Raw genomic sequence first — 56,406 nt, forward strand, 5'->3', positions numbered from 1 at the left:
CCGTCATCGAAGGAGCCCCCCACGGCCTCCTATGGACCCACGCCCAAGAAGTCAACAACGCCCTCCTCACCTTCCTCACCAAGTAACAACCCACCCACAACCCCACCACCACACCCTCGGACTCCGTACCCCCCACAACACGGAGTCCGAAGGCGCCGGCGTTCCGCGTCGCCTGCCAGGACATCCGCGTGTGGATGAAGAGCCTTGGGTAGTTCTTCGCCGGCACGCGGGCTCGTCGTCAGTCCCGACGCAGAGCGAGGCGTGACGAATCATCAGATGTCCATGCGATACCGCCGGATGTCCGGGTCGGTAGGAGTTCCCACCGCCGCGCGCTGGTGGCCGGGGTCACCACGGCGACGCGGGGCCCGTAGATGCGGGGTCGGCCCGAGCCGCCGGGTGCGGACGGGTCGCCCAGTCCGGCTTCGCCGGCGGGTATGCGCCCGGCGGTCGGCAGCAGGAACGGGCGGACCGACCAGTCGGCATCCGTTCCTTCCTCCGCCCCGTTCCGTCACGCCCGCCCGACGCCGAGAGTTCGTGGTCCTCCATGCATGCATTTGCAGGACTGGCAATTTTGTTTGCCGACGGAAGTCACGTGGTGCGACCGTGATCGAGGAGGTGGTCACCATGACCCGCAACGGTGAGAACAATGTGACCGGAGCCCTCGATGCGGCGGACGCATCGTCCGGGCACAGCGCCTACGACGTGGTCATCGTCGGTGGTGGGGCTGCAGGCCTGAGCGCGGCACTGGTTCTCGGCCGCGCACGGCGCAGCGTCCTCGTGGTGGACGCCGGTGAGCCCCGCAACGCGCCGGCCGCGTACATGCAGGGGTACCTGACACGGGACGGGATGCCTCCCGCTCAGTTTCTCGCCGAGGGGCGGCGGGAGGTGGAGGCGTACGGCGTTCGGCTTGTCCATGACGAGGTGATGGCAGTACTGCCTGACGGGGACGGGGAGTTCGACGTCGCGCTGGCGAACGGCGGTACGGTGCACGCGCGCCGGGTCGTGGTGGCCACCGGCCTGGTCGACGAGCTCCCGGACATCCCCGGCATTGCCGAGCGCTGGGGCCGTGATGTCCTGCACTGTCCCTACTGCCACGGCTGGGAGGTGAGGGATCAGCCCCTCGCAGTGCTGGCTTCGCCGGTTCTCGGGGCTCACCAGGCTCTTCTGCTCACCCAGTGGTCGAAGGACGTGACGCTCTTCCTGCACACGGTCCAGGAACTGCCGGAGGCCGAGTGGCAGCAGCTGGCGGCGGCGGGCGTCACCGTGGTGGAGGGCGAGATAGCTGCTCTTGAAGTCGAGGACGACCGGCTGACCGGGATCCGGCTCGCGAGCGGCGCCGTTCTCCTGCGGCCCGTTCTGTTCGCGGGAGGCCTCCCCGTGGCGCGGGACTCCCTGCTCCGTGCGCTCGGTGCGCAGACGACGGAGACCCCGGTGGGCCCTTACCCCCAGGTGGACGCGACAGGCCGTACGAGCGTGCCCGGCGTCTGGGCCGTCGGGAACGCCGCCGGACCCACGGAGCAGGTGATCAATGCCGCGAGCGCGGGGTACCGGGCCGGCGTCACCATCAACGCGGAGCTGCTCTTCGGCGACCTCGAACAGGCCGCAGCACGCACCCGGGACGAGGGCGGCACGGCAGAGGCCTAGGGGGAACTCCCCGCCCAGGCTCCGTGAGGCGACCGCGCGAAGAGCCGGGCGGAATCGCGCGTCGGCCGCCGTGAACCGTCCGCCTCGTAGGGACGTGGAAGCGAATGCAGGGCCGCGTAGCAGGTTGGACGCCATGGGTAGCTACGCGGCCCTGTTTGACCCGTGACGCAGACGGCTGTCACCACACTTTTCGGCCAGCTTTCGTATAGCTACGGCGAGGGGACAAGTAGCCCCGCGTAACCGTCGTCGGTGGCGTCTTCGACGCAGGAGATCCTGTTCGTGCTGACGCTGGGCGGGCTGGCGTACCTGCGGCGCCGTGGGTGGCTGCGGCGGTGATGCTGCTGGCTGTGGCGGTGCTGTCGTATCGGCAGGGGGTGCAGGCCTACCCCGTCCGGCGGTGGGTCCTACGTTGGTCCAGCAGGGCGGGCAGCGTGACGTCCGCTCCTTGCCGGGGATCCGTCAGTTCGGTGGCCAGCAGGTCGACCGCGGCGCGCAGGGCCGGATGGCGGCCGGGCCGGGCGGGAACGTGGACGACCTCGGGAAGCGCACGCAGGAACGGGTGCGCCTGACCGCGGTCCAGCCGGTACGCGCCGCACAGCAGGAGCGTGTCATCGGGAGCCGGCTCGTCGTTGAGGTTGCCGTTCAGCTCGTTGTCCACGCCGCCGGAGAGGCCGTATACCCCCTCTGGTTGCGGCTGCGCTGGCAGGTCCGCCGCCGCCCGGTCCGGGCTGTCGCTCATGCCGTGCATCGTTCTGGGACACAACCTCGTCTTCGACGACAACGCCCTGGTGCTCGAAGGCGACTGGCACCCCAAGTCCCTGGTCGTCCACCAGTTCGCATCCAAGGCCGCACTCCAGGAGTTCTGGGACTCCCCGGAGTACCAGCCGTTGAAGGAGCTCCGCCGCAGGTACTCCACGGTGAAGGTGGTCGTCGGCGAAAACACCTGACGCCGCGGTCGCGTTCCCTCGCCCCCAAGTGCCCTGGCCACGGCTGAAGACCTGCCGGCCCAGGTGGAGGCCGTGAACGCGCCGCAGCCAGGCGGACGGTGACCACCGTCTGCCAACTGAGCACCGCGAAGCATCAATGGAGCAGAAGGTGAACAGGGACTCGGCCTGCCGAACCGCCCGCCGAGCCGAAGCCGGGCCCCTGCTCAGCGCACGCATCTGGGGGTGCGTCGGCGGGACCGGCAGGAGAGTCCCGACCCACGCACCGTCCGCAGGGCCTCGGAAAGGGTCAGGGCGTCGGCAGCTGGAACAGCTGATACTCCGCGACCGTTTCGAATCCCATCCGCCGGTAGACCGGTTCCCCCATCGCGCTCGCCTGGAGCGTGCCGACCCGCAGTCCGCGTTCCTGTCCGGCGCGCAGGGCTGCCGCGGTCAGTGCCGCACCGATGCCCTGGCGCCGGTGGGCCTCGGCGGTCGTGACCACGTAGATACCCGCCACTCCGTGTGCCTCCAGCATGAGGGCGGTCCCCACCGCCTCCCCGTCGAGCCGTCCGGTCAGCCGGACGACGCGGGCGGTGTCCGTCCGTCCGGCCTCGAGCCGTACCGCGTCGTCCCGAAGGTGCGGGGCAACGCCGAAGGACGGGCTGTAGGCGTGCACCCACTCGGTGAGTGCGGCGGCAGTGTCCACCGTCTCGATCTTGAGTCCGGCGGGCCTGTCCAGTTCGGTGAGTCTGTCCGGCCGGACGGCCATTACCGGCATCTCGCCGACCTTCACCGCCCCGCGGTCGGCGAGCACGTCCGCAACGCCCGGCGCGCTGTCGGGCCCCACCCACCACATCCACGGAACCCCGTCCAGCCGATCGGTGGCGTGCTCGACGGCGAGGCCGGCCTGTTCCCTGCGCCGTAGGCGCAGCACCCCGTTGAGCTGGGGATGCGGCAACCCGCTTCGGTAGTAGGCGAGGCCCTCGTCCTGGCTGCCCTCTTGCCCCCAACCCAACCAGTAGTCACGGCAATTGGCCAGCTGGGACTCTATGTCTCCCACGTCATTCACTCCGTTGTCCGTACCTCGGTGACAGCCCGCTCCTCGCGGCAGTCGATACGGCACAGTGCGCGAGGGGGATCCAGCAACAGGGAGAGGTCGGAGGGGACCAGCGATACCCTCGGCGGCAGGCGGCCGCCTCGGGCCCTGTTCCGTACGGTGGGCCGCTCCTCACGTCCTGCGGGCGGGCCCTGATGACCGGGATCTTCGCACGGACGGTGCTCCTCTTCCTTCTCCTCCAACGGTGGCGGACACCCCACGGTTCAGATGGGCACCGCGGTCCGCACCCGACCCGCGCACCGAGCAGGGCAGCCACAGCGCGGCGGCCCGGGGCGGGTGCTGCGGCTCAACGCACCGAAGCCTGACGACGGCGCCCGGCCTCGCCTGCGGAAGCCGCTCAGGTCTCCTGACCGGCCTCGCGGCCACCGGGCTCCGCTCCATGCGGCCGCTCCGGGGCGTGCAGCCCCCGGGTGAGCGCGTCGGCAGGTGAGGAGGGCTCGTGCCGCGGCTGCTTGTTGATACGGCGCCGCAGTTCGGCCGAGCGTCGGTAGACCTCCCTGCGGAGGCGGTTGAGTTCGCCGAGCGGCGCGTGCTCCGGCCTCGTGCGCCAGGGATTGATCGCGGTGGCGTCAGCGGCCTCGATATTCCGCTCGTCCGAAATATCCTGGGCCGGAATGCGCAGCAGCGCGACCGCGCGAAAGGGGGAGAGTTCCTCTGGCCATGCCACGGAGCTGTTGTCCACCGGCGTCGTCGAAAGGCTCGTGCACAGCTGGGCCTCCAGTGTGAACGTGTGGGCGCGCTCGGCCGTCTCGGCCACGAGCGTCCGGCGGAACGGCTCGTCCTCGGCATCCGTGTCGACGCCGCGGTGGACCACGGAGGACACCGTGTCCGTCGTGGGAGCCATGCGAAGCCTGGCGATGTAGCGCCCGAAGCGGACGGCGCCGATGTTGTAGTAGCGGTACAGGAAAAGGTGCTGCCGCTCGATGCGCAGCAGGGACACGAAGGCGAGCAGTTCGTCCCACCGCCAGTCATCCGGTTCTGCCGTTCCCCCGCTGGTGAGCAGTTGCTCCAGGACCTTGTTGCGCGATGCGGTGGTGGCCAGCGAGTCCGGCAGCTCCTCCAACAGCCGTTGGGTGGTCACGTAGTCGTGCGCCGTGTTGGAGAAGAACACCGGGGAGTTGACCATCGGGATGTCGAGCGTTCCGCTGTCCTCTCCGTTCAGCAGCGACCGTCCTGGAACGCCGAAGAGCTTGACGCCCATGCCCAGGATGGGGCCGAGATACCGGTCCGCCCGGATGTGCGCGACACCGTTCGAGTACCGGACCACGGCGTCGTAGGTACGGGGATGGGAGAAGAGCCCCTGGGCGTACTGCTTCGGCAGGCCGTCGAGCACCTCGAGTTCGCCCGCCACCAGGCCGAACGATTCTGCGTGCGCGCCCCGCAGGGCACGGCCACCCTCGTCGTACACCCGGCCGCGCATGAAGGCCTCCATGTCGTCGACCAGCCGCTTCTCGTTCCTTTGGTAGTCGGGGGGCAGGCTCTGCTGATAGGCGGAGAAGGGTACGAGAGACATGGCTATCTTCCTGTTCTCCGGCTCTACCGATGCGTTGCGTGTCCGTCGCGGCGCATCGGCGACGGGCATACGGCGCGTAGGTGCGGCCGGGGTAGTGCGTCGACAGGACGGACCTCGCGTACGGCTGGGACGCTGGTGTGGATCGCTGGTCCGTCGGCTGGCGGCGCGCGGGTAGGAACGTCCGCCCGGAGCACTGGATCGAAGCGCCGGGCAGCCCGGGCTGCAAGGCTGGAGGCGGGCTGAGATGCGCCGTTCCCGGCCTCCCCCCCGGGGGAGCCGCAGTGCGGCCCACTGACCAGGCCCGCTCCGCTGCTCCATTGACTGTTACGGCCACTGGTTGCAGCGGGTTCACACTGCTCGGGACACGCCCCCGGCAGCGGGGCGGACGTAGCCGCCGGCACCCACCGGACAGCACTCGCGCCTGACAGGTCCACGGCGCTGAGGGGTACGCCGTAACCTGGGCGGCGTGCACGCTAAGGAAGAGAGGTCATGGAATTTATGAGCAGGGGCGAAGGCGTCATCGACGACAGCCTGGCTGCCGGCCGGGATCGCGCCTTCGTCGGGCGCCAGGCAGAACTCTCGCTGTTCAAGGCTGCGTTGACGGGCGAGACTCGAGCGTGCCCCATCCACTACCTGCACGGGCCGGGCGGAATCGGCAAGTCGATGCTGTTGCGCCGGCTCGCCAGGGAGGCCCGCCAGGCGGGCCGTACGGTCGTCGAGGTGGACGGCCGGACCGCCATCCCCACGCCAGAGGGCTTCGCCGAGGCGGCCGGGCCGGATGTGACCGCTCCGGGAGTGGTGCTGCTCGTGGACACCTTCGAGAAGTGCCAGGGGCTCGAGGGCTGGCTGTGGGAACGCTTCCTGCCGCAGCTGCCCGTCGGCGCAGTCGTGGTCGTGGCCGGCCGGAGCGCTCCCGACCTGCGTTGGGCCGCCGATCCCGGGTGGGACGGCCTGCTGCAGGTCACTTCCCTGCGAAACCTGGCGCCACCGGATGCCGCCGCGTTCCTCACCGCGCGGGGCGTGCCGCCCCGTGTCCACACGACGCTGCTGTCGTTCACCGGCGGCAACCCTCTCGCGCTCGCGCTGGCGGCCGCCCTCGCGGTGAAGGACGAGGCGTCGACACCCAGTTGGCGGCCCGATCAGGACGCCCTCGCCTTCCTCCTCCCCCAGCTCATCGGGGACACGCCGAGTCCCCTGCACCGCCGGGCGCTCGAGATCTGCGCCCATGCCTACGTCACCTCCGAGTCCCTGCTGCGGGTTCTCATGGGCGACGATGCGCCGGAGCTGTTCTCCTGGCTGCGCGTCCAGCCGTACATAGAGACGTCGGCCGCCGGGCTCTTCCCTCACGACGCCGTCCGGGAGTCACTGGAGGCGGACCTGCGGTGGCGGGACCCGGACGGGTTCGCCGCGATGCACGGGCAGATGCGCCGGTACTTCCTCTCTCGAGTCCGCTCCGCGCCCGAGTCCCAGATACTCCGGGCCACCGGCGCACTGACCTACCTCTACCGCAGTGACGGCCACATGTCGGAGTTCAACGACTGGCGCGAGGCGGGCCTGTTCGAGGACCAGCCGTACCGTCCGGCCCAGCGCGAGCGTGTCCTGGAGCTGACACGCAAGGCCGAGGGCGAGGAGTCCGCGGCGGTCGCGGCCTTCTGGCTGGACCGCCGGCCAGAGGCGTTCCGCGTGTACCGGTCGACCCAGACCGGTGAGGTCGTCGCGTTCTCCGCCTGGCTGCGCATCGAGGAGCCGGAGGGTCTGGACGTCGATCCGGTGGTCGCCGCGGCCTGGCGGCACGCGCGGGCGAACGGGCCGCTCAGACCGGGCGAGCACCTGGCGCTGGCCCGCTTCTCGGTGTACCCCGAGGAGTACCAGCGCCCGTCGGCCCCGATGACTTTCATACAGTGGCGCGCCACCGGAGAATATGTCCGGGCCAACCAGCTCGCCTGGACGTACGCCGTGCTGCGGGACAACGGATCCTGGAACGACTATCTGCGCGACCTCAACCTGCTGCCCGCCGACGAACGGCCCACGGTCGGCGACCACAGCTACGCGCTGTTCTGCCACGACTGGCGCGCTCAGCCGGCCGACGCCTGGCTGCAGGAGAAAAGCGCCGCCATGCTGTCGGGCGCGTCCATGACCCCTGCGCCGGCGCCGGCGCAGGGGGGGCTGGTCGTGCTGTCACGGCCGGAGTTCGACGCGGCGGTCCGGGAAGCACTGCGCACGCTGCGGAAACCGGCGCTGCTCGCCGGCAATCCACTCAACCGCAGCCGTCTGGTCGTCGGCAGCGGGCACAGCCTGTCCGAAATTCTGGCGGCCGGCGCAGAGGGCCTGCTCGACGAGCGCAGCGGAGAGAAACGCCATCGTGCGGTGACCACCACCTACTTCACAGGGGCGCCCACCCAGGAGGCGGCGGCGGAACGTCTGGGACTGCCCTTCAGCACCTACCGGCGGCATCTCACGTCCGCCATCGAGCGGATGAGTGACCTGCTGTGGCACCACGAACTCCGGGGCACCGAGCTGCCGGTCAAGGATCGGGGCGGGGAGCCGGCCTGACAGCGCGACCGCTTCCGGGGGGCGTACGGCGCGGTCCGCGGCGGCGGCCCAGCACCGGTGTGTCGCGCCTGCGGCATCAGCTGTCGCGCGGCGGTCACCGCCTCGTCGCTCAGCGGCGTGGGACGCAGGGTCTCGGGGTCCAGCCGCACCTGCACGCGATGGCCGTCGGCGTGCAGCACCGTCCCGTCCTCGGACAGGACGCGGAAGCCGTAGGTGTAGCTCGACCGGCCCAGCCGTTCGATCCAGAGGTGCACGCCCACCGGACCCACGTCCGCGATCGGCGCGTGGTACTCGATCCTGAACTCCCTCACCACCTGGAGCGTGTCGGGAAAGCGCGAGCGGGCCGGGTCGAAGTGCCAGCCCCTCTCGGTCGAGTAGGCCGTGACCGCGCGCTCGACGATCAGCGGGTAGCGCGCGTTGCCCACGATCCCCTGCATGTCGAGGTCGTCGACGTGGATGTGCACCGACTGCGCCTGGGTTGTACGGGGTCATGGTCGGCGGCGGCGCTGCTCAGTTCCCAGACCGGTTCACTGATCAGTACGTGCGCGGCGCCGACCGACCTGCTGCCACGGTCGGCCCCGCCGCCGCCTGACCCGCGCTGCGCCTTGCACCGGCCCGCGCCGGGACGCCCCTCGGTGCGGGGGCGCCGTTCAGCCGGGTGTCACTTCTTGACGAGCTTGCCGTCGGGGGCCACCGCGAACCAGGTGCCGCCCACGCCCTGGCCGTTGACGTCGCCCGGCTTCTTGTCGCCGGTGAACCAGTACAGCGGCCAGCAGTCGATGGTCTGCTGCTTGGTTCCGTCGGGCCGCTTGAAGGGGATGACCAGCTTGGGGTCGATGCCTCGCACGTCGTTCTTGTCGATCAGGGCGGCGGGCTTCCACTTCTGAAGGCAATCGCCGGTGCACGCGGTCGTCATCGGCCAGTCTGTGTCCTTGGTGAAGCGGTACAGGGTACGGCCCTTGCCGTCGACCAGGATCTCGCCCAGTTCCGGGTGCTTGACGGTGGACATGCCCGGCAGGTCACCGCTGCCCGCGCTCTCGTCCGCTCCGCTGCCGTTCCCCGCGCCCCCGCCGCTGATGGCGTCCAGTACGCCCTCGAGCCCGGGCACGCCCTCCTCGGGGAGCGTGGCGAACCAGGTGCCGCCCACGCCCTGGCCGTTGACCTGTCCCGGCTTCGTGTCCTTGGCATAACGGTAGACAGGAATGCCTGCCACGGTCAGCTGGTCGATGCCGTCGGGTCGCTTCAACGAGCCCAGCAGGCCCGCCTCCAGCCCGGCCGGCACCGTCACTCCGGCGGCGGGGACGGGCGGCCACAGCTTGGCGCAGTCGCCCACACAGGCGGACGCGGAAGGCCGTGCGCTGTCGTTCGTGAAGCGGTACAGGGTGAATCCTGTGGCGTCCGTCACGATCGGCCCCAGATTGGGGTCATTAGCCAGCGTGAGTTGCCCTGCCGGGGCGTCGAGGCCGGGGACGTTCCCTGCCAGGTCTTCCGGGTTCACGGCGACGGTCTCTTTCGCCCTGCCGACGGCTTGCCCGCCTTCGGAGCCGCCACACGCCGACGTGAACACGATCGCGACGGCCGTCAACGCGACCGCTCCGGTACGCCAGCTCACCATGGCAACCAGCCTTCCCTCGCTGTTCCGCAGCGCCCGGCGGCGCTGCCCGGATCTCCCTACGAGGGGCAACGGAAGGAGGTTCACCGCATGTCGGGGTCGGTCACTTCCCGTACGGCGCCGTGGGGCCGGATCAGTCCGGTCTCGTAGGCCGGGATGGTCGCCTGCACCCGGCCGCGAAGCGCCGGCCCGCCCAGCAGCGCGCTGACGTGGGACCTGACCGTGCCGGTCGCGACGCCGAGTCGGATGCCGGGTGACGGCAGGGGCGAGGATGCCGCCACCGGTCGCGACCAGGGCGGACGGCCGCCGGGCAACTCCCGCATCGAAGGGGGCCGCGCGAGCGGCACGGTGTGCCGCGTCAGCTCGGCCTGAGCGTGGCGGCGACTCACAGCCGTACCGTCGCCGCCCCGCCTCGCGGGCCTGCCGTGGCCATGGCGGGGCGGCAGTCGGCCCGGCGATACAGACCACAGGAAATGGGCGTGCCTTGTTCGACTGGGATCAGGGCGTTCGCCTCACTCGGCATTCCGGACCGAGAAGTACTTTCTCATCCGCAACGAGTCAGTCCTTGAACGCCTCAATCTCACAGTCCCTTACGATCTTCTCGTTCTGCGGGGAACTCTTTTCGTCCTCTGAGACGCTACGGTCGTAGGTCCAGCCGTCAGAAGTGGCATTGACCTTCAGCCCCCTGTCATTGATGCACTTGACCCAGGCCAGTTCGACGTCCGCGTAGTCGGGGTTCTTGTTCGGATCCCGCTCCGGTGGGGTGACGGGCTCTTTCTTCTCGCACGCCTTGAGCGCTGTCGGCGGCTGCTTTTCCAGGTCGGCGTCAAGGGTGAACGTACCGCCCGACTTGGGTCCCGTGACCTCCTCCACTTTGCCGCCATTGGTCTTGAGGCACGAGTAGTAGGCATTGTAGAGCTGCGTCCATTCAGCCTCTGTGCTGTCGAGGCGAAGACGCGGCCGACCCTCCTCAGGATCAGCGGTCTTCGCGGTTCCGGGGCCCTTCTTCGCTCCCTCTTCCAGAGAGGCAACCTCTTTCTCTTTGCCCCCTTCAGAGCCACTTGAGCCACCGCAGGCGGTAAGGACGGTGGCAACAGTCAGGGCAGCAGCGCACATTGCAGCGGACCGCCGGAGTACGGCAGGCGTAGAAGAGCGTCCAGTCGTCGAATCGATCACGCCGACGAAGCTATCGGACAGATGTAAAGAATTGGTGAGCGGCGTATAAGGACCCACACCAACTCATCACCAGCCGGCAGCCAGTGACCCCGGCGTCGGCGTCCGGCCGGTGTGGCAGTCCAGGCAGCCCCGGAGATGCTCGGCCAACGGCGGATCCCAGGGCGGCCGAGGCGCTCCAGGCTCTGTCCGGCCAACCCACGCTGGCTCACACTCTCTTCCCCGTCGACTGCGGCCCTGCGGACCCCCCTCCGACAGGTGGTTGAACCGACTACGCATTCGCGACGTTGCAACGCTGAGTAATCGACAGCCAGGGCGTGGAGCCACCATCCACGACTGAAGGAGACCCGTGTCCCGTACGAAGTCGCGCCACCGAGCCGCGGCCCGGCCCCGTCGCAGGAGGACGGCGGCCCGGCTCCGTCACAGGAGGACAGCCGTACTGCTCGCCTCTGTGGTGGGGGTCGCCGCACTGATCTACGGCTGCCTGCCGGAACCGCACACGGGCGCTGTGGCTGCCGGAGCGCGGGAGACGCCCGCATGGTCGGAGGAGCAGCCCGAGCCGAACGAGCCGAGCGCGTCGGCCGGCCCGTCGATCCCGGCCACCGGGTCCGGGGAGTTCGTCACCGCGCGTGACACCCTCGGGCCCGTCGGAAACGGCACCCCCCGCCGGTTCCGGGTCCAGATCGAGGACTCCCTGGACTTGTCACTGTCAAAGACCGCCCGCGAGGTGAACGCGATCCTCGAGGATCCACGCGGATGGACAGCCGAGGGGGAGGCCTTCCAGCTGGTCGCGTCGGGACACGTGGACTTCACTGTCAAGATAGCCACCCCCTCGACCGTCGACGCCATCTGCGGCGCCGCCGGTCTGGACACCCAGGGCAAGGTCAACTGCACCGTGGGCTCGACGGTGGTCGTCAACCTCAGGCGGTGGCAGCTCGGATCACCGCAGTTCGACGGCCCCATCGAGGAATACCGTGCCCTGATCATCAACCATGAGGTCGGGCACCGCCTGGGACACGGGCACGAGAGCTGCCCGGGCCCGGGGAGGCTCGCTCCCGCGATGATGCAGCAGATCAAGGGCCTCAAGGGCTGTAAGTCCAACGCATGGCCCTACGACCGCCAAGGCAAGTACATCAAGGGGCCACCGGTCGACTGAGCCGCGGGCTCGCGGCAGTCGGCACTCCGTGGGTCTGCGTGCTGTTCGCGGCGGCCCGGGCACGGATCGCTCCATGGCCGGTACGGAACTCAGTGGCCGAGGACGACGATGCGACGTCACTGATCTCGCCGTCGGCCGGGTGACCGGACCCATCCGGCGCGCGGGGGTACTGCGGCGCTATGGGCTCTTCGAGACGCCGCGTGCGTTGCGGCGAAGCCCGGCCTCGCCACGCCGGCACGCTCCCGTCCTCAATTGCCCCCCAGCCCGGAAGAACCTGTGATGTTGTCCGTCAGCTTGCGCAACAGTCCCTGGGCGGTTGCGAACTCTTCGTCCGTCAGGCCCATGGCGGCACCGATGCTGTTGGGTACGGTGCTGAGGTCCTCGCGCATCGCGTAACCCTGAGGAGTGAGGACGACTTCGACAATCCGTTCGTCGTCGGCTCGTCGTTGCCGCTTGATCAGGCCGTTCGCTTCAAGCCGTTTGATGAGCGGGGTGACCGTCCCGTAGTCGAGCTGCAAGGCCGACACGAGGTCTTTCACGGCAGCGGATCGGTTGCGCCACAGTGCCAGCATGACCAGATACTGGGGGTAGGTGAGCCCTGCCCCCTCCAGCAGCGGACGGTATGCCCCGGTTACGGCCCGTGAGGCCGCATAGACGGTGAAGCAGAACTGATCGTTCAGGAGGGTGGCGGAACCTGGCTTGGCCGGTACCGCCGACGGTTCGTCTCTCATACAGCGACTCCCTGATCGGCTCGCCACTGGGCAGCGGGCACACCGCGGTAATGCTATAACGCACGATTAAATCGTACGCGAGTCTTATCCGCGGGAGTGAGGCCGGAGCACGACGGGGGCGGAGTACGACGGGGCAGGAGCCCGACGGGAGCTGCTGCCCCCGCCTGCGGACTCCTTACCCTGCCGTCCAACGAGCCGCGTCAGTGATCGTGCCGGACGAGGGGCCAGTCCACGGCAGTCCCGGCCACCTTGTTGAAGTAGTTGGTGAAGGCGTTCAGGGCGATGTGCGCGACGATTTCCGCTATCTCCGCCTCCCCCATCCCGGCTTCGCGGGCCTTGTCGACGTCGGTGTCCGTGACCTCACCGCGACCGCGGAGCACGGATGCCGTGAACACGAGCACGGCCTTGGCCCGTTCGTCGGAAGCATCGCCGCGCCGCGCCTTGCCGGCCTCGCTCTCATCGAGGCCGGCCACCTTGGTGGCCAGGAAGGTGTGAGCGGAGAGGCAGTAGTCGCACGCGTTCTCCTGCGCCACGAACAGAGCGATCCGCTCCCTGTCCGCCTGGCGCAGTGCGCCGCCGGCCAGAGCCTCCGAGAACGCCAGGTACGCCTTCAGCGCCGCCGGACTGTTCGCCATCGCCTTCATCATGTTGGGAGTGGCGCCGAGTGTCTTCTGGACACCGTTCAGCAGTTCAGCCGCGGCACCGGTCGCACCATCGGGCTGGATCAAGGGCAGTCGGGGCATCGGGAGCTTCCTCATTCGTGAGTAGGTGGTTTCGAGGGGTTACGCGTGGCCTGGGCCGGCCTCAGTTGCGAACGGTGCGGGCGGCGGACTGGATGAGGTCGGTCACGGCACCGGGGCGGGACACCGTGACCGCGTGGGAGGCGTCGACCTGAACGGTGCGTGCGCCCGCGCGCTCGGCCATCCAGCGTTCGGCCGCGACCGGAATGTTCTTGTCGCTCTTGGCGAGCAGGGCGTAGGAGGGAATGCTCTTCCATGCCGCCTTGGTGGCGCGCTCTTCGAGGGCGGCGGTGGCCACCGGACGCTGGGTGGCAGCGAAGACCGCGGCGTCGGAGGCGGGGACGTCGGCGGCGAACTGTGCGCGGTACTTGTCCTGCTTGATGTAGAGGTCGGTTCCGGTCGTGCCGTCGGCGAGCGGGAAGGTAACCGGGTTGAGGGTCTCACCCAGCGTGCTTCCCGGGAACTTGCCCGAAAGTTCAAGGGCGTTCTCGCCGACGTCGGGGATGAAACCTGCGATGTAGACGAGGGCCTTCACCTGGTCGACATCGGCGGCCGCCTGACTGATGACCGAGCCGCCGTACGAGTGGCCGGCCAGGACGATCGGCCCCTTGACGCTCTTGAGCACGCTCTTGAGGTAGGCCGCATCGCTCGCCAGGCCCCGGAGGGGGTTGGCAGGGGCCACGACGGGATAACCGTCCCGCTGCAGGCGCTTGATGACACCGTTCCAGCTGGAGGAGTCGGCGAACGCCCCGTGGACGAGCACCACGGTCGGCTTGGCGGTGGCGGTGTGGTGGGGCGTGCCGCCACTGGCGAGTGCGGTAGCGGCGAGAGCAGAGGTCAGAAGGGTGACCGTCGCGCCGATGGCAGCACCACGGCCGAGCTTGCGGGAAGTGTTCATGACTGTCTCCTTGAGCGGTTGACCGTGCGTCGAAATGAGTGACCCGGTGTGACCGGCTCACGAGTCATATACTTGCACACGAGTAAATCGAGCACAAGCCTCTCGTGCACAAGGTATCTCCGCCGCCCCCCGAGGTCCGGCTGCGATACGCAGCACGACGACTTGTTGCTCATCGGATCGCCGGCATGAGCCGGCACGAGGTGAAGTCGAAGCACGGTGCTGAACCGATACATGCTCCGTGGCGTAGAAACATTCAGACCCGTGGCCGTGGGGCAGCGGCAAAGTGAGGAACGCCTATGGCACTGATCCAGCCACCAGTGGCCCATGAGGCCGCGAGTGCGCTGCTCCAGGGCGACCCCAGCTTCGCCCTGTACGTGGCGGCGCGGGCATCAGCCAACCACTATCGTCCGCTCCTGGCCGAGCTCGGACTCACGTATCCGCAGTACTTGGTCATGCTGGTGCTCTGGGACCGGGGGTCGGTCACCGTCAAGGATCTGGGCGAGGCGCTCAGTCTGGACTCCGGCACACTCTCCCCTCTTCTGAAGCGCCTCGGGGACGCGGGAATGGTTGACAGACAGCGCAGTCGCAGCGATGGACGCCAGGTAGAGGTGTGCAGCACGGAAACGGGTAACGCCCTGCGAGATCGAGCGCGTGGCATCGCGGAGTCGGCCCGGGAGGCACTGCGCTACTCACCGGAGCAGTACGACGCCCTTGTCCGCTCCCTGCACGAACTGACCGGGCGCCTGCGCGTGGGGACATGGTCGGGGTAGACCCGGGCCGGCACGTATGCGGGCAGCGAGGATCTTCGCGGACGGCTCGACCAGGTCGGCCGTCTGTCCACGACGGCCGACCTGAGAGGATCTTCACGCCAACGACGTTTGAAGTCCCGAAGGGCTACGCCTTCTTGAGGGCTTCGAAGACCCGGTTCCCCATGAAGAGGTGCCCCAAGAAGTTGGGATGGGCGGAACCCTCCGTCACCGGCAGAAGGGGATTGGTCCAGCGGGTGCCCTCAGGCTGGCACATGTCCTGTCCCGTCGACACCGTGTAAGTGTCGACGTAGACGGCGCCGCCCTTGCGCGCCTGCTGGGCAAGCATCGCGTTGAGCTTCTTCGTCGTACTGTCGAGGTAGGTCACATCTCCCTTGGCCAGGGGCACGGACGAGCCGCAGGAATCCCCCTTGGAGGGGAACAGCGCCGGGTAACCGACCACGACGACGCGGGCGTTGGGACTGCGCCTGTCGATGTCGACGAGCATAGAACCGATGCGAGGAGCCAGCTTGGCCATGCGCTGAGCAAGCTGGTCCGCACCCCCGGCGTTGAGCTGATCGCGGCACGGGCTGCCCTGACGGTCGGCCAGCCCGGCTATCACGCACTGACGAAGAACGTCCGCGAAGCGTAGATCGTTGCCGCCCAGTGAGACGGTGATCAGGTCGGTGTCCTTGGTCAGGGCGTTGAGCTGGGGAGCCGCCGTGCCCTGCTTGTTCCACAGCGAACGCGTGGTCGCGCCGCTGCATGTGACGTTCTTGAACTTGGCCGACTTGTAGGCCTTGGCGAGGAGGGACGGGTAGCCGAGGGATGATTTCTGGCAGGCCGCGTCGGTCCGCTGGGCCAGACCGGCGCCCGAGGCGTAGGAATCCCCCAGGGCTACGTAGCGGGAAACGGAGTTCTGGCCGGAGCCGCCCGCTCCGAGTGCGGATCCTGCTCCCGCTGACACGAGGGACGCCGAAGCGGCAGCCAAGGCAGCCGTCATCGCCGTGCGTCGGGCCAGGGTGGTGCGGCGTGAGAAACGAGTCATTGAGCCTCTATCAGCAGTGGATGACGAGTGGGTCGTCCAGGCCCCGGGGCATTCCGCCGTGCGAAAACGCGGTTCGCCCCTCGTGGCCCTCATTGCCCGTACGCTCCGGAGCCGGTCACGGTTCACTCCTCTCACCCAGGCGCCGGTGCCATGAGAGGGGGACGCGGCCCGCCGTGCTTGCTGAGCCGTACGAATCAAGAGGTCGAACAGTCCGCGGACACGGCCCGGTGAACCCGAACTGCCGTTCAACCGTGGACCATCACGGGGACGCCGCCCGCGCGGGTGTCCGACCGCCGACCCATCGACGTGAACGGCCTCTGTAACACCATCTTGGCGAAGGGAGGCCCGTACGCCCGCCGGGACGGTTCTCGCGTGCGCAGGAAGCCGGGGCGGGGCAACGATTCCATCCGCGTCCCGGGACGATGCCGCACGCCCAGCCCGTACAGTGGGAGGAACTCTGGCGCCACCCACAGCAGAAAGCGGCCATACCGGCCGTGGCTACGGCTGGACCGATCTGTTTCGGAGGGACCTGTGGAATGCGAGCACGCCCGTACCTCCCTCGCTGCGCAGGTGCTCGGCATTCTCGAGGGGTCGGAGCATGACAGCCTGGGGACGCACCTGGACCAGTGCCCGTCGTGCCGTTCCGAGCGGGAAGAGCTTCTCGGCCTGCTCCCGCTGCTCGACACGGTGATGCCGTACGAGCTGGACGGAGTGCCCACTCCCGACCCCGCGCGGGCCGTCGAGCTCGCGCGCGGTGCAGAGGCGGATCGGGATGACGCCCACGGGCCGAGCAGCCGGTCCCCACAACCACAGGGCCAATGCCGCTCTGTGCCTCCTGGCGGATACCCAGGAAGCTCGCACACGATCTCTGGCTGATCAGGGCGTCACCTGACTGCCGGCCGCCGAAGGCAGTGAGCTCCTTCCGTACCACGGTGGCATGCAGCCGACGCTCCCCCGACCCGCAACTTTGCGCTCGTCGAGACACATTGAGCAGGAAACCGGTCTGGGAAGTGAGCAGCCGGGGCGGACATGCTCATGTCGTTGGTACGGCGGAGGGCGGATGTGATGCATGTTGTGGTGTGCGGGGCGGGTCCCGTGGGTGCGGTGGTCGCCCTGCTGCTGGCGGCAGAGGGACATCAGGTGACGGTCCTCGACCAGCGGCCTGTCCTTCCCCCATCGGCGGATTCAGGTACCGTCGGGCAGACCTCCACGGCGTCCGACCGGCTGCGCGCGACTGAGGAGCCACCTCTTCTGCTGCTATCCGGCGCCATGCGCTTGGTGTCCCGCGAACTGCCCGATGTCGCTCGGAGATTGGCCTCGGTGGGCACCTTTGTCGAAGGTGGAACGGACCTTGTCGCGCAGCGCACGGTCATCTCCTCTGCCTTGAGCGAGGAGTTGTCGCGGACCGACGGCATCAGAATCGAACGCGGAGTCGGTGTCGCCTCACTGCTGACCGGCACGGAACGTCTCCCCGGCAGGCCGCACATCCAAGGAGTCCTGACAGACACGGGTCAGGCCGTTCTCGCCGATCTGGTTGTCGACGCGGCCGGCCGTGGCTCACAGATGGTCAAGTGGCTCAGCGAGCTAGGTGCTCCCCGACCGCTGGAAGAACGCCAGGACACCGGCTTCCGACTGTACACGCGCCATTTCGCTTCGCCGGAGACCTGCACCAATCATGCAATATGGTCCGTTCGCCACTTCGACAGCGTTTCCGTCGCCCTGCTGTCAGCAGGCCGGGGACTCTGGTCGATGACACTGTCCATCAGCGACGATGATCTTGAGTTGTACCCTCTCTCCGGGCCGTCCGCGTGGAGCCGGGCAGCCGAACTCTACGAGCCGCTGCTGCCCCGCCTCAGCGGAAAGCCTCTTCCCGGTGTCTGGGTCACCTCACGTCTGGAGAGCTGCTACCGGCGGTTCGTCCTCGGTGGCCGACCGGTGGCGACGGGATCGGTAACTGTCGGCGACGCGTGGGCGGCGGCCAATCCCCTGCTCGGTCTGGGACCGTCGATGGGACTGCTGCATGCCGTCCTGCTGAGGGATGCCGTGCGCCAGGGCAGGCCCGAGGAGGTCGTCGTGCGGTTCGACCGCCTCACCGAGGGCGTGCTGGCACCGCTCCACCAACGGATCACCGACTGGGAGGAACAGCTCCAGGCGCGAGAGGGCGGTTCCTCGGGGAGTCTTCCCTCTGAGGCCGCTGCCTCTGAGGCACTGGCCGGACTGGGCACGAGACCGGCCGGTCTTGCCCGCGATCTGCTGGCCCGGTTCTCCACGGTGGAGGCCGATGCCGTGTCCTCCGCCCTGACGGGCCCGTGCCGCGCCGAACTTGTGGAGATTCTCGCACGCACGAGCACCAGCGTATGAGTGAGCGACCGCCGCCCTGATCCGCAGTGCCGGAGCGCCGACCGTGACCTCGGTCCCGGCGGTCCGCTCACGAAGCCCGGTTCGCGACCAAGAGCCTGGCAGGCGCGGTCTGAACGGGCCGGTGAAGAAGCCTGATACCTCCTGCACACCGCAGGAACGGGGCATGCCACAGAACTAGACCACTGATGAGCAAAGGGTGTCAGAACATGAGGCGGACTTCGGAAGCCGAAGCATCGATACCCGGTGCCAGGGCCACTTCCCTGCAGTCCGATGGATGCGAGGAGTTCGTACGTGCCGTCTACCACCACCACGCCACCCCGCTGTTGCGCTACGCAGCCCGCTTGCTGCGCGGTGACTGGCACAAGGCCGAGGACCTGTTGCAGGAAGCCACGGCTCGTGCGTGGAAACACTTCGCCTCCGACACTCCGGACCCGGTCTCCATCCGTCCCTGGCTGTTCACCGTGGTGCGCAACCTCGCCATCGACTACCACCGCGCGCGGGGCATCCGGCCTCCGGAATCCCAGTCCATCGACGATCTCGACCTATCGGTCGACGACGCCGTAGACAACATTCTCACCACGCAGATCGTCCTGGACGCCCTCAGCCGGCTCGCTCCCACCCACCGGGAGGTGCTCACACTGACCTATTACCGCGGCTACAGCGTCGCCCAGGCCGCCAAGTCCCTCGGCATCCCTCCCGGAACCGTCAAATCACGCAGCTACTACGCTCTGCGCGCGCTGCGCGACATCCTCCACGCACGCGGTGTCGTCCAGCCCTGACACCACGACCTCCGCGGCAGTGCAGCGCTCACCTTCACCGCGGCCTCGGCAGCGGACGGGGGCACGGTCGAGGATGGGTCGGCGGCCCTGGGCCGGAGGAAGGCTGGAGTTCTCAGTGGGCCGACCCGCCATCGGCGTCGGAACAGGGAGCCGTACGACCGATGCCCAACGCCGGCCGGCCTTGACGCTGTCCGTACGTCGTCCCTGTCGCAACGACGTGCTCGATCAATTCGGCGGCCAGGGGGCCAGACCGCACCCCGCCGTACTCATGGGCCAAGGCCCTGACTTGGTCCCAGTGGACGGACGAGTGCAGCACATTCCGCGCTGCCGAGCGGATTCGCTTCTCGTCCGGTCGGCCGGTCCAGGTTGACGCCCACTCGGGCGTGGACGACACGGCCCGCGACGTCCGGCTTGCCTCGGTGCTCCCCGCTACGACGAGCGGCACCCTGTGGCTCAATGCCTCGTGGACGCCGCCGGATCCCCGTTGGTGACTATGTGTCCGCCGCAGCCGGGTGCGACGCGGCCGAGGTGTTCCGCCGCGCCGGAATCCCCGCCGGCCTGCGTCGACGAACTCCTCGAGAGGAACACGGTGAGCCTGGGCGAGGCAGCCTCCGGGGCGGAGGTGGTCCCATGACCGTGGAGAACTTGGCCGCAACTGCCCATGCCGGGCTCTTCGGCCGCCGCGATCTGCCTCGATGCCGCTCGTCTGCACGCGGAGTCGGCGCACACCGTTCCGGCGCACCGTGCACGCCTGTCCCCGGCTTCGTCACACCACGACAGCCTCGCGCGACCGGGCGCTCCCCCCTTTCCCCCCATGGCAAGCAGACACTCCGTGAACACACAGCACAACGGGGTGGTCGACCGGGACGTCCTGGGTGCCCATCCGGAGCGCGAGGGCGAACTCCGCCTCTCCTTCCTGGAAGAGGCCGCCACATGGCTGCCGGACTTCTTCCGGAGCAACGGCAAGGAAGCCTCTTCGTCCCTCACCGGGACCATCGTCCACACCGCCTGGGCCACGACGTCGGCTGACACCCGCCGGAGACACCGGGCGCCCGCGCCTGCCTCGTACGCGGCGCCGACTCGAACATCGTCCCTTCAGAACACGACAGACAGGAACCGTCATGCCCGAAACCGTGCGGTCGCCGAGGACCGTCCCTTCGGGGCCCCGATCCTGGGCGCTGGAGAGCACTCGTCTTCATCGCGCTGGCCCAGCTCATGGTCGTCCTCGATTCGACGATCGTGAACATCGCCCTGCCGGCCGCGCAGGCGGACCTGAACGGACTACCTGGACTGGCGCTGGACCTTCTATGTCAACGTCCCCTTCGCCGTCATCGCCGCCGGCGGAGCCCACCGGCCTCGCCTTTGCTGGCCGGGCTCGGCATGGGAACGGCCTTCATGCCTGCGATGAGCCTCGCCAAACACGGGATCGAACCCCGGGACGCCGGCGTCGCGTCGGCCATGGCCAACACCGCCCAGCAAGTGGAAGGCGCGATCGGCATCGCGCTGCTCAACACTCTCGCGGCCGGAGCGACGACCGCCTATCTCGCATCGCACGGTAGGCCGGGCCCCGGCACACAGGCCGTGGCCATGGTCCACGGCTACACAACAGCCTTCACCTGGGCCGCTGTGATGCTCACCGTCTCCGCCCTCATCGCTTTCCTCCTCATCAGGACTCCCGGCAGCGGCCCCAGCACGCCGGAGGCTTCCGGGCAACAGCCTGACGGCGAGACCAGCGACCTGGCACCGGCCGTCCTCAGTCACTGAGAACCCGCACCGATGTTCCCTGCCCTCAGGTGCCTGCCGTCAGATGGCACAAGGACGGATCGTGGCCGTCGCGGTCGCACAGACGGGCGGGCGGCTTGCCGCGAGCGGCGCGGTTGTGGGTGCCGAGGCGCGGCGCTGCGCTGCGATGAGTGTGACCAGCGCCGTCGCGGAGAGCAGGGCGACGAGGGCGGCGTACAGGTGGGCCGCTGTCCCCAGTTCGTACAGCTGAGTGAGGACACCCGCGCCCACTGCGGGCAGGCTCATCGCCACGTAGCTGAGCACGTAGTACGCGGCCAGGGTCGTGCTGCGGCCCGGCCGCGGGACCGAGGCGAGAACCATGCGCAGCGAGCCCTGCGACACCGCGCCGAAGGCGACACCGGCGAGGACAGCTGCGGTGAATACGGCAGGCAGGCTCTTCAGGTGCAGGCCGGCCAAGGACAGTACGACGGCGACCGGGATCGCGGCGGTGCCGAAAAGCGTGGCGGTCACGGGGCGCAGCGCGCGAGTGGCCCAGACCGTGAGAGCCGCGGACAGACTCAAGGTGAAGAAGACCATGCCTCCCGCCGCCTGTGGAGCGTCAGGTGCTACGAGGCGGACAAAGGCCGGGCCGAGGGACGAGTAGAAACCGCCCAGCGCCCACACGGCGACGACGCCTCCGCCGCTGAGCAGGAGGGCCCGGCGTGCGGCGGGCGACACAGCGACGCGCGGACGCAGGGAGCGCCATGCCCCGGAGTGAGGGCGGGCTGTCTCGGGAGAGAGAGCGACGGCGACGGCCTGTGCGATGAACACGAGCATCAACGAGAGGTACACGGTGACGGTCGGTCCGGGTGCGTAGCGTATGAGCAGCGTGGCCGTCAGAACCCCGGCGGCCATGCCGGCCGCGGGCGCGATGCTGTTGGTCAGTGCGGACCGGCCCAGATGCCCCGGCTCGTCGAGATCCACCAGCGCGGCGCCCGCCGCGCTGGTGGCCGCGCCGGTGGCGAGTCCCTGCAGGATGCGGGCGGTGATGAGCGCGCCCATGCCGTCGGCAGCGGCGAACGCTGCCATCGAGGCCACTTCCAGAGCGAGCGCGCCCACCAGGACGGGACGCCGCCCCACATGGTCCGACAGAGCTCCGGTGGTGAGCAGGGCCGCCAGAAGAGCCAGGGTGTACGCACTGAAGACCACCGTCACTGACAGCGCGGACAGTTCCCAGCGGTCCTGGTAGACGGGGTAAAGGGGGGTAGGCGCGCTGGAGGCGGCCAGCAGGGCGATCAGGATCGATGAATCCAGCACGAACGGCAGGCGCTTCACCATGGCGGTGCGTGCCATCAGTGCGCCCGTGGACGCGCTACTCATGGGACTCTCCTCACTTAAAGCAGTTGGTTTGCTTTAAGTACCGTACGCCCCCATGGGCCACTAAAGCAATTCGTTTGCTTTAGCGTCTCAACGCCGGAGGCGCCCGGCCACGCCCGGCCCCGTCGGCCGGGCAGCACCGCAATCCACGGCCGAGTGGCGGGCGGACCACACGTCGACCCAGCCGCGGGCCGACGGCGCCGACCGGGCGCAGCACCGTCAGGGCTGCCACACCCAGATGTCGGCGAGCTGCTCCGCGAGCGCCTCGGCACACCCCTGCAGCATCCGCTCACCCTTGGCCTGCGAGGCCGTGCGGGCATCACCGGCGACGCCGGACTCGGTGACGGCACCGAAAGGGATCGATCGGTAGACGGGGCGTGCGTCATCAGACTGCAGGGATATGGCCGGACCCACCGCCCGGTCCAGCATCTCCTCGCGGACCAGATGCGGAAACGCCGCCATGGCCATGGACGTCTCCCCCTCGCAGGCGTGCATGAGGTGCTGCTGCGTCTCCAGGGTGTCCCGGATCACCTCACGTCCAGTCGTGAAGTAACTGGTGACGGCAATGGACGCGGACAGTTCGGCCGTCAGTTCGTTCACCAGGGCATTCAGGGCGGTGACGTTGCCGCCGTGACCGTTGACGAGAAGGATCCGGCGGAACCCGGCGCGCAGAATGGACCGGCACACGTCCCTCAGCAGCGCATGAAGGGTTGGCAGCGACAGGGTCATGGTGCCGCCGAAGGCCATGTGATGTTCGGCCAGGCCGCACCAGATGGACGGAGCCACGACAACGGGAACGCGGCCGACGGCGGCACTCGCCGCCCTGCGGCACACCTCCGCGGCCAGGAAGTCATCGACACCCGTGGGCAGGTGCGCCCCATGCTGCTCGGTGGATCCGATGGGCAGCAGTACGACGGCATCCTGGGTGGCCAGAGCCCTGAGCTCCGGAGCGGTCAAGTGGTTCCATCGGGTCTCAGTCACGAGCCAGACGCCTTTCGTCAACGGGAAGACCGAGGCGGGCACGCGGCCACCCTAGCCCATTAAAGCCAACACTTCGCCTTAGCGAGGCTAAGGCGGCTCCCTCCAAGACGCAAGAACTTTGCTTTAAGCTGTTCTCATGAGTCGAAAATCAATGGTGCGCCCCGGCGGCCGCAGCGCCCGCGTCCAAGAGGCCGTCCACTCCGCAGTTCATGAACTCCAGGCAGAAGTGAGCCGCCCGGCGCTAACCGTTCCTCTGGTCGCCGCTCGTGCCGGCGTCACTCCGTCAACGATCTACCGCCGTTGGGGCGACCTACAGGAGCTGCTGTCGGACGTCGCAGTCGAGCACCTGCGTCCGGACGCTCCGCCGGAGGACCACGGAAGCCTGTCGGCGGACCTGCAGAACTGGGCGGAGCAGTTCCTCGAAGAGATGGGTTCGTCTGTCGGCCGGGCTTACATCCGCGACGCTCTGCTCGGGGATCCCGACGGTGACAACGCATGCAAGTGCTCGGTATTCGCGGGGGAGCAAATCGACGCCATCCTCGCCCGGGCGACGGAGCGCGGCGAAGACACTCCGGACGTCGAAACGGTCATCGACCGGGTCGTGGCACCCATGATGTACCGCATCCTCTTCCGTCCCGGCGGCCTTACCGACGCATACGCGCACCGGCTCGTGCGGGAAACTCTGGAGGGATTCGGCACGCCCCGCTGACCGGCCGCAATCCGTCGCGTCCGACACCGTCGCCCCCGCTCGTGCGGCCGCGACGGGCTGCGTACCTGGCACAGGCCCTCACCAGCCGCCCTACTGAGAGGGCGGCCCCTGGCTCAGCTCGGTGATCGTCGTTCCCTTCAGCTCGCTGCGCCACAGGAGGTCGGTGAGCCGGTCGACGCCGCTGGTGAGGTGCCTGCGGTAGGTGCTGAACGGCAGTCCGAGGCGTTCGGCAGCGACCTCCTGGGTGGGGGCTCCCGCGAGGTAGGTGGCGGTGAGGGCACGGTGGTGCTTATCTCCCGAGCGCCCTTCCTGAAGGAGGTCGACGGCGGAGGCGAGCAGTTCGGGGAGAGTCGTTTCGCTGTCGGTCACCACGCGACTGCGGTTGAGGGGGTTGTCGGCGAGCACGTCCGGCTGCCGGAGGGTGCGCAGGGCGTCGCGGACCGCGGTGTCGAACTCCGGTCTGGACAGCACTACCAGTTCCTCGTGTTTCCCCGGACGGGGCGACGTCCTGGTTCCCGAGGCCCGGGAAAGGATCGTGTTCGACCTTTCCTCCAGCCACGGGCCGACGGGCTGCGCCCGCCAGTCATGGCTGAACAGCGTGTACGTGTGCTCACCGATGCGGGGCCGTCGGTCGCCGGGCGGCATGGCGAAGTGGCGCATGTACTTGTCCCAGTGCCCGTCGTCGCGCTTGACCACGAACGTCCAGGCGAGCCGGTCGCCCCGGAAGATCTCACCCAGCCCACGCCAGTGCATCAGGTCCATGGGCGCAGAGGTGCGCTGGTACAGGGGTGGATGGACGTGGAAGCGGGCCAGTGCCATGTGCTCACCGGGCCTGAGCGGCGCTGTGGATCGTGCGTGTGCCCAGGCCGCGGCGACAATCGGGTCGATGTCGGTGCCCAGTGGCTCCCGCAGTCGCAGCCATGCGAAGAACGCGACGATCTCGCCGGTCTGGGTGGAGCGGTAGACGCGAAACGCCTCGGGCTGCCGGTCGAGCCAGAACCCGCAGATCTCCGCGGACGCCTCGCCCTCCGCGGTTTCGGCCAGCTCCAGCACGCGTCCCCGGTCGGCCGCCTCATACGGCTCGTCCTTGACATGGCCCCCTTCGCGCCATTTGTGGAAGTTCGCCGAGGCCTCCCTGCGGTAGAGGTAGATAAGGGCGCTGCTCGCAGGGAGCAGCTGCGCTTCGGACACGGCGCGGACCCGCTCGACGAGGTACTGGTGAACAGTTCTGTGCATGTCGGCGAATCCCTCCGGGTCGCGCCAGCGCAGATCGGCCTCGAGTGCCTCGCGGACCACGTCGTGCGGAAAGAGCCCCGCACCCGTCGACTCGATGAAGGGCTGTTCGCGCAGCCAGGCGAACAGCTCGGGCGCCTTTGTGCCCATGAGGGCACGAAGCAGCGTCTCGGAGGTGACATGGGTATGTGCACAGATCTCCAGGGCCCTGCGATGTACCGCGCTGGGAATGTCATCCAGCAGCGTGGCCAGCAAGGTGGCGATGACATCGTGGCTCGGCTGCCAGCCGGGCTTGGCTCCTCCCTCCCTCACGGCCACCGCCGCCGCCAGAGTCAGGGCCAGGGGGTTGCCACCGGTGAAGGACAGCACCGCCTGGTGGGCCCCCGGCGCCAGACCGCGGGCATCCAGCAACCGCGTGGCATCGTCGGGAGGCAGGTTCCGCAGAGACGTGACCCGCAGCAGGTCCGCCCACCCCGGGTCGGACGTCCAGCGGGCATCCGGTGCCCGGCGCCCGGCGATCACCACCACACTGCCGACCGGCAGCCCGAGCAGGAACCGCTCACACAGCCAGCCCTCCAGACCTTGGCAGCGTTCGAAGGTGTCAACCAGCAGCACCAGTCCCGGTTCTGCGACCGCCTCACCAACAGCAGCGGTAAAACCCTGAGGCGTCGGAACGACCGTCCGGCCATCCACCTCCACGACCGGACGTCCCACCCGACGGGCCTCACGCGCGAACCGACGCAGAAGAGTCGACTTACCGATTCCCCCAGGACCGTGCAGATACTGCACAGAGCCCGTCCCTGGATCCCCCGCCAACGCCACCCGGAACAGAGCAAGTTCCCCAGCCCGGCCTACAAACGCCCGATCACGCGCAGCTGCCAGCACATCTCCCAGCGCACCGCCCTCACGCTCGCGCATACCCTGCTCCTATTTTCACGAACCCGCAGCTCACGCCGTATGGGCAGGCTAGCCCGGCGCAGTCAGGGCTCGAACTCGGCCCTCCCGCCCTTTTGCTGCGGGGAAATCAACCGTACGCCTGCCGCCGGCACCAGCCACCGTGAAGCTACCGGCGGGTAGTACGCCTCGCCGTTACGCCCGCATGTCCGGCCTCGCATATCTGCCGGGCGGCGTCGACGGGCTGTCCTCGACCCGTCGGTTGGGCCGTGCGACGGGTGGAGGGCGAACCGTCGGCGCGGTGTCCTCGCTCCCCGGCGCCCCACGGTGGCACTGGCTGACGGTGTGTCTGCTGGGGGCCGTGCCGACCGTCGCCCTGCTGGCGGCAGCTCTGTTCGTGCCCGGCGTTCGCGGCCGCCTACGGCTGGGGACGCTGCGGGGTTTGCCGACTGTTCGCCTTGGGAGGCGTAACCGGGTGGCTGACCGTCCGCACCGGCGGACTGGAGGACCACACAGCGAGAACGCCGATCTGCGTTTCAGCCTTCTGGTCCCGTGCGACGACTTCTTCTTGCGCGTGCGCGGGCAGGAGGGGCGGTGCTGCCGGTCAGGATGCTGAATGGCGGCCCTGCTGTCCTCCGCCCGGCGCCCGGGCGACCGCAGAACCCGGGGCGGTGAACCCAAGGGGCCACAACCCCGTGGCAAGCATCACGAAGATGCGCCTCGCCTTCAGACCGAGCAGCCGGACCGAACAGGAAGTCCCTCTCCATGCAGATCAATTACTCCGCGATGATGATCGCGGTCGTCGTGGTCGCTCTCGCGGTCACCATCTTCGCCCGAGGGCGCTGGGACGGGCCGGTGTGGCTCGTCATCCTCGGGACAGTCCTGGCCTACCCCTTCTCCCATACGCTCATGGATCGGGTCGAGGGTGCTCCGGACGGCTGGCTCCGTTGGGCCTTCCAGTTCTCCAGCGGCCTGCTCGTCGCGGCACTGGCCAGCCCGGCGTTCCACTGGTGGCGGGGACGAAGAGCCAAGGCCCCGGTGCCCACAACGCCGCCGGTGCCGCCGCAGGCCGCTCCCTCGGCAGCGCCGCCCGCCGCCTGATCCCGCCGCAGAGGGGCAGCCTTGTCAGTGAGGGGCTGAACCGCGTGTGCCCTTCCCCGGTCTCACCGTGAGCCGCCCGGGCGTCCGTGGCCGACCGCAGCCCCTGTCCGACCCCGGTTCTGCCGTGCGCACCTGATCTACGCCACCGCCCTCGCGGACGTGGCCGAGTGCCCGCGAACCGCTGGCCGCGATCGATATCCCGGCCCGTTCCGCGTGGCCGGCCGCAGGGGGTCGGCCACGCGTATGTTCAGACCGTGGCGGCCGGGCCGTCAGCGGTTACCGGCTCCAGCCGGTAGGCGTCCCCACGGGTGACCACACGGCCGGTGGTCGGCGGGGGGAAGTGGGTGCCGAGGACGAGGGTGTGGGTGTCGGCGAGCGAGGCGAGCAGCGAGCGTCGGGTCGCCTCGGCCTGCGCGGGGTCGATATCGACGCAGCTGCAGATGCCCGGATGCGCCAGCTGAACCGGGTGATGAATGCAGTCCCCGGTGATCAGGGCCGTGGCGTCACCACTGCCCAGCTGTACGGCAACGTGACCGGGGGTGTGCCCCGGGGTCGGCACCAGGCGCAGACCGGCGGCGATGTCGACCCCCTCGGCCGGCACATCGACGAGTTCGAGCAGACCTGCCTCCTCGATCGGGTACACGGAGTCGCGGAACATGGAGCGCCGTGCCTCGTCCATGTCGTACCCGGCCCAGAAGTCGTATTCGGCCTTCGCCGTGAGGTAGCGGGCGTTGGGGAACGTAGGCACCCACACGCCGTCCACCGCTCGCGTGTTCCAGCCCACGTGGTCGGTGTGCAGATGGGTCAGCACCACCAGGTCGATGGATTCCGGGGTGAACCCGGCGTCCGCGAGGCGCGCGAGGTAGTCGGTGCGGAGGTCGTGCCATGCCGGGTTCGCCCGTGTCTTGCCGTTGCCGACGCCGGTGTCGACAAGGACGCGCAGTCCGTCCACGACCAGCGCGAAACTGTGGCTGTCGATGTACAGGATGCCGTCGTGGTCCGCGAAGTCGGGTCGGAGCCAGTCCTGCCCGGCGACAACGTCCGCAGTGGCGGCAGGCAGCAGCCAGGGGCCGGTCTGCCGTGGCAGGAGCATCTCGTCGATGCGGTGGACGGTGATGTCGCCGACGGTCCAGGACGGGACGAGCTGTGCTGTGCTCATGAGGGGTGCTTTCCTTCGTCTGCAGAGGGCGGATGCCCGCTCGGGAGCGGGACACACGTCGCAGGGAGGGTGGTGTCCGCAGCCTGTACCGCTCGCATGCAGCTGCTGCCGGAGTTGCTGCGCACGGTTCCCCTCCCAACCAAAAGCCATGGGTTTGCTTTAAGCAACCGTAGGTTCTATCGTCAGCTAACGCAACCTGTTAGCTTTAGCGCGGGGGCAGCAGTCGTATCGCCCCTCAGTCCGATCAGGAAGGCCGCACATGTCCGCCGCTGACCTCACGCCGCCGGAGGCGGCCCGCTGGGCCGAACGATCCGGGCTCCCGCTGGCACCCGATCGCCACTCGGGAGTGGCAGCCACTGCCGACCACATCCATTCCGTCGTCTCCGTCCTGCGCGAGCTGGACTTCGGCGACACACCGCCGTCCGCCGCATACCGCGCGGGATGGGAGCAGCACGATGCAGCCATATGAACTGTCCGTCGCCGACGCGGCCGAGGCCGTACGGACGCGGCAGATATCCCCGGTCGAGCTGGTGGACTCGGTACTGGAGCGCATTGAGCAGGTCGAACCGCGCCTGCGGGCGTACGCCACGGTGACAGCGGACCACGCGCGGCGTGCGGCGCGGCGTGCGGCGGCCGAGGTCGTCACGGACGGCGTCAGGGGGCCTTTGCACGGCATTCCCGCAGGGTTGAAGGACCTGATCGATGTGGCCGGGGTGCCTACCACGGCGAGTTCCCGGGTGCGTGAGGGTCACCGGGCGGAGGAGGACAGCGCCGTCGCCGCGCGACTGACCGCAGCCGGTGCGGCGTTCGTGGGCAAGACGCACACACACGAGTTCGCGTACGGCCTGACCACGCCACAGACCAGTAACGCCTGGGACCAGGGCCGGGTGGCCGGCGGCTCCAGCGGCGGGTCGGCCGTCGCCGTGGCCGCCGGGGCAGCCGCCTTCGCTCTGGGTACCGACACCGGGGGGTCGATCCGGGTACCCGCCGCACTGAACGGGGTCGTCGGCCTGAAGCCGACGTACGGACTGGTCTCCCGACACGGCGTGACCCCGCTGGCGTGGTCGCTCGACCATGTCGGGCCCATCACCCGCACGGTGGAGGACGCCGCGCTGGTCCTGGCCGCCCTCGTCGGCCACGATCCGCGCGACCCCGCGTCCGTTCCGGCTCCGCCCGTGGACTACCGGCCGGGCCCCGGCACGGACCTGACAGGTCTGCGCGTCGGTGTGCCGAGCAACTACTACTTCGACAGGGTGGAGCCCGACATCGAGGCCGCGGTACGGCACGCCATCGGCCGGCTGGAGGCCCTCGGCGCGCAGCTCGTCGAGGTGGAGATCCCGATGACGCGCTACATCCAGGCCACCCAGTGGGGGCTGATGGTGCCCGAGGCCAGCGCCTACCACGAGCGGACGCTGCGGGCGGTGCCCGATCTGTACGAGGCCGACGTCCGCATCCTCCTGGAGGCGGGCGAGCTCATGACCGCCGGGGACTACCTTCGCGCCCAGCGCGCCCGCACGCTCATGCGCCAGGGCTGGCAGCACATGATGGGCACGGTCGACCTGATCGCCGCGCCGACCGTGCCCCTCACCGCCGTCAAGGCCGGCCAGTCCACCGTGACCTGGGGCGACGGCACTGTGGAGAGCGTCTCCGACGCGTATGTGCGGTTGTCGGCCCCGGCCAGCATCACCGGTGTGCCGTCGCTGACCGTGCCGGTCGGGCGGGACTCGGCGGGGATGCCGATCGGCATGCAGCTCATGGGCAGGCCCCTGGGCGAGGCCGCGCTGCTGCGCGTTGGGCACGCATACGAGCAGACCGGCACCGCCCGCGGCCTGGCGCCGGCGTAAAGGCTCTCGTCTGTGCCCGGACCTGCCTGGCCGGGGCAACGCAGTTCCGTGACACCGGCTCTCGGACATGATGGTCAGTGGCCATGTGATGGCGCCCGGGTGCAGCGCGTCCTGTTCCGCTTCGTGCGCACACCAGCTGGTGTCCGAGGCCATGAGCGAGGCCCGAGACGTCTGCGGCCCGGTGACGCCGGGGCGGTCGGAACGAGGATTACCCGAGGCACCCCGCCGCGCCTCGCGCAGGAACGCGTTTCCCAGCGTGGCCGCCCAGCCGTCCTGTGGCCTCACCACGACTGGCGGGCACGACGGTTCCTTCTCGCAGAGAAGGCCCTGGGAACCGTCGTGCCTCTCCGCGGGGGCCCGGCCCCTGCGGTTCTCCGCCCCTGGCTCGAACCTGTTGCCCCATAACCCCGTAGCTCCGTGCAGGGCATGACGCACCGGTGAAACGGCGCCATGCCCATGGCCGACGCCCTGCCGGAAGGCGGCTCGGCGGCCAGGCCGTCGCCGACACCCGAACAGGGACGAGAGCAGTGAAGCGCAAGGCAGACATCGAGGAGCGGAGCGCGACAAGGGGCCTTTGGTGCGGCCTTCTTGGACCACTGACGATCAGGCGGGCAGGGGCAGTGCTGGATCTCGGGCCGCCCAAGCGCCGCGTGCTCGCCGTGCGCCTGCTCCTGGAGGAGGGACGCGCCGTCTCCACCGACCGCCTCTGCGAGGACCTGTGGGCGGGACGCCCATCGTCGCGGGCGGTCGCCTCCCTGCATGCCCACATCAGCAGGCTGCGCGTCGTACTGGAACCGGGCAGGCCGCCGCACGGCAAGTCGGGTCTGCTGGTGCGCGAGTCCCACGGATACGCCCTGCACGTTCCCTCCGAAGCACGCGACACCTTCCGTTTCGAGCAAGGGGTCGCCAAGGCGGGCCGCTCCCTGTCGGCCGGGAGGGTGACGGAGGCCCGCCGGGAGATCGAGCACGCCCTGTCCATGTGGCGGGGCGCGGCCTTGGAGGATGCCCGGGACCACCTGTTCGCCGCGCGGCAGGCCGCGCAGTTGGAGGAGGGCCGGGTCGCCGCCGAAGAGCTGCATATCTGCACACTGATGCACGACGGCGACGTGAAGCATGCCGTCGGCGCGGCGGAGGCGCTCACGAAGCAGTATCCGCTCAGGGAGGTGGCGTGGGGTCTGCTGCTGTGCGCCCTGTACCTCACTGGCCGTCACGCCGAGGCCCTGGCACGCTTCGAGGAACTGCGCAAGCACCTGTCCGAGGAGCTCGGGCTCCAGCCGAGCCCCTCGGTGAGCAGCTTGCAGGAGGCAATCCTCTGCCACGACCTGGGGTTTATCAGGCATACCTCCCGGTCCATCGTCACCGCGGGATACGACGCCGGTTACACGTCGCAGGCGCTGGACATCGGCGTCACGGACATCGGCGTCACGGACATCGACATCGGTCGGCCGGCGCAGCTGCCGGGCCCGGCCGTGGCCGACCCCACGGCGCCGGAAGCGCACGGCACATCCGAGCCGGCGGCCTGCACCGTTCTCTCGCCGGGCCGGTCTGCCTTGCGCCCGGCGCAACTTCCTTCGGCGCCCGCGTACTTCACCGGCCGCCGGGCCGAACTCGACACCCTGGCAGGGCTGCTGCCGGAGTCCTCCGAACACGGTGGCGTGGACGCCACCGCCCCGGTCACCGTGATCGGGGGGGCACCCGGCGTCGGCAAGACCACGCTCGCGCTGCGTTTCGCGCACCGGATCGCCGAGCGTTTCCCCGACGGGCAGCTCTTCGCCGACCTGCGCGGCTTCGACCCGAGCGATCCCGCCGCCGAACCGGCCGAGATCCTCCAGAGATTCCTGGTCGCACTGGGCGTGTCCTCCGCGGCACTTCCGTCCTGCACCACCGCGCGCACGGCTCTGCTGCGGACGCTGCTGTCCGGACGGCGCGTCCTGTTCGTCCTGGACAACGCCCGCGACGAGGAGCAGGTCCGGCCCCTGCTGCCCGGGGCATTTGGCTGCATGGTGGTGGTCACCAGCCGCAACCAGTTGCAGGGCCTCGTCACCATGGAGGGCGCCGCGGCGCTGACCCTGGACGTCCCCCCGGTGGCCGACGGCCGGGCCGTCCTGGCCAGACGTCTGGGAAGCCAGCGGGTCGCGGCGGAACCACAGGCTGTCGAGGAGATCATCAACCTCTGCGCACGGCTGCCGCTCGCCCTGGCCATAGCCGCCGCGCGCGCTACGCTGCACCCCGATTTCTCGCTGCGGGCCCTCGCCGAGGAGATGCGTGCCACCGAGGGGAGCCTCGACGCCTTCATCGGCAGCGACAGCGTCGCCGACGTACGCGCCGTCTTCTCCTGGTCGTACCGCGCGCTGGCCCGACCGGCCGCCCGGCTCTTCCGCCTGCTGGCCCTGCACCCGGGGCCCGAGGTGTCCACCGCAGCAGCAGCGAGTCTGGCCGCGCTGCCGGTGATCGAGACACGCCGCCTGCTCACCGATCTCACCCGTGCGCGCTTGGTCAACGAGCCCTCGGTGGGCCGCTTCGTCCTCCATGACCTGCTGCGCGTCTACGCCTGGGAACTGGCCCAGGAGCACGAGACTGAGCAGACACGCGCCGCGGCCCGCACCCGCTTGTACGGCCACTACGTCCTGACCGCGTCGGCCGGGGGGCCAAGCCTGTGCCATATGCCGCGGCCCGCGCTGTCACAGGTCGCGGCCGGGGTCGTCCGGCAGCACCTGCCGGAGACGCACCAGCTCATGGCCTGGTACGCGACGGAGCTGCCGGTGCTCAGGGCCGTGCTGCGGCAGGCCGCAGACGCGGGATACGACAAACACGCCGCGCAACTGGCCTGGCGGCTCCAGGGGTATCTGGACGCGCAGGGGCGCTCGTCGGAGGCGGCCTCGATCCTGTCCGTCGCCCTGCAGGCCGCCGAACGCGCCGACGACCGGGTGGAGCAGGCGAGGCTGCACCGGGCGCTGGCCGGGTGCCTGGCGCGGTCGGACCGGTACACGGACGCCATGTCCCACCTGGAGGCGGCATCCGACCTCCTCGAATCGGCTGACGAGCCCGCCGAACAGGCCCTCATCCACCTATCGTTCGCGGCCCTGCTGCACTCCGCCGGCCACAACCGCCCTGCCCTGGAGAAAGGCCTGGAAGCCCTCGCCCTCGCGGGGCGCTGCTCCGACCCGGTGCTGGAGGCTGACGCCTGCAACGCGGTGGGCTGGGTCCTGTCAGTGCTGGGCCGCCACGAGGAGGCCCTTGACTATTGCCGACGGTCGGTGGCGAGCCTCCGCCGGATCGGGGGCGTGGTGCAGCGTGAGGCGTTCGCATGGGACAGCCTCGGCCACATCCACCACCACCTCGGCGACCACCAGCAGGCGATCACGTGCTACCGAAACGCCCTGAACCTGATGGAAGCCGCCGGGGACTCGTACACAAGGGTCGGCACGTTACTGCGCCTTGGCGACACTCATCTGCACACAGGTGACCGGACAGCCGCAGGAACGGCGTGGGCCCTCGCGCTGAAACTCGCCGAGGAACACCCGGAGGTGCACCGGGTCCCAGAAATCGAGGAAAGACTGGCCGGTCTGGCAGAGAGCTGACGGGTTGCGCGGCCTGCGGGCTCAGGGCCGCGCGCGGAGGTGAACGGTCGGCGGGCGGAAACTCCTCAAAGTCTCCACACCGGTGAACCGACCAGGATCCGTCCACGTTGCATGGGTGGTATCCGGGGGTCAACTGGCGCAGGAAGTGTTCTATGGATTGCGAGCAACTGAAATTTGACCTTGCGGCCGAAACGCTGGCCGGGCGGGACGAGCCGGAGGACCCCACACTGGCGTCCCATCTCCGGGGCTGCCCCACGTGCCGGGAAGAGCACACGGAAGTGCGCGAGGTCGTCCACTTGCTGTCCGGTGTGGAGCCGCACGAATGGGACGGCGTACCCGTACCGGATCCCGGTCCGGCCATCGTCCGAGCACGCGGAGCCTCGCCGCCGGACGTGGCCGCCGCCCCGAAGACGGGGCAGCCCCTCCCGGCGCAGCCCGTCGGCTCCGCCCGGAAGGGCCGACGCATGGCCTTCGCCCTCGCGGCCGCGTTCGCTGCGGGGCTGCTGGCGGGCGGTGGAGCGCTGGTCGGCCTCTCAGCGGACCAGGACCCCTCGGCCAGGACCGAGGCTGCCGGGGAGACCCTGCGGGCCGCGGACCCCAAAACCGGCGTACGCGCCGATGTCGGACTGCGCGACAAGGGCTGGGGCACCGAAGTGTCGCTCTCCCTGGGAGGGGTGACGGGCCCGCGCACATGCTCGCTCGTAGCGGTCTCCACCTCAGGTCGGCAGGAGGTCCTGGCGCACTGGACCGTGCCGAAGAAGGGGTACGGAGTCCCGGGCTCCCCCGACAGGCTGAACCTGACCGGCTCGAGTTCCCTTGACTCGGGCGACATCGCGGCGTTCGAGGTCCTGACGCCCGACGGCGACAGGCTGGTCCGGATCCCCCGCCGGGCATAGGGAGTGTCGTCGCAGTCCCGCCGTGCCCGCCTTTCGGCGGACGGCGGGAGTGTGACGACAGTCCTTCGGCTGGACTCAACCCCCGGACCGGACCCGCCGAACCAGTCCGGTCGTCCGACCGACCTTGTGAACGGCCTGTGGGTCCGAGGAGGGTGAACCGCGCACCCAGGTTTCTCGTGGGGGGCGTTGCGCTGCCCGTCCACAGACAGCAGCACCTTCAAAAGAGGCGAGGACATGCGACCCATCTTGGCGAAAGCACTCACGACAGTGGCATCGCTGCAGGCATGACGGCATTGATGCCGGCGGGTCAGGCAGCGGCCATCACCTCCTGACCTGTAAGGGGGCTCAGGGCGGCCCGAGTACATCCGGTGCGGTCAGGGCGCGCGCGGTATCAGCGAAGTACGACTCCGGGGCCGCTTCGGCGAGGCCGAGGGCGACTCCCTGGCTGAGGCCGACAAGGAGCGCTCTGAGCGCGGTGGCCAGACGTTGCGCCTGACGTGGCGTCACGGGGACCCCATGGTGCGATCTGCCGGCGAGCAGCGCGGTCAGGCGTTCCTCGTGCGCCCGGACGGACGCGGCGAGCCTGGTCTGCAGATCCGGGTCGCTCAGGGCCATGTCCTGCAGGCTGATCTCGAACGACAGGTGCCGCAAAGCGTCGGGGTCGTCGCAGACGCGCCGGTAGTAGCGGGCGAAGGCGCCGGCCGCCTCCACCAGGTCGAGTTCGGCGGGGGCGGCCTGCTCCATGCCTTCGTAGTGCGGGCCGAGGTAATCCGTCCAACGGTGGATCCGTCGTCACATGGCCCGCACGCGCTGAGGTCTGCCGACCCATCGGCTTCCCGAAGCCGGCCTCGACGCCGCGGCGGCGTGCCGGGGCAGGCAGGCGGTTGGGCATGCCCGCCCACAGCGGGGAGGGGCATCAACTGCCGAGGATCTGCGCGAAGCGCTCGGCACTGATGTTGCCGCCCGAGACGATGACGCCGATCCGCGCCGGCACGGGGCTGATCCGGCCGGACAGAAGAGCCGCCAGCGGGGTGGCGCCGCTGGGCTCGACGACGGTCTTCATACGTTCGAAGGCCAGGCGCATGGCGTCACGGATCTCGTCGTCGGTGACGACGGCGATCTCGTCCACCAGCCGCCGGTTGATGGAGAAGGTGAGCTCGCCCGGGATGTCGGCCGCCTGACCGTCGGCGATGGTGCTGGGCACAGGCACGGAGATCCGTCGGCCCGCCTCCAGCGACCGCTTCGTGTCGTCCCCGCCCTCCGGCTCGACCCCGATCACCCGGATCCCGGGCAGCAGGCCTTTGGCGGCGGTGGCGCTGCCGGCGATCAGGCCGCCGCCGCCGACCGGCACCACCAGGGCGTCGAGGTCGCCGGCCTCCTCGATCAGCTCCAGGGCGGCGGTGCCCTGCCCGGCGATCACGTGCGGGTGCTCGTACGGGGGGATGAGCGCCAGGCCCCGGTCGGCGGCCAACGCCTCCCCTATGGCGACCCGGTCGCCGGTGTAACGGTCGTAGGTGACTACTTCTGCGCCGTAGCCGAGTGTGGCCTCCACCTTGGAGCGCGGTGTGTCCTCCGGCATGAGGATGACCGCGGTGGTGCCCAGCTGCCGGGCTGCCAGCGCGACGGCCTGGGAGTGGTTGCCCGAGGAATAGGCGGCGATGCCTCTGGCCAACTGCTCCGGGGACAGGCGCGATGCGGCGTTGTACGCACCGCGGAACTTGAAGGCGCCGATGCGCTGGAGGTTCTCGCACTTGACGAGGACCTCCGCACCGACCAAGTCGTCCAGTGTGCGCGAGCGCAGCACGGGAGTGCGGTGCGCGACTCCCTCGATCCGGGCGGCGGCGTCGCGGACGTCGTCCAGAGTGACCTGCGGGGTGTCGCTCATGCGTGTGCTCCATCCTGGTCTGTGCCGTCCGGGCCGGGCGCAAGCGGCCCTGACCTGGTCCTGGCGAGGTAGCTGTAGGCGGAGGCCCGGGAGATGCCGAGCCGGTCCGCCACCTGCTGGGCGGCGCCGCGTACGGCGAATACTCCGCGGTTGTCGAGACTGCGGAACAGCTCCAGGCGTTCGGCGCGGCTGAGTTCGGGCCACGCCTTGTTCTGCCTCAGCTGGTGGGCGTCCACGATCGCGTCGACCACGGAGTCGATGTCGTCGGCGAAGGTGGTCGTCGGAACCGCGGCACTACCGGCCACGCCGGCGAGTTCGCCGACCAGCGCGTGCGCCTGGTTCACGGCGGTGATGTCGAGGTTGATGCACAGCGCTCCGAAGACCGTGCCCGCAGAGTCGCGCAGGACCATGGTGGACGACTTGACCAGCTTCCCGGACCGGGTGCGGGTGATGTAGTTCAGCTCGTCGGCTGCCTCGTCGCCCCTGGCGAGAAGACCCATGCCGATCTCGCTCATCGACCCGCCCACCGTGCGCCCGGTCACCGAACCGGCGATGGCGACGACGGAACTCTCCGGTCGGCGGAAGTCGTGGACGACCACCTCAGAGAAAGAGCCAAGCGTCGCGGCGATACCGTCCACGACGGGCGTGAGAGCGGCAAGGATCGCGTCCTGCTCCTCAGCGGGCACAGGGCACTCCTGATGCCGTTCCCACGCGGGCGAGTGCCTCGATCTCGACACAGCCGCCGTAGGGCAGCTCCGCCACCCCCACGCAGCTGCGGGCGGGGCGGGGACCGGAAAAGAACCTCTGGTACGCGGCGTTGAGCCGCGGGCGGTCGGCGATGTCGGTCAGATAGGCCACTACCTTGACCACGTCGCCCCGGGCCGCGCCCGCGGACCGCAGGGCCTCGTCGAGGTTGGCGAACGCCTGCGCACACTCGGCCTCGAACCCGCCCGGAACCAGCACTCCGGGCTCGCTCACCCCCAGGCGCCCGGACACGGCCACCAGGTCACCGCTGCGAAAAGCCACCGAATAGGGGTGCTCGTCCACCCGCTCCGGTGCCACATGGTCTCCACCGGGCCGCACGTTGGACATCTGTCCTCCCCAAGGGTGCCGCGTGCCGCTCGCGACGACGGCACCCACGCTCTGCTCTGGACTGTGATTCCAGCATCTGGACTCAGATTCCATAATCTAGCACTCCGCCGGCCTGTGTCTGCGGCCGGCGGACCGGGCCACGGTGCCGAATGAACCGGGCAGCGTCTTGGTGCGTAGCAACATAAGCCGGGGAGGGGCCGCCCCCTCGCCGGTTTTCCGGCTCCGGTCGCCTACCCCCGAGGCACCGGAGCCGGTGCCCATCCGGGCGTGCACCGATGCCGCCCCCACTCCTGACGCGCCGCCAGAGGGGTCCGCTCTGCACCGGCGACAGGCGGCCGCGCGGCCCCGCCGGAGCGGCCCGCGCGGAGACGACGCGGACCCGTGGAGTGCGGCTCGGGCCGCGGTGACCGAGAAGTCGGAGCTTGCATGGCGTTCCTCTGTCACGCCGCGGTGATCGCGATGCTCCATCTCGCGCTGGTGGGGGTGGCGGTGGGCAGCGGCCGGCCGACAACGACCCTGCGGTTCACTGCCCTCGCGACGGCAGCCGCGTATCCCGTCGTCCGCCTCACCGTCGAGCGGACCGACGCGTCACTTGCCCCCTGGGCCACGCAGATCTTCTCCCTCACCGGCGCGCTGGCAGTGGCAGCCCTGGTCCATTGGGTCGTCAGAGGGCTGCACGCGCAGCGCGACTGCGAGGGAAGGGGCTGAACCTGGTACCGCCCCGGCCGCATGGCCTGGACGCCCGGCGCGCAGCGGCCGGCGCACAAGGCGGGGCGCCAGGCAGGCGGGTGCCGGTCGGTCCGCGCCGGAATGCCCTGCGACCGAAGGCAGGTCAGCCGGTGACACCCCGATCTTCCAGCCCCTTCCGCAGGGCCCGCAGCGCGTAGTAGGAACGGGACTTGACCGTGCCGGGCGGAATGCCGAGGTGTGCCGAAACCTGGGCCACGCTGCACTCCAGGTAGTACATGAGTTTGATGATCTCGCGGTGCTGATCGGTCAGTTCACCCAGGGCCTCGATGACGACCTGGGACGTGAGCAGGCGTTCCGTCCCGTCCGCCACGGAGATGTCCAGGAGTTCGAGCGACATGGTCTCCGCGGGGCGGACCTTTCGCGCGCGATGCTGGTCGATGACCAGGTTCTTCACGACCGTGTACAGCCACGGCCGTGCCTCGCTCACGTTCATCTCCAGTGCGGACGCGTGCTTCCAGGCGCGGGCCGCGGCCTCCTGGAGGATGTCCTCGGCACGGTGCCAATCGCCTCCCAGAAGGCGCGCCGCGTAGCGCAGCAACAGTGTTCCGTGCTCGGCGTACAGCTCTCGGATGAACTCCTCACATCTATCGCTCAGGGCTTCGTCGGAGTGCTTCGTCATACCGACAGTGCTCGTGCCGGGCACGGCGTCCATGGTCCGCCTCATCTTGTGGCGTCCTCATCCATCGATCAGGTTCGTTGTGGGGCGCCCCGGGTAAGACACGTGGGCGGCTACACACTGGTCGTACAGACTTAAACGTTCCTTGCCGAATTCTTGCCGCCGGCACTGGCGTCGCCCCACCGCCCGTCCTGGGCAACGGAGATCAGTGGGCGCCCGACCCGGCGAGCAGCCATCGTGGATCCTCGGCATGTGCAGCGCCCGCCCCGGCCGGGGCGTCGGGAGACGGCGGTTGCCACACACGGATCCCCGGGGTCCGCTCCGCGTTCCACGGCTCGGTTGCCGCCGCATGGACGGCCCTCACGGACGACGGCTTCAAGGGCCTCTGCACCAGAGTCGGTTATGGGATCGCCCCTGCGGACGGGCGGCCCGGGCAGGCGCCGGCGGGCGCGTTCGCCGCGGTCTAAGTCGGCGTATGGAGCAGCTGCGCGTATCCCAACTCGGTCTCCACGGTGGAGGCGTGAGCGCTGTTCTGCTGCGTCAAGGCTCGCTCCGGATCAGGAGATTGCGTGCGCGCAGGGCACGGGGGTCTGTTGCGGAAATGCGGCAACATCTTCCGGGACGGGTGGTAAACGCTTCCGGTTCACCACACAAGCGGATTCCCTGCGACGGCGGGGAAGAGGCACTCTTGGCCGGCTCGCGTCGACCTGGCCGCTTCGTGCAAAAGCGGACCGGCATTCCATCAGTTGCGGATCCTTGCGGTGTGCGCACCGTGCGAATCGATGGCATCAATTCCTGCCCAGCCGCCCCCGTACCGGTTCACGGCGGAGGCACTGTTCTCCCGGTCCGCGAACCTTCCGGTGCTTCCGGAGCGAGCGGCAGGCCTGCCAAATTCGGGGCGCCGTACGGAGGTCCACGCCGGTCATGAAGTGAACCGGGGCATGCGCACCGACGTAGGTACCACGACATGTCGCGGCCGGCTTTCCCGCGGGCGTCTTGGGGGCGTCGGCGGGAAAGCCGGCCCAGGACGACGGGCAACGCACCAAGGGGAGTTCCACAGTGAAGCCGTTCTTTACGCTCCGCTCTTTCGGCCGCGCAGGTGGGAAACGTTCCCGCCTCGGCACGGCAGGCGGCCTTCTCGCCCTCGCCGTCCTGCTCCCCGCCTGCGGGGCGGACGCGACAGGCACCTCAGGGGCGGGGAAGGACGGCCGGGCCAAGTGGGGCGGGGACGAATGGGCCCGCGCGGCAGCGGATTTCAGCAACCCGGTCATCGAGGGGCTGTGGAAGCCCGAGCGCATGCGGGAGGCGGGTGATCCCGGCAAGGAAGTCACCGGGGACATCGCCGGGGTGCAGGGGGTGACCGATCCCGAGCCGGCCCCGGTTGAGGCCGAGCCGTTGCCCGCGCCGTACCACCGCAACGCCGCGCCCGTGGGCAAGGTCTTCTTCGACAGCCCGGAGGGGCCACAGACCTGCTCCGGGACCGTGGTGCGGGACCCGGCGCGTCCGGGCCGCTCCAACCTCGTGTGGACGGCGGGCCACTGCGTCCACGCCGGGCGCGAGGGCGGCTGGTTCCGCAATATCGTCTTCGTGCCGTCCTTCAACGACCAGGCCCTGCCCGCAGACCGGCTCGCGACCGCCTCCGGCCGGCAGATGGCACCGTTCGGCACATGGTGGGCCGACTGGGCGGCCACCTCGGACCAGTGGATCGCCCAGGGTACGGCCCAGGGCGGGAACGGAGCAGCCTTCGACTTCGCCGTCCTGCATGTCGCGCCCGCTCCCGGCTCCGCTGCCGCGTCGCTGGAGGAGGCCGTGGGCGCGGCGCTGCCGGTCGCGTTCAACGGCCCCGCGGTGCAGGACGTATCGCTTTTCGGCGCCTGGGGGTACCCGGCGGCGCCCCCGTTCGACGGCTCCACGATGCACTCCTGCACGGGGGAACCGGGCCGTCTGTCGCTGAAGGAGAACGAGCCGACGATGTACCGGGTCGGCTGCACCATGACCGGCGGATCCTCCGGCGGCGGGTGGTTCACGATCGGCTCGGACGGAAGGACCGCTCTGGTGTCGAACACGTCCATCGGCCCGGACCCGGCGGTGTGGCTGGCGGGCCCCTACCTCGGGGACACCGCCAAGGCCGTGTTCGAGCGGGTCAGCAAGCGGTTCACCCCATGAAGGAGGCGCGCGCCGGGCGGTCGCTGCACGGCGCGCGCCCCGGGTCCGGGCCGGCGGTCGGCCTCAGGTCCCGGCGGCCGTGGACACCGGGACGGGGCAGGGCAGGAGACGCCTCCCGAGGGGGCGTGTCCTGCCCTGCCGGACAGTCGCGTCAGCCCAGGAAGACCGACGAGATGTCGTTGTCGAAGTCGATGGTGCCGAGGTCCAGGATGTCGGAGGTGACCTGGGCCGAGCGACCCTTGCAGTCGCGCTCCGACCAGATCTTCACCGGTGAGCCCACAGTGGCCGACGAGATGTCGCGGATGCCGGATGCGACGTTCTGCGGGGAGACGTTCACGCAGCCGGCGCCGGAGATACGCCGCGCCGGGTTTTCCTCGGACGTGTCGTTCGGCTTGCCGAGCAACGTTATGGCGCCCTTCCCGCCGGTGGCACCGCCGGTGCCGCCGGTGCCACCGGTGTTCCCGCCGCCCGTGCCGCCGCCGTTGTTCCCGCCGAGGGACCGGATCTCCTTGCCGTCCGCCCCGATGACGAACCAGGTGCCGCCCACGCCCTGACCGTTGACGTCGCCCTTGCGCGCGTCCCCGCTGAAGCGGTACAGCGGCCAGCCTCCCAGGGTGAGCTGGACGGTGCCGTCGGCACGTTCGACGGTGCCCACGCCGGCGCTCGACTGGATGCCGGAGAGGTAGACCCGGGTCTGCTTGCCCCCGGAGTTCACCAGCACGGGCGGCCACTTATCGGCGCAGGCGTCGTTGCAGGTGGCCTTGGGGAGCTTTTGCCCGTCACCTCTGGTGTCGTTCTTGAAGAGGTAGAGGGACAGCCCTGAACCATTGACGACATTCCCCTGGGGGGACTTCTTGAGCGAGATCCATGATGTGCGGGTCGTGTCGGACCGCTTGGCGCTTATCGCCCAGTCTCCGGTGCCCTTTTTCTCTTTCGCCTCCGGAGTACCCGAACTGATGCTGACGTCGGATCCGGAGGGCTTCGCGCCCGAGGAATTCTTGTCCTGGCCGCCGCATGCGGTCAGCGCGAGAGAGCCGATCACCAAAGAGGCGACGAGAGTTGCGGCACGACTACGGAGCATGACTTCCCCACATTGGTTCAAGAAGACTTTGTCATCCCTGCCAACGCGCGCAGCGGCGGTCCGGTTCAAGGTTCTGCGCCTGCCGCACCGTGGGGGAGACACACGATCGCCCGGCGCGCTCAACGGGACACCGGCCTGCAGGATGCGAGCGGGCCGCCTTCGGAGCGCTGTGTCTTGCAGCCCTTGATGCCGGGGGGGAGCGTGCGCGGATCGACGGCCTCCGACGGCGCACCGCAGTGGTAAAGGCCTTCGGGCATGGAGTCGCGATCATGAGGGAGCAACCAGAAGACACGGCGCAGGAACGTGCCGGACGTACGGGACGATCGCTCCTGCCGGAACGCACGACCGGCCGGCCGTGGTGCACCCCCGTGCACCAGGGCACGTACCGACGGACGGCGGACAGTGCCCGGACGGCGTACGCGCGATACGGCGCCGGCCGCGCAGGCGGGTCGGAACGGCATGAGTCCCCCCTTCCGCAACTGAAGCGACCCGTCGTGGAGACAGGGGCCGATCCGTGCACGCCGACGCCGCGCCGACTGCCCTGCAGACAGCCCGGTGCGGCTATGGAGCCTCCCGGAGCCGGACCTGCCCGCCGAAGCGACCGAAGCGACCGTCCCTCCGACACCGGTCTACGAGCCAGTCCCGGCCGCGGTTCACGGGGTGCGGACCGTGTGCGCGAGCGGCTGCAACTGCCCGAGGTGCCCCCGCGGCGGCACCCGCGCTCCGACTTGACCCCGACTATTCGCTTAGTTAATAGTGGCACAGGTGTCCACGTCCCTCATCCTTCTCGGCCTGCTGACGCCGCACCCTCTGCACGGGTACGAGCTGAAGCGAGCGCACGACACGCACCTGCCCAGCGCCCGGCCACTGGCTTTCGGGCAGGTGTACGCGACGCTCAACCGCCTCGTGCGCGACGGCCTGGCCAGCGAAGCGGGTCATGAGAGGGCCGGCGGACCCGATCGCACGGCGTACGAGGTCACCGATGACGGCCGCCGGTCGCTCATGGACTGGCTGGGTACGCCCGAGCCGCCGGCTCCGCATCTGTCGAGCACCCTGCTCGCCAAGACGGTGATCGCCCTGCTCGTCGCCGACGAGGCGAGTGCCCGCCGACAACTGTCCGAACAGCGGGCCGCCCACCTTGCGCGGATGCGCGAGCTCACGGCGGTGAAGACCGCCCCGGGCACGGCCGTCGCCGAAGTACTCGCCGCCGACCTGGCGATCGCCCACCTCGACGCCGACCTGCGGTGGATGCAGACCGCAACGGAACGCGTCGCCGACCTGCGCCTGGAGGTGCACCGATAATGATCGAAACCCGTGCCGTGACGAAGTCGTACGGACCAAGTCCGGCACTGCGCGGCCTTTCGCTCGCGCTGCAGGACGGAGAGATCGTCGCCGTTACCGGGCCCAGCGGCTGCGGCAAGTCGACGCTGCTGCACGTCATGTCCGGCATCCTGCGCCCGGACGGCGGAGAGGTCCACTACCGCGGCGCCCGCATCGACGACATGAGCGAAGCCCGGCGCTCCCTGCTGCGGCGCACAGACTTCGGCGTGCTGTTCCAGTTCGGCCAGCTCGTGGCGGAACTTCCGGCGGTGGAGAACGTCGCGCTGCCTCTGCTGCTCGGCGGAACCGGCCGGCGGGAGGCGACGGCGCAGGCGGCCGACTGGCTCGACCGGCTCGGCGTGGCCGAGCTGGCGCAGCAGCTGCCCGGAGAGATGTCCGGCGGCCAGCAGCAACGGGTGGCGCTCGCCCGCGCCTTGGTGACCGGCCCGAAGGTGCTCTTCGCCGACGAGCCCACCGGCGCACTGGACAGCCTCGCCGGGGAGCTGGTGATGGGCCACATGGTCCGCGCCGCCCGCACCCAGGGCACCAGCGTGATGCTCGTGACCCACGACGCGACGGTCGCGGCCTACGCGGATCGCGAAATCCGCCTGCGCGACGGCATGTTGGACAGCGACGACGGCCCGCCACACGGCGCGGTCGCCGCACCCTCCAGCAGCCTGACGGAGACCTCCCGGTGAGCCCGCTGACCACGCTGCGCCTGTCGGTGGCGGGCAGTAGCTCGGACCGCGTGCGCATCGTCCTGACCGCGATCAGCTCGGTGCTCGCCACGCTGTCGCTGCTCTGCGCCGCCACAGTGACCGCGATAGCCCCCTCCCGGGCGGAGCGCTACACCAACGACCTACTCAACGGGAGCGGACTACGTCCGGGAGTCGCACTCGCGATGGTGCTGCTGACCATTCCGGCACTGACACTGGTCGCGCAGTGCAGCCGGCTCGGGGCGCCCGCGCGCGAGCACCGGCTGGCCGCGATCCGAATGGCCGGGGCGACGCCACGTCAGGTCATCCGGATCGTGGCGGTGGAGACGGGACTCGCGTCCGTCCCCGGAGTCACGTCGGGCTTCGCGGTGTTCCTCATCGGACGCGCTCTGCTCGACGCCCCCGACGCGCAGGGCCGTCGCCCACTCCCCACGGATGTGCTGCCGAACGCCGCCGCCATGGCCGGCGTCGCCCTGGGCGTGCCACTGGTCGTCGCAGCACTGACGGTGCTCACCCTGCGCAGGGCGGCCCTCACCCCCCTCGGCGTGGTCCGCAGGACCCGGCGAGCCAGGCCCCGCATCACGCCCGGCGTGCTCATCCTGATCGGGCTCGGCGCCTGCGCACTGGTCGAACCGGTGCACTCCTACTTCACCCGCCACCCGCAGAACAACGACCTGCCGATGCTCGTCACCGGAGGGCTGATCCTGATCGGCGTCCTCGCCGTCGGCACCGGCGTCGTCAGCGGCACAGGCTGGATCACACACACCATCGGCCGTCTCCTCCAGCGCTACGCCCGCAAGCCCGCCGGGCTCCTCGCCGGCCGGCGCATGACGGCCGATCCCTGGTCGGGCAGCCGTACGTTCTCCGCCATGCTCGTCGCCCTGGTCATCGGCTCGGCGGCGGCCGGCCTCGCCGCGCTCACGGTGGCATCGGTCTCGGCACAGCAGGAGAACACCCGCCGCTTCGCCGCGCTGGTCGGTGAGCCGTACAAGCCTGCGGGCACAGGCCTGTACTCGCGGGCATACGAACTCGTGGGCTACGCCTCGCTGGTGGCCCTGGTGATCGCCGCCGCCGGACTCCTCGTGGCGCTCGCCGACACGGTCCTCGCCCAGCGGCGCGCGCTCGCCTCGCTGATCGCCACGGGAACGCCGCGCGGCATCCTGGCCCGCGCGATCGGCTGGCAGACCCTGACCCCGGTCGCCCCGGCAGTGGGCCTCGCGGTACTGGCGGGCGTTCTGCTGCCCCGCTTCGCCGTCCCCGACGCGAAGGACACCATGGACATGCAGACCTGGCGCTGCTCACCGCTGCCGGGCGACAGCGCCTCCGCCTGCCTGGACCCGGCGTACTCCCAGGCACACAGTGTGCAGGTCAGCGCAGAGAAAGTACCCGTCACCGTGCACACACCGTGGGACCAGGTGCTGCTGCTCGCCGGAACGGCGATCACCGCAACCGTGGTCATCACACTGGTCGCCCTGCTCTTCCTGCGGATGAGCACGCGTGCCGGCGAGTTGCGCACCGCCTGAGAGTCCGGACGCGTGACGGGCCCGTCCCCGCGCACCTGGGTACCGGCCCCGGGAGTCCGCCGGGACGGGGCCTGTCCCGCGCACTTCGCAGCGCCGGGGGCCCGGCACTGGGTTCCGGGTCACCTGCTGCGGCAGGCAGGGCAGGTGACCGGAGCGGAGCGAGACTGCTCTCCCGGTCCGATATCGCGCGGCCACCGATACCTATGCCTACGGATGCCGCGGTCGGCAGGTTGACCATGTGCCGCGGTATTCCTGCACCAGCCGCTGGATCCCCGGAGTCGCGGGACTCCGTACGGCGCCGAGGTACGTCAGGATGTCCAGTCCGAACCCGGCTGCGGGCACCCGAGGCTGGGCAGCACCACCGAGCGGAAGTAGTCCCGCAGATAGGCGGGATCGGAATCACACCCCGTCAGGAAGTGCCTCGACACCAGGGCGCCGACGACAAGTTCGGCGAAGTGCGGCACAGCGGGACAGTCCTGCTCGACCTCGCCCCGCCGCACCGCCCGTGCGACGAGCGTGCGCACCGCGTCGAGCTGCACATCGATGAAGTGGCGGCGCATGGCCTGTTCCAGGTCCGGGTGGGTGCGCATCGCATGCGTCATCGCCGAGAAGAGACTGGACGCTTCGGCAGCGCAGCCGCCTGCCCGCACCGCGAGCTCGTCGAGATCGCCCGCCAAGGTGCCGCTGTCTATGGTGTCGACGGACACCGGCTGGGCGTGTGACAGGGCCGCAGCTACGAGTTCGGCCTTGTTCGCCCAGCGGCGGTACAAGGTCGCCTTGCTCGTCCGCAACCGAGCGCTGACCATGTCCATGGTCAGCGCCTCGAAACCGACGTCCCGCACCAGGCCGAGCACGCCGGCGTAGATCGTCCGCTCCCGTTCGCCGTTGAGGCGCGAACGAGGGCCGCCGGAACCCTGGAGTGCTGACATCACGTCCCTGTTCGATGTGCTGATCGTCGACGTGCGCGACGGCACCCCATGATCAACGAAGTACCGCAGCGCACTTGCACGGTGAACGCCGCCCGACACATGCCCGGGCACTCCCGGACAGGCGTGTCGGCCGCCGCCGGCCTCGGAGTTCGGGCCGCACGGGCAGCGCTTCCGGTCTCCGGGGCGGGCTCGCCGCGGCCATCTGCCGATGCGTAACGCCCGCCCCGCCCATGGGGCACCGCCGCCTCACTCCCCCTCGCGCACAGCGGCGAGAAGCTCCTCCCGGTTCGGACCCGGCTCGCTGTAGCGGGGCGCATCGGCGCCGAGTGCCACAATCCGCTCCACCAGGCCGCTCTTCACCAGGGCCTCGTCGGGGGAGGCGAGCAGGCTACCGACGTCGGCGTAGGCGCGCAGGATGTCGGGGTCCTCCAGGAGGACGGCTTCCGCCATTGAACGCAGCGCCCAGTTCGGGTCGTCCGTCTCATAGCGCTCGCCGCGCATCTCGGCGTCGATCTCGGCGACGCGGTGCCGGCACCAGGCAGTGTCGTCCTGCCAATGGTCCCCACACTCGGCATCGATCTCGCGGTCGACGCTCAGGGCGAACTCGACGGCGTCGTCCGTGCCGAGCATGCGCAGCACGTCACGTAGCCGTATCGCGTGACGCAGACCGTTCGTCATGCCCGCACCGAACTGAGGGTTGGTGGTCAGCCGCGCGTCGCCGATCGCCACGACCCCCGTGGCGACCGGCTGTCCGTCGGCGACCAGGCGACGCTGAGTGTTGTGGGTGCCGCCCATCACATGCACATCGGTCAGCGGGATGCCTTCGTTCCAGTGGGCGGCATGGGGGTACAGGGCAAGCACGCGGTCCCACACGTCCGCGCGGCTCAGCGAGCGGAGTTCCTGGTCCCGGTCGGAAGTGACCAGGGTTGTCGACCAGGTGTCGCCGTCCCCGGGGCCGCCGGTGATGGAGATGCTGTTGTGGTGGGAAAGCGGCCAGGTCCGGGAGGCCGGTACCCCCCGCTCGTCCGCCCGGAAGTAGCGCGTGTAGTAGCGGAATCCCGCTTCCTCGCGCAGCACCTCGGGCTCGGCACCCACCTGCGCGAGAAGATCGGGCACCTCGGTCCGCCGTCCGGAGGCGTCAACGACCAGGTCAGCCTCGATTCGCGCGCCGGACTCGGTCACCACTCCGGCAATATGCGTGCGGCCGGATGTGCGGGACTCGCCGACGAGCAGCGACACCACCTTGGTCCCGGCGAGGATGCGCACTCCCGGCGTCTCGGCTGCCGTGGCGAACAGCGCGGCCTCCAGGACCGGGCGCCGGGCGGTGACGGTCTCGAAGCGCTCGTCCCCCGCCTGTCGCGGGCCGACAGCCGATACGTTCCAGGCACCGGAGATCATGTTGTGTGTATTGCCGCCCGCCCCGCGGATGCGGTCGACGGTACCCGGCAGCTCCTTGTCGAGGAGGCGGAATCCTCCCGGCATGAGGACGTGCGTGTGCGCGAACTGCTTGACGCCAGGCCGCCGCCAGTCACCGCCGATGGCCGCCTCCACCGTTCGTGCGGCAGCGGGGTCCCGGTCCAGCACGGTGGCGCGATGGCCGTCCGCGGCGAGCAGCATCGAGGCGGCCAGGCCGACAGGACCGGCTCCGATGATCAATACGTGGGCCATGCGGGCACTCCTTGCGTCAGGGAATATGCCTCACCTTCCGTCGGACGACTGTTCACCTTCCAGGCCGGTTTCCTGCTCAGTTGGCGTGGCGGAGAACGGCGGCGGCATGGGAACTGCGGGGTGCTTGCTGCCCAGCGGAGTCTGCTCCTGCGCCTCCCCGCCCGGCCGCTCCGAGGCAGCGGGCCGCTCCGTGCCCGAGTGCAAGGCCGGTTCAGAGCCTCACGTACAGGCCGCCGGTGAGCACTTCGCTGCCGGATCTGAGCGGCATCGCAGTGGCCGTGCCCGCCGCGGCAGGCGCCGGTCTGCCCCGTGAAGGCAGGACGCAGGCCGTCGTCGGCTCCGTCGGCCGCGCGCCCCGGGCTCAGGTCGCCGCCAGTGCCTCGGTCGGGGTCAGCCGCGAGGCACGTATCGACGGGTAGACGCCGGCTGCCATTCCCACCAGGACCGCACCTGCGCATCCGCCGACCACCGCTTGCGAAGGAATCACCGGGGGCCAGCCCTGGTAGCCGGCATAGCCGACGACGGCCAGGATGCCCAGCAGGGTCCCCGCCACCCCACCCAGCGTGGAGAGGGCGACGGACTCGGTGAGGAACTGGCCTCTGATCTGGCCCCGGTTGGCCCCCAGGGCTCGGCGCAGCCCTATCTCGCGGCGGCGTTCGAGGACGGATATGAACATGGTGTTGGCCACCCCGATGCCTCCCACCAGCAGGGCGACGCCCGCGAGTCCCAGGAACAGGGCCGAGAAGGTGTTCTCGGTGGCCCGTTTCGCGGCCAGGGCGTCGGAGGGCCGGCTGACCTGCACGACACCGGGCAACTGGGGATTGATGGTGGCGGCCAGTACCGCCCGGACGTCCTCGATGGCGTCTTCTCTGGCCTTGACGTAGATCACCGTGGGGTGGCCGTCGAACCGGAGCTGGTTGCCGGCCGCCTCCCAGCCGACCATCACCGAACGGTCGATGTCGGCCGCCAGCGTCACCGGGTCCAGGATCCCGATCACGGTGAACCAGCGCTTGTTGATGTAGATCTGCGGGGCAGGATCATCAGGGTTCAGCTCGGAGAACCCGAGCCGGGAGGCGGCCGCGGAACCGAGCACAGCCGTCGGGAGCTTTTCGGTCCCGGCGTTGAGGAACTGTCCCGATCTGACCGAGCCGTTGACCGCTTCGAGAAGGTTCCGCTTGGTGGCCAGAACGGTCAGGCCGCTGTAGTCGCTGGAGCCGACGCGGTCGGAACGGTGGACGGCGGCATGAGTGTTGGCAACGGCACTGGTGACGGTGACGGGTGCGATGCGGCTGACCATGTCCACCGACTCCTCGGGGAGGAGTACCGGCGGATCGGCGCCCGGCGTCGGCACGGCCTGCAGCGCGTTGGTTCCCAGCGCCGCGAGCTCCTCCATCAGCGCCTTCTGGCTGGAGGCGGGAATCCCCGTCACCACAATCATTGTGGCGATGCCGATCGAGATGCCCAGGGCGGACAGTGCCGCCCTGACCTTACGGGTGCGGATGCCGAGCAGTCCGAGGCCCAGCAGATCGGCCGGTGCCAGCCGTACGGGCTTGGTACCGGCGATGAGCCGGCCTCCGTTGCTCGCCGCGTCGGCCCCGCCGTGGGCCGGGCGGCCGACGGGCCCGCCACGTGGCCGACGGCGTTTTCCCCCGCCTTCGCGGGTCGGGGACTGTATCGGTGCTTCGGTCATGCGTGGCTCCGCGTCAGCGTGTCGGCCACAATCCGGCCGTCCAGAATCTCTACTCGGCGGGGCAACTGTGCGGCGATGTCCCGGTCATGGGTGATGATCGCGATGGTGGTTCCCTCTTCGTTCAGTCTGGTCAGCAGCTCCAGGACCGCCCTGCCGTTGGCGGTGTCCAGGGCTCCGGTCGGCTCGTCGGCCAGGACCAGAGACGGTTCGTTGACGAGGGCGCGGGCGATGGCGACTCGCTGCCGCTCTCCGCCGGAGAGCTGGTGGGGCAGGTGCCCGACACGGTGCGCGAGGCCGACCCGGCCCAGTGCCTCGACCGCCAGGGGACGCCTCAGGCGGCGTTTCACTCCGGCGTAGAGCAGCCCGGTGGCCACGTTCTCCGCGGCGGTGAGCCCGTCGGTGAGATGGAACTGCTGGAAGACGAAGCCGAGCCATCGGCCTCGCAGGGCTGACAGCCTCCGGTCGGACAGCGCGGCGACGTCCTGGCCGCCGATCTCCACAGTGCCGTGGGTCGGGCGGTCCAGCGTGCCCATGATGTTGAGCAGTGTTGACTTTCCCGACCCCGAGGGGCCGACGATGGCGACCAGTTCCCCTTCGCCGATGGTGAGCGAGACCTCGTCCAGTGCTCTGACTCCGCCGGGGTAGGCCATGCTCGCGTCGCGTACTGCCAGCACCGGCGAAGCTGCGGGAACACTCACGAGGTCGTCACCACCTTGATGCCTTCCTTGATGCCCGTTCCGGTGACCTCGACGATTCCCTTGGCGAACATCCCCACCTTGACGGCCAGCAGTGGTCCGTTCTCGACCTGTACGGCGTAGCCGCCCTCGGACAGGGCCAGCAAGGCGCCGACCGGAACGGCCAGTACGCCCTTCTTGGTCTGTCCGGCGAACTGCACCTGGACTGCGGCGGAATCGATGTCCGCCACCTTGCCGGCGCCCGTCCTGTCGAGCGAAACAGTCACCGAGACCTTGGCCGGCCCGGCGGCGCCCCCCGAGGCTGCCTCCTCACTCTGAACGACTGTGGAGATGACCGATACCTTGCCGGGGGCCGTCGAGGCGTCGGGAAGCTTGATCGTCACCTTGGCGCCCTGTTTGATCGAGCCCATGTCGAGGGCGTCCACCGGGACCGATACGGACTTGGTGGTCGCGGTGAGAGTCAGCAGCTCGCCGGCGGTGGCGTCGGCCCCGATCTGGGCCTTGACGGAGCTGACGCGAACGGCACCCTGCGTCACCACGATGTCGCCCGCGTCGAGCACGCCGGTCGCTGCCGCTCCCCCGGCTGTCTGCCAGCGCTTGACCGCGTCCATGAGTTCCGCGGTGAGTACCCCGTCCCCCTCTTTGACCTTCGTTTCCTCGGGGGCGGAGGCGGCCGGTGTTTTCTCGGGGGCGTCCGGCGTCGGCGCGCCGGCCTCGTCGTTCTTCCCGTCAGGGGCACCGCTGGTCTGCGCTCCCGGAGCCGTCGGCGCATTTGCGGCGGGCGGCTCGGACGCGGGTGCGGCAGCCCTCCGGACCGTGCTGCCCACAGCTGGCTGGGAGCCGATGTCGTATCCGAGCGCCCGGAGATTGTCGACGACCACCTTGATGTCGCGGCCGACCAGGCCGCGGGTGTCCAGTCGGCGGAACAGTGGCGTGCTTCCGTAGAACACGAGTACCGGCCGGTCGTCCACACGGTAGAGCTGCTCGTTCCGCTCGACCTTGGCGCCCGGGGCCGGCAGCCAGGTGACTCTGCCACTCGCGGATGCCTGCACGCTGCGCGTGGATCCGTAGCCCAGGGTGCCGCTCAGCTCCATCTCATTGGACAGATCCGTTCTGACCACGGCGACGGTTCGCACCTTCGTCGTCTTCTTGACGGTGGTGTCGGCGCCGCTTCCATCCGCCGCCCACCCGGCGAGGCCCACACCTGCCGCGGCAACAGCGATGGCGGCAAGGGCGAACACCCACCGCCGCCGGGTCTTCGTGGAGGGACCTTCGCCGGCTTCAGAGGCGGCTTGCCTACTTCTTGTCACTGAACGCCTCCACCTTGCACTCTTCCTCAATCTCGTAGGCGTTGGGCGGTTGAGTGCCTACGTAATTCCAGCCACTGCCATCCGCGATTGCGTTGGTTTTGACTCCTCGCTTGTCCATGCACTGGAGCCACTCGCGGAAGTCGTCCATGTAGTTCGGGTTCTTCTCCTTGACCAGCTCCGGCGGCTGAAGAGGCTTCTTGGACTTGCACTTCTCCGCGGCACCTCGCATGGCGGGCGACTTGAACTCAGGCCAAATCCATTCGCCGCCGCCGGGGTCGGGGCCATTTTCCTGCTTCGCGTAGGTGGGCACACCGTTCTTCTTCAGGCAGGTCGACCAGGCATTGTGGATGAGTCGCTTTTCCTCCTCCGAACTGTCCAGACGGAGTTGAACGCCCTCCGCGCCAGGAGCCGCTGTCTTCTTCCCGGATGAACCAGACTTTTCCGGCTCGGTGATCGAGGCCACTTCGGACTTCTGGCCGCCGCCGCCCCCTGTATCTGATCCACCACAGCCAGTGACCAGCGCGAGAGTGACAATTCCGACGGGGAGAGCGGCGAGGGGCGAGCGCGGCAGGCGGGCTGTCCACGGCCCGGAGGGAGGGTTCGACATGACCGACACTATGAGCGGCCGTTATGAAGATCTGGACAGGTCGGTGTCAGGATCCTGCCTGATTGGTTTGAGCGCGGCCTAGGGTCGACTGCATGTGCGCACACGTCCTGATCGCCGAAGACGACAAGAAGCAGGCTGAGGTGATCCGCCAGTATCTGGAGCATGCCGGCCACACGGCCACCGAGGTCTACGACGGGTACGCCGCGATCGACGAAGTCCGGCGCAGGGCTCCGGATCTGCTGGTCCTGGATGTGATGCTGCCACACCTCGACGGACTGCAGGTCTGTCGCATTCTCCGGCACGAGACGGATCTTCCGGTGCTGATGCTGACTGCCCGCTCCACCGAGGAGGACCTCCTGCGCGGCCTCGATCTGGGCGCCGACGACTATATGACCAAGCCGTACAGTCCCCGCGAGCTGATGGCCCGGATCCGGACCCTGCTGCGGCGGCCCCGCCGGCCCGCGGCCCCGGACCTCCACATTCTGCGCGCCGGCCCCCTGACCGTCGACCCGGTCCGCCACGAAGTTTTTATGTCGGGGCAGCCGATTATGTGCACCCCGGGCGAGTTCACTCTGCTGGCCGTGATGGCCGGTCAGCCCGGCCGGGTGTTCAGGCGAGAGCAACTCCTGGAACTGACCAGAGGTTCCGACCGCTACATAAGCTGCCGCATCATCGATGTGCACATGGGAAACCTCCGCAAGAAGATCGAGCCGGATCCGCGACGGCCGGTCCACCTGGTGACCGTCTTCGGTGTCGGATACAAGCTGACGGACGGACGGACAGGGCACGCGAAGAGCGGCGGCCATGCGTCGCCGTAAAAGGCCATGGCTCCCTCGGCGCAAGGCGCCGCTGCGCAAGAGCCTGCTGGCACGGCTGATGGCCACCTCGGTGCTGGTCGCCGTGTGTTCCATCGGCGCCACCGCCTGGCTGGCGGTGCAGACCACCACCCGGGCGATCCAGCAGGAACGGGGCCAGGTCCTGGCCGACGACGCGAGTGTCTACAACGAGCTGGTGGAATATGCGGCCGTCCACCGCGACTGGGACGCGGTGGGGCCGATCGTGCGCGACCTGGCGGAGCGGACCGGGCGCCGCATCGTCCTGACCTCGAAAAGCCACCGCCCGATAGCGGATTCCGCCGCTTCTGCCGCTCCTTCACCCCTGACGGTCTCCGCGGTCATCGACCCGCTGCACACGGACGCGGGACTCCTGCCCGGCAGCGGCGCCCCGGCCGACGACAGCGGTATCGACCCTCGCGCCACGGGCCCCTATCTGCTACCCAGCGGCGAGCGCTCCCTGCTGCGCCAGTTGGCGGACAAACGCGTCGACTGCCTGCGTAATCAGAGGGTCAACGCTCAGCGAATCGACAGCCCCAGCGGTCGTCCGATCGTCAAGTTCGACCCTTCCAGGCTTGAAACGCCTGACCCGTGTTTTTTCCCGCTCGATGAACCCACTGCCACCGAACGCGAACCCCTCGCGCGGCTCAACACCATGGTCTCTTCCTGCCTGGCTGCGCGAAAACCCGATCTGCCGGTGCCTGCCCATCAGGCAGTCCAGGTCGGGCCGGACTTCTCCTGGGTCTCTAAACTGCCCCCCGACGAATACGCCGACGTGCTCGAGGACTGCACCACCGAGGGTCGCCGCACACAGCTCCGCACGTATGTCGCACCAGCAGCTCTGCTGTACCTCTCCACACCCGGGGGCGCCGACACCCCTCAGTTCGACCTCTCGGCCGAGAACACCAACCGCATCATCGGAGTCACCGGCCTGGTACTGGTCCTCACCGTCGGCGTGACCGCGGTGATTGCCTCGCGCCTCGTACGCCCTCTGCGCGCCCTGACCGACGCCGCACGCAACCAGAGTGGGCCGCACAGGCGCGTGCCGGTGATCACGAGAGACGAAATCGGATACCTCACGGAGGCGTTCAATGAGATGTCCGAGCGCCGTGAGCGCCTGGAGGAGCAGCGCAAGGTCATGGTCAGTGACGTCGCCCACGAACTGCGCACCCCGCTCACCAACATCCGCAGCTGGCTCGAGGCCGCCCAGGACGGCGTTGCCACGCCCAACCCGGCTCTGGTCTCCTCACTGCTGGAAGAGGCCTTGCTGCTGCAGCACATCATCGACGACCTCCAGGACCTCGCGGCGGCCGACGCCGACAAACTGAGAATCCATCCTGAAGTCGTACGGCTCAGCGACGTTCTTCATCACGTTGCCGCCGCGCACCGGGCCGCGGCGGACACCGCGGAGATCCGACTGACCGTCAGCGGCGAGGACGGTATCCACCTGACTGCCGACCCTGTGCGGTTGCGTCAGGCCATCGGCAACCTGGTGTCCAACGCGGTACGCCACACAGCGCGCGGCGGAAGCATCGGTCTCGAGTCCCGCGTTGTCGGTGACGAAGTCGTCATCGAGGTGGCCGACACCGGCTCTGGCATCGACCCCGATGACCTGCCCAGGCTCTTCGAGCGTTTCTGGCGTGCCGAGAAGTCACGCAGTCGCCACGCGGGGGGCAGCGGCCTGGGGCTTTCCATCGTCCTCCAGCTCGCTCACGCCCATGGCGGCACGGTCACTGTTGCCAGCACGCCCGGGGTCGGATCCGTCTTCGCCCTGCGGCTGCCCCGCGTGGGCTCAGATCCGCGCGACTGAACACCGTCGGCTCGTGACCTCACTACGTGAAATGCCCACCGTGGACGCTCTAACGGCAGCCGCAGGCACTGCGGTCACAGGGCCCGGCATCGCTTGCCGCGGCTGAGCGAGGAACAGTTCGCGCCTCTGGAGCGGGAGCTGTCCAAGGGGCCGGCGGCGCACCGCTGGGAGGACCAACGCTGGACCCTGAACCGCGTGAAGACGGTGACGCGGTCGCCGGCTGCGTCAAGGAGCTGTGTCCCTGCGCGGAAGCCTCGCGGCGGCCCAGCGAAGCGCTTCACCTGCGCCGCGACGAACCGCAGCGCAGGTGAACTGCTACCCGATCGGGCTTCTTCCTTTGAACCAGGAGTAGGTCACGCCCGTTGCCCATGAACGGAGGCGTAAAAGAACTCCAACACCTTGCAACCACCCCCCGGTCCCTCGGCTTTCTCTCCCTGCGAAACGCAATTCCCGACAGCCTGGTCGGCATGCCCACGCGCTCGGCGAACGGGGCACCTTGCGGTACGAGCAGGGAAGGGCAGGTCGGGCGCGAACCGACCCCGGACCTCGGCCGTAGAGACGGGTACGACGTATACATGACGGGAGCGGCACTGCGATGAGCAACCTGCGAGGAGAACCGGCGGACCGTCCTTTGGAGAATCCGGGGCACCACGCGTCCGACGCCGGCGTCACGGTCCCAGCCGACACGTTTCGGGGAGACGGCGAACCGACAGACCCGCAGCCGGAACTACCGCGCACCCTGCGGAGCCTGGCCATCCGCACCGACTACTCGGACCAGGCGCTCTGGGATGGCTTTCGCGCGGCGCTGACGGCGCTGGACGACGACCTGGAACCGGGCTCGTACCTGCATGTGCTCGACGACCACGCGTTCCGGACTCTGTCTGCCGTTGAGATCGAGGCTTTCGCGCGCGGGAACGAGGATCATCCGTATCTCATGCTGTTTGATCGCGAGGCCATGACCTCGCCCGAGCACCTGGTTCTTGTGCTCGATCTGAGCGAGGAGCCCGGCTCGACGTTTCGCGTCCCGGCGAGTGACCTGGCGACAGTCGAGGCCAACCTCTTCCTCGCCAATATGGACTTCTCCGACTTCGTTGAAGCGGCGGACGAGAACAATATTTACCGAGCTCCCTGAGAGCGGTTGTTGTCGGGACGCATGGTCCGACAGGCGTCCCAGCAGCCTGGCCGCGCGCTGAACGGTGCCTTCGGTGAAGGCGCGCAGGG

General features: G+C 69.4%; 50 protein-coding genes and 2 pseudogenes. 23 read left to right on the forward strand and 29 right to left on the reverse strand.

The window, feature by feature from the left end; genetic code table 11:
- A partial coding sequence (locus ACFYWY_RS34275) for a hypothetical protein (protein WP_389194144.1) occupies positions 1 to 226 on the reverse strand: 226 nt, incomplete at its 3' end.
- A 398-nt stretch (positions 227 to 624) separates the two neighbouring features.
- On the opposite strand from ACFYWY_RS34275, the gene ACFYWY_RS34280 reads away from it, so the two are divergent.
- Complete coding sequence (locus ACFYWY_RS34280; protein WP_389194147.1) at positions 625 to 1,644, forward strand: NAD(P)/FAD-dependent oxidoreductase; 1,020 nt, start codon at positions 625 to 627, stop codon at positions 1,642 to 1,644.
- Between the two features lie 472 nt (positions 1,645 to 2,116).
- On the opposite strand, the pseudogene ACFYWY_RS34285 reads toward ACFYWY_RS34280, so the two are convergent.
- Positions 2,117 to 2,392, reverse strand: a pseudogene (locus tag ACFYWY_RS34285) (cupin domain-containing protein); the annotation flags it as partial.
- Between ACFYWY_RS34285 and ACFYWY_RS34290 the strand changes: the two are divergent.
- Complete coding sequence (locus ACFYWY_RS34290; protein ID WP_389194150.1) at positions 2,382 to 2,591, forward strand: DUF1330 domain-containing protein; 210 nt, start codon at positions 2,382 to 2,384, stop codon at positions 2,589 to 2,591. The pseudogene ACFYWY_RS34285 and the gene ACFYWY_RS34290 overlap by 11 nt on opposite strands.
- Positions 2,592 to 2,877: 286 nt before the next feature.
- Here the strand turns inward: ACFYWY_RS34290 and ACFYWY_RS34295 are convergent, their stop codons facing one another.
- Together ACFYWY_RS34295 and ACFYWY_RS34300 are read right to left on the reverse strand one after the other, a co-directional pair.
- Complete coding sequence (locus ACFYWY_RS34295; protein ID WP_389194153.1) at positions 2,878 to 3,630, reverse strand: GNAT family N-acetyltransferase; 753 nt, start codon at positions 3,628 to 3,630, stop codon at positions 2,878 to 2,880.
- Between the two features lie 394 nt (positions 3,631 to 4,024).
- The gene (locus tag ACFYWY_RS34300) at positions 4,025 to 5,200 is read right to left on the reverse strand and encodes a catalase family protein (protein WP_389194156.1); all 1,176 of its coding nucleotides are present in this window, start codon (positions 5,198 to 5,200) and stop codon (positions 4,025 to 4,027) included.
- Between the two features lie 489 nt (positions 5,201 to 5,689).
- On the opposite strand from ACFYWY_RS34300, the gene ACFYWY_RS34305 reads away from it, so the two are divergent.
- A complete protein-coding gene (locus ACFYWY_RS34305) occupies positions 5,690 to 7,753 on the forward strand; it encodes an ATP-binding protein (RefSeq protein WP_389194159.1) in 2,064 nt (687 codons plus the stop codon).
- Here the strand turns inward: ACFYWY_RS34305 and ACFYWY_RS34310 are convergent.
- The 4 genes from ACFYWY_RS34310 to ACFYWY_RS34325 form a co-directional block, all read right to left on the reverse strand.
- Positions 7,642 to 8,217, reverse strand: coding sequence for an acyl-CoA thioesterase (locus ACFYWY_RS34310; RefSeq protein WP_389194162.1), 576 nt, complete (start codon positions 8,215 to 8,217; stop codon positions 7,642 to 7,644). The genes ACFYWY_RS34305 and ACFYWY_RS34310 overlap by 112 nt on opposite strands.
- A 197-nt stretch (positions 8,218 to 8,414) precedes the next feature.
- Entirely contained in the window at positions 8,415 to 9,368 is a 954-nt protein-coding gene (locus tag ACFYWY_RS34315; RefSeq protein ID WP_389194164.1) for an SCO0930 family lipoprotein, read from the reverse strand.
- An 80-nt stretch (positions 9,369 to 9,448) separates the two neighbouring features.
- Positions 9,449 to 9,754 carry a hypothetical protein gene (locus ACFYWY_RS34320; RefSeq protein ID WP_389194167.1) on the reverse strand — a complete coding sequence of 102 codons (306 nt, stop codon included), beginning with the start codon at positions 9,752 to 9,754 and terminating at the stop codon, positions 9,449 to 9,451.
- A gap of 169 nt (positions 9,755 to 9,923) precedes the next feature.
- Positions 9,924 to 10,541, reverse strand: coding sequence for a hypothetical protein (locus tag ACFYWY_RS34325; RefSeq protein ID WP_389194168.1), 618 nt, complete (start codon positions 10,539 to 10,541; stop codon positions 9,924 to 9,926).
- A gap of 346 nt (positions 10,542 to 10,887) precedes the next feature.
- On the opposite strand from ACFYWY_RS34325, the gene ACFYWY_RS34330 reads away from it, so the two are divergent.
- Positions 10,888 to 11,694, forward strand: a complete 807-nt coding sequence (locus tag ACFYWY_RS34330) for a DUF3152 domain-containing protein (protein WP_389194171.1) — start codon at positions 10,888 to 10,890, stop codon at positions 11,692 to 11,694.
- A gap of 248 nt (positions 11,695 to 11,942) precedes the next feature.
- Here ACFYWY_RS34330 and ACFYWY_RS34335 read toward each other — a convergent pair whose 3' ends face one another.
- The 3 genes from ACFYWY_RS34335 to ACFYWY_RS34345 all read right to left on the reverse strand — a co-directional run bounded on the left by ACFYWY_RS34335 (position 11,943) and on the right by ACFYWY_RS34345 (position 14,063).
- Positions 11,943 to 12,425 (reverse strand): MarR family winged helix-turn-helix transcriptional regulator, encoded by a 483-nt coding sequence (locus tag ACFYWY_RS34335; RefSeq protein WP_389194174.1) that lies wholly within the window; start codon positions 12,423 to 12,425, stop codon positions 11,943 to 11,945.
- Positions 12,426 to 12,625: 200 nt separating this feature from the next.
- Positions 12,626 to 13,168, reverse strand: coding sequence for a carboxymuconolactone decarboxylase family protein (locus ACFYWY_RS34340; RefSeq protein WP_389194177.1), 543 nt, complete (start codon positions 13,166 to 13,168; stop codon positions 12,626 to 12,628).
- Between the two features lie 61 nt (positions 13,169 to 13,229).
- Positions 13,230 to 14,063, reverse strand: coding sequence for an alpha/beta fold hydrolase (locus ACFYWY_RS34345; protein ID WP_389194180.1), 834 nt, complete (start codon positions 14,061 to 14,063; stop codon positions 13,230 to 13,232).
- 296 nt (positions 14,064 to 14,359) lie between these two features.
- On the opposite strand from ACFYWY_RS34345, the gene ACFYWY_RS34350 reads away from it, so the two are divergent.
- On the forward strand, positions 14,360 to 14,833 hold the full coding sequence (locus ACFYWY_RS34350) for a MarR family winged helix-turn-helix transcriptional regulator (RefSeq protein ID WP_389194183.1): 474 nt from the start codon (positions 14,360 to 14,362) through the stop codon (positions 14,831 to 14,833).
- A gap of 124 nt (positions 14,834 to 14,957) precedes the next feature.
- Here ACFYWY_RS34350 and ACFYWY_RS34355 read toward each other — a convergent pair whose 3' ends face one another.
- Entirely contained in the window at positions 14,958 to 15,857 is a 900-nt protein-coding gene (locus tag ACFYWY_RS34355) for an SGNH/GDSL hydrolase family protein (RefSeq protein ID WP_389194186.1), read from the reverse strand.
- Between the two features lie 531 nt (positions 15,858 to 16,388).
- Here ACFYWY_RS34355 and ACFYWY_RS34360 point away from each other — a divergent pair.
- The 4 genes from ACFYWY_RS34360 (at position 16,389) to ACFYWY_RS34375 (ending at position 20,761) form a co-directional block, all read left to right on the forward strand.
- Entirely contained in the window at positions 16,389 to 16,733 is a 345-nt protein-coding gene (locus tag ACFYWY_RS34360) for a zf-HC2 domain-containing protein (protein ID WP_389194189.1), read from the forward strand.
- 189 nt (positions 16,734 to 16,922) lie between these two features.
- A complete protein-coding gene (locus tag ACFYWY_RS34365) occupies positions 16,923 to 18,218 on the forward strand; it encodes an FAD-dependent oxidoreductase (protein ID WP_389194311.1) in 1,296 nt (431 codons plus the stop codon).
- A 206-nt stretch (positions 18,219 to 18,424) separates the two neighbouring features.
- Positions 18,425 to 18,997, forward strand: coding sequence for a sigma-70 family RNA polymerase sigma factor (locus tag ACFYWY_RS34370; protein WP_389194191.1), 573 nt, complete (start codon positions 18,425 to 18,427; stop codon positions 18,995 to 18,997).
- Positions 18,998 to 20,392: 1,395 nt separating this feature from the next.
- The gene (locus tag ACFYWY_RS34375) at positions 20,393 to 20,761 is read left to right on the forward strand and encodes a hypothetical protein (protein WP_389194194.1); all 369 of its coding nucleotides are present in this window, start codon (positions 20,393 to 20,395) and stop codon (positions 20,759 to 20,761) included.
- A 39-nt stretch (positions 20,762 to 20,800) separates the two neighbouring features.
- Here ACFYWY_RS34375 and ACFYWY_RS34380 read toward each other — a convergent pair whose 3' ends face one another.
- Together ACFYWY_RS34380 and ACFYWY_RS34385 are read right to left on the reverse strand one after the other, a co-directional pair.
- Complete coding sequence (locus ACFYWY_RS34380) at positions 20,801 to 22,099, reverse strand: MFS transporter (RefSeq protein ID WP_389194197.1); 1,299 nt, start codon at positions 22,097 to 22,099, stop codon at positions 20,801 to 20,803.
- 216 nt (positions 22,100 to 22,315) lie between these two features.
- On the reverse strand, positions 22,316 to 23,077 hold the full coding sequence (locus ACFYWY_RS34385) for a creatininase family protein (RefSeq protein WP_389194198.1): 762 nt from the start codon (positions 23,075 to 23,077) through the stop codon (positions 22,316 to 22,318).
- A gap of 136 nt (positions 23,078 to 23,213) precedes the next feature.
- Between ACFYWY_RS34385 and ACFYWY_RS34390 the strand changes: the two genes are divergently transcribed.
- Complete coding sequence (locus tag ACFYWY_RS34390) at positions 23,214 to 23,786, forward strand: TetR/AcrR family transcriptional regulator (RefSeq protein WP_389194201.1); 573 nt, start codon at positions 23,214 to 23,216, stop codon at positions 23,784 to 23,786.
- A gap of 90 nt (positions 23,787 to 23,876) precedes the next feature.
- Here the strand turns inward: ACFYWY_RS34390 and ACFYWY_RS34395 are convergent, their stop codons facing one another.
- The gene (locus ACFYWY_RS34395; protein WP_389194203.1) at positions 23,877 to 25,634 is read right to left on the reverse strand and encodes an ATP-binding protein; all 1,758 of its coding nucleotides are present in this window, start codon (positions 25,632 to 25,634) and stop codon (positions 23,877 to 23,879) included.
- Between the two features lie 1,044 nt (positions 25,635 to 26,678).
- Here ACFYWY_RS34395 and ACFYWY_RS34400 point away from each other — a divergent pair.
- Positions 26,679 to 27,014: a hypothetical protein gene (locus ACFYWY_RS34400; protein ID WP_389194206.1), complete on the forward strand. Its 336-nt coding sequence runs from the start codon at positions 26,679 to 26,681 to the stop codon at positions 27,012 to 27,014.
- A 247-nt stretch (positions 27,015 to 27,261) separates the two neighbouring features.
- On the opposite strand, the gene ACFYWY_RS34405 is transcribed toward ACFYWY_RS34400, so the two are convergent.
- Positions 27,262 to 28,173 carry an MBL fold metallo-hydrolase gene (locus ACFYWY_RS34405; protein WP_389194207.1) on the reverse strand — a complete coding sequence of 304 codons (912 nt, stop codon included), beginning with the start codon at positions 28,171 to 28,173 and terminating at the stop codon, positions 27,262 to 27,264.
- 259 nt (positions 28,174 to 28,432) lie between these two features.
- Between ACFYWY_RS34405 and ACFYWY_RS34410 the strand changes: the two genes are divergently transcribed.
- The 4 genes from ACFYWY_RS34410 to ACFYWY_RS34425 all read left to right on the forward strand — a co-directional run bounded on the left by ACFYWY_RS34410 (position 28,433) and on the right by ACFYWY_RS34425 (position 34,494).
- On the forward strand, positions 28,433 to 28,642 hold the full coding sequence (locus ACFYWY_RS34410; RefSeq protein ID WP_389194210.1) for a hypothetical protein: 210 nt from the start codon (positions 28,433 to 28,435) through the stop codon (positions 28,640 to 28,642).
- Entirely contained in the window at positions 28,629 to 30,017 is a 1,389-nt protein-coding gene (locus tag ACFYWY_RS34415; RefSeq protein WP_389194212.1) for an amidase, read from the forward strand. The genes ACFYWY_RS34410 and ACFYWY_RS34415 overlap by 14 nt, the downstream gene beginning before the upstream one ends.
- A gap of 620 nt (positions 30,018 to 30,637) precedes the next feature.
- Positions 30,638 to 33,598: a BTAD domain-containing putative transcriptional regulator gene (locus tag ACFYWY_RS34420; RefSeq protein WP_389194215.1), complete on the forward strand. Its 2,961-nt coding sequence runs from the start codon at positions 30,638 to 30,640 to the stop codon at positions 33,596 to 33,598.
- A gap of 152 nt (positions 33,599 to 33,750) precedes the next feature.
- Positions 33,751 to 34,494 carry a hypothetical protein gene (locus ACFYWY_RS34425; RefSeq protein ID WP_389194218.1) on the forward strand — a complete coding sequence of 248 codons (744 nt, stop codon included), beginning with the start codon at positions 33,751 to 33,753 and terminating at the stop codon, positions 34,492 to 34,494.
- Between the two features lie 345 nt (positions 34,495 to 34,839).
- On the opposite strand, the gene ACFYWY_RS34430 is transcribed toward ACFYWY_RS34425, so the two are convergent.
- From ACFYWY_RS34430 to ACFYWY_RS34445, 4 genes are all read right to left on the reverse strand, one after another.
- Positions 34,840 to 35,238, reverse strand: coding sequence for a hypothetical protein (locus tag ACFYWY_RS34430; RefSeq protein WP_389194221.1), 399 nt, complete (start codon positions 35,236 to 35,238; stop codon positions 34,840 to 34,842).
- Positions 35,239 to 35,410: 172 nt separating this feature from the next.
- Positions 35,411 to 36,379 (reverse strand): pyridoxal-phosphate dependent enzyme, encoded by a 969-nt coding sequence (locus ACFYWY_RS34435; protein WP_389194224.1) that lies wholly within the window; start codon positions 36,377 to 36,379, stop codon positions 35,411 to 35,413.
- The gene (locus ACFYWY_RS34440) at positions 36,376 to 37,065 is read right to left on the reverse strand and encodes a transcriptional regulator (protein WP_389194227.1); all 690 of its coding nucleotides are present in this window, start codon (positions 37,063 to 37,065) and stop codon (positions 36,376 to 36,378) included. Before ACFYWY_RS34440 ends, ACFYWY_RS34435 begins: the two co-directional genes overlap by 4 nt.
- Positions 37,055 to 37,471: a RidA family protein gene (locus tag ACFYWY_RS34445; RefSeq protein ID WP_389194230.1), complete on the reverse strand. Its 417-nt coding sequence runs from the start codon at positions 37,469 to 37,471 to the stop codon at positions 37,055 to 37,057. The genes ACFYWY_RS34440 and ACFYWY_RS34445 overlap by 11 nt, the downstream gene beginning before the upstream one ends.
- 426 nt (positions 37,472 to 37,897) lie before the next feature.
- On the opposite strand from ACFYWY_RS34445, the gene ACFYWY_RS34450 reads away from it, so the two are divergent.
- Complete coding sequence (locus ACFYWY_RS34450; protein ID WP_389194233.1) at positions 37,898 to 38,179, forward strand: hypothetical protein; 282 nt, start codon at positions 37,898 to 37,900, stop codon at positions 38,177 to 38,179.
- 124 nt (positions 38,180 to 38,303) lie between these two features.
- Here the strand turns inward: ACFYWY_RS34450 and ACFYWY_RS34455 are convergent, their stop codons facing one another.
- Positions 38,304 to 38,885: a sigma-70 family RNA polymerase sigma factor gene (locus ACFYWY_RS34455; RefSeq protein WP_389194235.1), complete on the reverse strand. Its 582-nt coding sequence runs from the start codon at positions 38,883 to 38,885 to the stop codon at positions 38,304 to 38,306.
- A gap of 1,011 nt (positions 38,886 to 39,896) precedes the next feature.
- On the opposite strand from ACFYWY_RS34455, the gene ACFYWY_RS34460 reads away from it, so the two are divergent.
- A complete protein-coding gene (locus ACFYWY_RS34460; RefSeq protein ID WP_389194238.1) occupies positions 39,897 to 41,003 on the forward strand; it encodes a trypsin-like serine peptidase in 1,107 nt (368 codons plus the stop codon).
- A 151-nt stretch (positions 41,004 to 41,154) separates the two neighbouring features.
- Here ACFYWY_RS34460 and ACFYWY_RS34465 read toward each other — a convergent pair whose 3' ends face one another.
- Together ACFYWY_RS34465 and ACFYWY_RS34470 are read right to left on the reverse strand one after the other, a co-directional pair.
- Positions 41,155 to 42,084, reverse strand: a complete 930-nt coding sequence (locus ACFYWY_RS34465) for a hypothetical protein (RefSeq protein WP_389194241.1) — start codon at positions 42,082 to 42,084, stop codon at positions 41,155 to 41,157.
- Between the two features lie 119 nt (positions 42,085 to 42,203).
- Positions 42,204 to 42,410 (reverse strand): annotated as a pseudogene (locus tag ACFYWY_RS34470) (DUF6009 family protein); the annotation flags it as partial.
- A 439-nt stretch (positions 42,411 to 42,849) separates the two neighbouring features.
- Here ACFYWY_RS34470 and ACFYWY_RS34475 point away from each other — a divergent pair.
- Genes ACFYWY_RS34475 through ACFYWY_RS34485 form a run of 3 tightly spaced genes read left to right on the forward strand, consistent with a single transcriptional unit; the run spans position 42,850 to position 45,643 of the window.
- Positions 42,850 to 43,386, forward strand: a complete 537-nt coding sequence (locus ACFYWY_RS34475; protein ID WP_389194244.1) for a PadR family transcriptional regulator — start codon at positions 42,850 to 42,852, stop codon at positions 43,384 to 43,386.
- Entirely contained in the window at positions 43,386 to 44,102 is a 717-nt protein-coding gene (locus tag ACFYWY_RS34480; RefSeq protein WP_389194246.1) for an ABC transporter ATP-binding protein, read from the forward strand. The genes ACFYWY_RS34475 and ACFYWY_RS34480 overlap by 1 nt, the downstream gene beginning before the upstream one ends.
- Positions 44,099 to 45,643: an FtsX-like permease family protein gene (locus ACFYWY_RS34485; RefSeq protein ID WP_389194249.1), complete on the forward strand. Its 1,545-nt coding sequence runs from the start codon at positions 44,099 to 44,101 to the stop codon at positions 45,641 to 45,643. Before ACFYWY_RS34480 ends, ACFYWY_RS34485 begins: the two co-directional genes overlap by 4 nt.
- A 308-nt stretch (positions 45,644 to 45,951) precedes the next feature.
- Here ACFYWY_RS34485 and ACFYWY_RS34490 read toward each other — a convergent pair whose 3' ends face one another.
- From ACFYWY_RS34490 to ACFYWY_RS34515, 6 genes are all read right to left on the reverse strand, one after another.
- Entirely contained in the window at positions 45,952 to 46,572 is a 621-nt protein-coding gene (locus ACFYWY_RS34490) for a TetR/AcrR family transcriptional regulator (protein ID WP_389194252.1), read from the reverse strand.
- Between the two features lie 246 nt (positions 46,573 to 46,818).
- Positions 46,819 to 48,240 carry an FAD-dependent oxidoreductase gene (locus ACFYWY_RS34495; RefSeq protein ID WP_389194254.1) on the reverse strand — a complete coding sequence of 474 codons (1,422 nt, stop codon included), beginning with the start codon at positions 48,238 to 48,240 and terminating at the stop codon, positions 46,819 to 46,821.
- 361 nt (positions 48,241 to 48,601) lie between these two features.
- On the reverse strand, positions 48,602 to 49,930 hold the full coding sequence (locus ACFYWY_RS34500) for an ABC transporter permease (RefSeq protein ID WP_389194257.1): 1,329 nt from the start codon (positions 49,928 to 49,930) through the stop codon (positions 48,602 to 48,604).
- Positions 49,927 to 50,580, reverse strand: coding sequence for an ABC transporter ATP-binding protein (locus ACFYWY_RS34505; RefSeq protein ID WP_389194314.1), 654 nt, complete (start codon positions 50,578 to 50,580; stop codon positions 49,927 to 49,929). Before ACFYWY_RS34505 ends, ACFYWY_RS34500 begins: the two co-directional genes overlap by 4 nt.
- 44 nt (positions 50,581 to 50,624) lie before the next feature.
- Positions 50,625 to 51,935 (reverse strand): hypothetical protein, encoded by a 1,311-nt coding sequence (locus ACFYWY_RS34510; protein ID WP_389194260.1) that lies wholly within the window; start codon positions 51,933 to 51,935, stop codon positions 50,625 to 50,627.
- On the reverse strand, positions 51,922 to 52,398 hold the full coding sequence (locus ACFYWY_RS34515; protein WP_389194263.1) for a hypothetical protein: 477 nt from the start codon (positions 52,396 to 52,398) through the stop codon (positions 51,922 to 51,924). Before ACFYWY_RS34515 ends, ACFYWY_RS34510 begins: the two co-directional genes overlap by 14 nt.
- Positions 52,399 to 52,634: 236 nt before the next feature.
- On the opposite strand from ACFYWY_RS34515, the gene ACFYWY_RS34520 reads away from it, so the two are divergent.
- The 3 genes from ACFYWY_RS34520 to ACFYWY_RS34530 all read left to right on the forward strand — a co-directional run bounded on the left by ACFYWY_RS34520 (position 52,635) and on the right by ACFYWY_RS34530 (position 56,317).
- Positions 52,635 to 53,360: a response regulator transcription factor gene (locus ACFYWY_RS34520; protein WP_389194266.1), complete on the forward strand. Its 726-nt coding sequence runs from the start codon at positions 52,635 to 52,637 to the stop codon at positions 53,358 to 53,360.
- Positions 53,347 to 55,185, forward strand: a complete 1,839-nt coding sequence (locus ACFYWY_RS34525; protein ID WP_389194268.1) for an ATP-binding protein — start codon at positions 53,347 to 53,349, stop codon at positions 55,183 to 55,185. Before ACFYWY_RS34520 ends, ACFYWY_RS34525 begins: the two co-directional genes overlap by 14 nt.
- A 595-nt stretch (positions 55,186 to 55,780) precedes the next feature.
- Positions 55,781 to 56,317, forward strand: coding sequence for a DUF6924 domain-containing protein (locus ACFYWY_RS34530; RefSeq protein ID WP_389194271.1), 537 nt, complete (start codon positions 55,781 to 55,783; stop codon positions 56,315 to 56,317).
- Positions 56,318 to 56,406 lie beyond the last annotated feature (89 nt).

This window comes from Streptomyces sp. NPDC002870 (genome assembly GCF_042888505.1).
GTDB lineage: Bacteria > Actinomycetota > Actinomycetes > Streptomycetales > Streptomycetaceae > Streptomyces.

Coding starts and splice junctions, on each gene's coding strand:
- ACFYWY_RS34490 (WP_389194252.1), bottom strand. CDS start 46,572: ATGTCAGCACTCCAGGGTTCCGGCGGCCCTCGTTCGCGCCTCAACGGC.
- ACFYWY_RS34480 (WP_389194246.1), top strand. CDS start 43,386: ATGATCGAAACCCGTGCCGTGACGAAGTCGTACGGACCAAGTCCGGCA.
- ACFYWY_RS34315 (WP_389194164.1), bottom strand. CDS start 9,368: ATGGTGAGCTGGCGTACCGGAGCGGTCGCGTTGACGGCCGTCGCGATC.
- ACFYWY_RS34350 (WP_389194183.1), top strand. CDS start 14,360: ATGGCACTGATCCAGCCACCAGTGGCCCATGAGGCCGCGAGTGCGCTG.
- ACFYWY_RS34390 (WP_389194201.1), top strand. CDS start 23,214: ATGAGTCGAAAATCAATGGTGCGCCCCGGCGGCCGCAGCGCCCGCGTC.
- ACFYWY_RS34375 (WP_389194194.1), top strand. CDS start 20,393: ATGCCTGCGATGAGCCTCGCCAAACACGGGATCGAACCCCGGGACGCC.
- ACFYWY_RS34530 (WP_389194271.1), top strand. CDS start 55,781: ATGAGCAACCTGCGAGGAGAACCGGCGGACCGTCCTTTGGAGAATCCG.
- ACFYWY_RS34370 (WP_389194191.1), top strand. CDS start 18,425: ATGAGGCGGACTTCGGAAGCCGAAGCATCGATACCCGGTGCCAGGGCC.
- ACFYWY_RS34425 (WP_389194218.1), top strand. CDS start 33,751: ATGGATTGCGAGCAACTGAAATTTGACCTTGCGGCCGAAACGCTGGCC.
- ACFYWY_RS34290 (WP_389194150.1), top strand. CDS start 2,382: ATGCCGTGCATCGTTCTGGGACACAACCTCGTCTTCGACGACAACGCC.
- ACFYWY_RS34450 (WP_389194233.1), top strand. CDS start 37,898: ATGGCGTTCCTCTGTCACGCCGCGGTGATCGCGATGCTCCATCTCGCG.
- ACFYWY_RS34280 (WP_389194147.1), top strand. CDS start 625: ATGACCCGCAACGGTGAGAACAATGTGACCGGAGCCCTCGATGCGGCG.
- ACFYWY_RS34345 (WP_389194180.1), bottom strand. CDS start 14,063: ATGAACACTTCCCGCAAGCTCGGCCGTGGTGCTGCCATCGGCGCGACG.
- ACFYWY_RS34410 (WP_389194210.1), top strand. CDS start 28,433: ATGTCCGCCGCTGACCTCACGCCGCCGGAGGCGGCCCGCTGGGCCGAA.
- ACFYWY_RS34430 (WP_389194221.1), bottom strand. CDS start 35,238: ATGGAGCAGGCCGCCCCCGCCGAACTCGACCTGGTGGAGGCGGCCGGC.
- ACFYWY_RS34355 (WP_389194186.1), bottom strand. CDS start 15,857: ATGACTCGTTTCTCACGCCGCACCACCCTGGCCCGACGCACGGCGATG.
- ACFYWY_RS34380 (WP_389194197.1), bottom strand. CDS start 22,099: ATGAGTAGCGCGTCCACGGGCGCACTGATGGCACGCACCGCCATGGTG.
- ACFYWY_RS34445 (WP_389194230.1), bottom strand. CDS start 37,471: ATGTCCAACGTGCGGCCCGGTGGAGACCATGTGGCACCGGAGCGGGTG.
- ACFYWY_RS34465 (WP_389194241.1), bottom strand. CDS start 42,084: ATGCTCCGTAGTCGTGCCGCAACTCTCGTCGCCTCTTTGGTGATCGGC.
- ACFYWY_RS34435 (WP_389194224.1), bottom strand. CDS start 36,379: ATGAGCGACACCCCGCAGGTCACTCTGGACGACGTCCGCGACGCCGCC.
- ACFYWY_RS34365 (WP_389194311.1), top strand. CDS start 16,923: ATGCATGTTGTGGTGTGCGGGGCGGGTCCCGTGGGTGCGGTGGTCGCC.
- ACFYWY_RS34300 (WP_389194156.1), bottom strand. CDS start 5,200: ATGTCTCTCGTACCCTTCTCCGCCTATCAGCAGAGCCTGCCCCCCGAC.
- ACFYWY_RS34455 (WP_389194235.1), bottom strand. CDS start 38,885: ATGAGGCGGACCATGGACGCCGTGCCCGGCACGAGCACTGTCGGTATG.
- ACFYWY_RS34305 (WP_389194159.1), top strand. CDS start 5,690: ATGGAATTTATGAGCAGGGGCGAAGGCGTCATCGACGACAGCCTGGCT.
- ACFYWY_RS34405 (WP_389194207.1), bottom strand. CDS start 28,173: ATGAGCACAGCACAGCTCGTCCCGTCCTGGACCGTCGGCGACATCACC.
- ACFYWY_RS34500 (WP_389194257.1), bottom strand. CDS start 49,930: ATGACCGAAGCACCGATACAGTCCCCGACCCGCGAAGGCGGGGGAAAA.
- ACFYWY_RS34495 (WP_389194254.1), bottom strand. CDS start 48,240: ATGGCCCACGTATTGATCATCGGAGCCGGTCCTGTCGGCCTGGCCGCC.
- ACFYWY_RS34415 (WP_389194212.1), top strand. CDS start 28,629: ATGCAGCCATATGAACTGTCCGTCGCCGACGCGGCCGAGGCCGTACGG.
- ACFYWY_RS34400 (WP_389194206.1), top strand. CDS start 26,679: ATGCAGATCAATTACTCCGCGATGATGATCGCGGTCGTCGTGGTCGCT.
- ACFYWY_RS34520 (WP_389194266.1), top strand. CDS start 52,635: ATGTGCGCACACGTCCTGATCGCCGAAGACGACAAGAAGCAGGCTGAG.
- ACFYWY_RS34340 (WP_389194177.1), bottom strand. CDS start 13,168: ATGCCCCGACTGCCCTTGATCCAGCCCGATGGTGCGACCGGTGCCGCG.
- ACFYWY_RS34525 (WP_389194268.1), top strand. CDS start 53,347: ATGCGTCGCCGTAAAAGGCCATGGCTCCCTCGGCGCAAGGCGCCGCTG.
- ACFYWY_RS34505 (WP_389194314.1), bottom strand. CDS start 50,580: ATGGCCTACCCCGGCGGAGTCAGAGCACTGGACGAGGTCTCGCTCACC.
- ACFYWY_RS34335 (WP_389194174.1), bottom strand. CDS start 12,425: ATGAGAGACGAACCGTCGGCGGTACCGGCCAAGCCAGGTTCCGCCACC.